Annotated in this window: 50 protein-coding genes, 1 pseudogene and 1 riboswitch (2 of these 52 cut by a window edge); of the genes and pseudogenes, 41 read left to right on the top strand and 10 right to left on the bottom strand. The window is 30.0% G+C overall.

What is annotated here, in order from left to right; genetic code table 11:
• Positions 1-180, bottom strand: the 5' portion of a protein-coding gene (locus V7Q02_RS00255) for a GNAT family N-acetyltransferase (RefSeq protein ID WP_333858946.1). Its footprint begins 390 nt before the window's first position; the window shows 180 of its 570 coding nt (coding positions 1-180); the start codon lies at positions 178-180; its stop codon lies beyond the left edge, outside the window.
• A 220-nt stretch (positions 181-400) separates the two neighbouring features.
• Here V7Q02_RS00255 and V7Q02_RS00260 point away from each other — a divergent pair, with 220 nt between their 5' ends.
• Genes V7Q02_RS00260 through V7Q02_RS00275 form a run of 4 tightly spaced genes read left to right on the top strand, consistent with a single transcriptional unit; the run spans position 401 to position 4,571 of the window.
• The gene (locus V7Q02_RS00260) at positions 401-1,330 is read left to right on the top strand and encodes an ABC transporter ATP-binding protein (RefSeq protein WP_333858947.1); all 930 of its coding nucleotides are present in this window, start codon (positions 401-403) and stop codon (positions 1,328-1,330) included.
• The gene (locus V7Q02_RS00265; protein WP_333858948.1) at positions 1,323-2,483 is read left to right on the top strand and encodes an ABC transporter permease subunit; all 1,161 of its coding nucleotides are present in this window, start codon (positions 1,323-1,325) and stop codon (positions 2,481-2,483) included. Before V7Q02_RS00260 ends, V7Q02_RS00265 begins: the two co-directional genes overlap by 8 nt.
• A 53-nt stretch (positions 2,484-2,536) precedes the next feature.
• Positions 2,537-3,226, top strand: coding sequence for a response regulator transcription factor (locus V7Q02_RS00270; RefSeq protein ID WP_333858949.1), 690 nt, complete (start codon positions 2,537-2,539; stop codon positions 3,224-3,226).
• Complete coding sequence (locus V7Q02_RS00275; protein WP_333858950.1) at positions 3,210-4,571, top strand: HAMP domain-containing sensor histidine kinase; 1,362 nt, start codon at positions 3,210-3,212, stop codon at positions 4,569-4,571. The genes V7Q02_RS00270 and V7Q02_RS00275 overlap by 17 nt, the downstream gene beginning before the upstream one ends.
• 202 nt (positions 4,572-4,773) lie before the next feature.
• Here the strand turns inward: V7Q02_RS00275 and V7Q02_RS00280 are convergent, their stop codons facing one another.
• The 6 genes from V7Q02_RS00280 to V7Q02_RS00305 all read right to left on the bottom strand — a co-directional run bounded on the left by V7Q02_RS00280 (position 4,774) and on the right by V7Q02_RS00305 (position 13,382).
• Complete coding sequence (locus V7Q02_RS00280) at positions 4,774-6,987, bottom strand: cellulose biosynthesis cyclic di-GMP-binding regulatory protein BcsB (RefSeq protein WP_333858951.1); 2,214 nt, start codon at positions 6,985-6,987, stop codon at positions 4,774-4,776.
• Positions 6,988-6,999: 12 nt separating this feature from the next.
• Positions 7,000-9,228, bottom strand: a complete 2,229-nt coding sequence (locus tag V7Q02_RS00285) for a glycosyltransferase family 2 protein (RefSeq protein ID WP_333858952.1) — start codon at positions 9,226-9,228, stop codon at positions 7,000-7,002.
• A 13-nt stretch (positions 9,229-9,241) separates the two neighbouring features.
• Complete coding sequence (locus tag V7Q02_RS00290; RefSeq protein WP_333858953.1) at positions 9,242-10,798, bottom strand: hypothetical protein; 1,557 nt, start codon at positions 10,796-10,798, stop codon at positions 9,242-9,244.
• A gap of 6 nt (positions 10,799-10,804) precedes the next feature.
• On the bottom strand, positions 10,805-11,881 hold the full coding sequence (locus V7Q02_RS00295; protein ID WP_333858954.1) for a glycosyltransferase family 2 protein: 1,077 nt from the start codon (positions 11,879-11,881) through the stop codon (positions 10,805-10,807).
• A 134-nt stretch (positions 11,882-12,015) separates the two neighbouring features.
• A riboswitch (cyclic di-GMP riboswitch) is annotated at positions 12,016-12,099 on the bottom strand.
• 130 nt (positions 12,100-12,229) lie between these two features.
• The gene (locus tag V7Q02_RS00300; protein ID WP_333858955.1) at positions 12,230-12,805 is read right to left on the bottom strand and encodes a VanZ family protein; all 576 of its coding nucleotides are present in this window, start codon (positions 12,803-12,805) and stop codon (positions 12,230-12,232) included.
• 199 nt (positions 12,806-13,004) lie between these two features.
• On the bottom strand, positions 13,005-13,382 hold the full coding sequence (locus tag V7Q02_RS00305) for a PH domain-containing protein (RefSeq protein ID WP_333858956.1): 378 nt from the start codon (positions 13,380-13,382) through the stop codon (positions 13,005-13,007).
• Positions 13,383-13,594: 212 nt separating this feature from the next.
• Between V7Q02_RS00305 and V7Q02_RS00310 the strand changes: the two genes are divergently transcribed.
• The 18 genes from V7Q02_RS00310 (at position 13,595) to V7Q02_RS00395 (ending at position 36,066) form a co-directional block, all read left to right on the top strand.
• Positions 13,595-13,801: a hypothetical protein gene (locus tag V7Q02_RS00310; RefSeq protein ID WP_333858957.1), complete on the top strand. Its 207-nt coding sequence runs from the start codon at positions 13,595-13,597 to the stop codon at positions 13,799-13,801.
• Between the two features lie 20 nt (positions 13,802-13,821).
• Complete coding sequence (locus V7Q02_RS00315; protein ID WP_333858958.1) at positions 13,822-14,082, top strand: spore coat protein; 261 nt, start codon at positions 13,822-13,824, stop codon at positions 14,080-14,082.
• 208 nt (positions 14,083-14,290) lie between these two features.
• Entirely contained in the window at positions 14,291-14,635 is a 345-nt protein-coding gene (locus V7Q02_RS00320) for a phenylpyruvate tautomerase MIF-related protein (protein WP_333858959.1), read from the top strand.
• A 38-nt stretch (positions 14,636-14,673) separates the two neighbouring features.
• A complete protein-coding gene (locus V7Q02_RS00325; RefSeq protein ID WP_333858960.1) occupies positions 14,674-15,666 on the top strand; it encodes a hypothetical protein in 993 nt (330 codons plus the stop codon).
• 35 nt (positions 15,667-15,701) lie between these two features.
• Positions 15,702-16,880 (top strand): hypothetical protein, encoded by a 1,179-nt coding sequence (locus V7Q02_RS00330; protein WP_333858961.1) that lies wholly within the window; start codon positions 15,702-15,704, stop codon positions 16,878-16,880.
• A gap of 8 nt (positions 16,881-16,888) precedes the next feature.
• On the top strand, positions 16,889-19,546 hold the full coding sequence (locus V7Q02_RS00335; RefSeq protein ID WP_333858962.1) for a GAP1-N2 domain-containing protein: 2,658 nt from the start codon (positions 16,889-16,891) through the stop codon (positions 19,544-19,546).
• Between the two features lie 42 nt (positions 19,547-19,588).
• Entirely contained in the window at positions 19,589-21,001 is a 1,413-nt protein-coding gene (locus V7Q02_RS00340) for a TRAFAC clade GTPase domain-containing protein (protein ID WP_333858963.1), read from the top strand.
• A gap of 13 nt (positions 21,002-21,014) precedes the next feature.
• The gene (locus V7Q02_RS00345; protein ID WP_333858964.1) at positions 21,015-22,763 is read left to right on the top strand and encodes a vWA domain-containing protein; all 1,749 of its coding nucleotides are present in this window, start codon (positions 21,015-21,017) and stop codon (positions 22,761-22,763) included.
• Between the two features lie 22 nt (positions 22,764-22,785).
• Positions 22,786-26,196 carry a tubulin-like doman-containing protein gene (locus tag V7Q02_RS00350; protein WP_333858965.1) on the top strand — a complete coding sequence of 1,137 codons (3,411 nt, stop codon included), beginning with the start codon at positions 22,786-22,788 and terminating at the stop codon, positions 26,194-26,196.
• Positions 26,197-26,247: 51 nt separating this feature from the next.
• Positions 26,248-28,584, top strand: a complete 2,337-nt coding sequence (locus V7Q02_RS00355) for a hypothetical protein (protein ID WP_333858966.1) — start codon at positions 26,248-26,250, stop codon at positions 28,582-28,584.
• Between the two features lie 24 nt (positions 28,585-28,608).
• Entirely contained in the window at positions 28,609-29,256 is a 648-nt protein-coding gene (locus tag V7Q02_RS00360; protein ID WP_333858967.1) for a hypothetical protein, read from the top strand.
• Positions 29,257-29,302: 46 nt separating this feature from the next.
• Complete coding sequence (locus tag V7Q02_RS00365) at positions 29,303-30,580, top strand: TRAFAC clade GTPase domain-containing protein (protein ID WP_333858968.1); 1,278 nt, start codon at positions 29,303-29,305, stop codon at positions 30,578-30,580.
• Between the two features lies 1 nt (position 30,581).
• Complete coding sequence (locus V7Q02_RS00370; protein WP_333858969.1) at positions 30,582-31,640, top strand: GAP1-N2 domain-containing protein; 1,059 nt, start codon at positions 30,582-30,584, stop codon at positions 31,638-31,640.
• 157 nt (positions 31,641-31,797) lie between these two features.
• Positions 31,798-32,478 (top strand): ABC transporter ATP-binding protein, encoded by a 681-nt coding sequence (locus V7Q02_RS00375; RefSeq protein WP_333858970.1) that lies wholly within the window; start codon positions 31,798-31,800, stop codon positions 32,476-32,478.
• Positions 32,468-33,787, top strand: coding sequence for an ABC transporter permease (locus tag V7Q02_RS00380; RefSeq protein WP_333858971.1), 1,320 nt, complete (start codon positions 32,468-32,470; stop codon positions 33,785-33,787). The genes V7Q02_RS00375 and V7Q02_RS00380 overlap by 11 nt, the downstream gene beginning before the upstream one ends.
• Positions 33,788-33,800: 13 nt before the next feature.
• Positions 33,801-35,123 (top strand): ABC transporter permease, encoded by a 1,323-nt coding sequence (locus tag V7Q02_RS00385; protein WP_333858972.1) that lies wholly within the window; start codon positions 33,801-33,803, stop codon positions 35,121-35,123.
• Between the two features lie 12 nt (positions 35,124-35,135).
• Positions 35,136-35,474: an arsenate reductase family protein gene (locus V7Q02_RS00390; RefSeq protein ID WP_333858973.1), complete on the top strand. Its 339-nt coding sequence runs from the start codon at positions 35,136-35,138 to the stop codon at positions 35,472-35,474.
• A gap of 85 nt (positions 35,475-35,559) precedes the next feature.
• Entirely contained in the window at positions 35,560-36,066 is a 507-nt protein-coding gene (locus V7Q02_RS00395; RefSeq protein WP_333858974.1) for an oxidoreductase, read from the top strand.
• Between the two features lie 268 nt (positions 36,067-36,334).
• On the opposite strand, the gene V7Q02_RS00400 is transcribed toward V7Q02_RS00395, so the two are convergent.
• Both V7Q02_RS00400 and V7Q02_RS15865 read right to left on the bottom strand, forming a co-directional pair.
• A complete protein-coding gene (locus V7Q02_RS00400) occupies positions 36,335-36,739 on the bottom strand; it encodes a type II toxin-antitoxin system HicB family antitoxin (protein ID WP_333858975.1) in 405 nt (134 codons plus the stop codon).
• 139 nt (positions 36,740-36,878) lie between these two features.
• Complete coding sequence (locus V7Q02_RS15865) at positions 36,879-36,983, bottom strand: type II toxin-antitoxin system HicA family toxin (protein WP_442882151.1); 105 nt, start codon at positions 36,981-36,983, stop codon at positions 36,879-36,881.
• Between the two features lie 388 nt (positions 36,984-37,371).
• Between V7Q02_RS15865 and cmr1 the strand changes: the two genes are divergently transcribed.
• The 15 genes and pseudogenes from cmr1 to V7Q02_RS00475 all read left to right on the top strand — a co-directional run bounded on the left by cmr1 (position 37,372) and on the right by V7Q02_RS00475 (position 52,392).
• The gene (gene cmr1 / locus V7Q02_RS00405) at positions 37,372-38,265 is read left to right on the top strand and encodes a type III-B CRISPR module RAMP protein Cmr1 (RefSeq protein WP_333858976.1); all 894 of its coding nucleotides are present in this window, start codon (positions 37,372-37,374) and stop codon (positions 38,263-38,265) included.
• Entirely contained in the window at positions 38,262-40,259 is a 1,998-nt protein-coding gene (cas10, locus tag V7Q02_RS00410) for a type III-B CRISPR-associated protein Cas10/Cmr2 (RefSeq protein WP_333858977.1), read from the top strand. Before cmr1 ends, cas10 begins: the two co-directional genes overlap by 4 nt.
• Positions 40,228-41,346 carry a type III-B CRISPR module-associated Cmr3 family protein gene (locus tag V7Q02_RS00415; RefSeq protein WP_333858978.1) on the top strand — a complete coding sequence of 373 codons (1,119 nt, stop codon included), beginning with the start codon at positions 40,228-40,230 and terminating at the stop codon, positions 41,344-41,346. Before cas10 ends, V7Q02_RS00415 begins: the two co-directional genes overlap by 32 nt.
• Before the next feature lie 13 nt (positions 41,347-41,359).
• The gene (locus V7Q02_RS00420) at positions 41,360-42,709 is read left to right on the top strand and encodes a DNA-binding protein (RefSeq protein WP_333858979.1); all 1,350 of its coding nucleotides are present in this window, start codon (positions 41,360-41,362) and stop codon (positions 42,707-42,709) included.
• A 5-nt stretch (positions 42,710-42,714) separates the two neighbouring features.
• Positions 42,715-43,599 carry a type III-B CRISPR module RAMP protein Cmr4 gene (gene cmr4 / locus V7Q02_RS00425; RefSeq protein ID WP_333858980.1) on the top strand — a complete coding sequence of 295 codons (885 nt, stop codon included), beginning with the start codon at positions 42,715-42,717 and terminating at the stop codon, positions 43,597-43,599.
• Positions 43,599-44,021, top strand: coding sequence for a type III-B CRISPR module-associated protein Cmr5 (cmr5, locus tag V7Q02_RS00430; RefSeq protein ID WP_333858981.1), 423 nt, complete (start codon positions 43,599-43,601; stop codon positions 44,019-44,021). The genes cmr4 and cmr5 overlap by 1 nt, the downstream gene beginning before the upstream one ends.
• Complete coding sequence (cmr6, locus tag V7Q02_RS00435; protein ID WP_333858982.1) at positions 44,008-45,009, top strand: type III-B CRISPR module RAMP protein Cmr6; 1,002 nt, start codon at positions 44,008-44,010, stop codon at positions 45,007-45,009. The genes cmr5 and cmr6 overlap by 14 nt, the downstream gene beginning before the upstream one ends.
• A 129-nt stretch (positions 45,010-45,138) precedes the next feature.
• Positions 45,139-45,610, top strand: a pseudogene (locus tag V7Q02_RS00440) (Uma2 family endonuclease).
• A 673-nt stretch (positions 45,611-46,283) separates the two neighbouring features.
• The gene (locus V7Q02_RS00445) at positions 46,284-46,829 is read left to right on the top strand and encodes a sigma-70 family RNA polymerase sigma factor (protein WP_333858983.1); all 546 of its coding nucleotides are present in this window, start codon (positions 46,284-46,286) and stop codon (positions 46,827-46,829) included.
• Positions 46,830-46,831: 2 nt separating this feature from the next.
• Complete coding sequence (locus V7Q02_RS00450) at positions 46,832-47,791, top strand: DUF4367 domain-containing protein (protein ID WP_333858984.1); 960 nt, start codon at positions 46,832-46,834, stop codon at positions 47,789-47,791.
• Between the two features lie 215 nt (positions 47,792-48,006).
• The gene (locus V7Q02_RS00455) at positions 48,007-48,468 is read left to right on the top strand and encodes a MarR family winged helix-turn-helix transcriptional regulator (RefSeq protein WP_333858985.1); all 462 of its coding nucleotides are present in this window, start codon (positions 48,007-48,009) and stop codon (positions 48,466-48,468) included.
• Positions 48,465-49,937: an MFS transporter gene (locus V7Q02_RS00460; RefSeq protein ID WP_333858986.1), complete on the top strand. Its 1,473-nt coding sequence runs from the start codon at positions 48,465-48,467 to the stop codon at positions 49,935-49,937. Before V7Q02_RS00455 ends, V7Q02_RS00460 begins: the two co-directional genes overlap by 4 nt.
• Positions 49,938-49,999: 62 nt before the next feature.
• Complete coding sequence (locus V7Q02_RS00465) at positions 50,000-50,695, top strand: RsiV family protein (RefSeq protein ID WP_333858987.1); 696 nt, start codon at positions 50,000-50,002, stop codon at positions 50,693-50,695.
• Between the two features lie 237 nt (positions 50,696-50,932).
• Positions 50,933-52,012: a radical SAM protein gene (locus V7Q02_RS00470; protein ID WP_333858988.1), complete on the top strand. Its 1,080-nt coding sequence runs from the start codon at positions 50,933-50,935 to the stop codon at positions 52,010-52,012.
• Positions 52,009-52,392 (top strand): hypothetical protein, encoded by a 384-nt coding sequence (locus V7Q02_RS00475; RefSeq protein WP_333858989.1) that lies wholly within the window; start codon positions 52,009-52,011, stop codon positions 52,390-52,392. Before V7Q02_RS00470 ends, V7Q02_RS00475 begins: the two co-directional genes overlap by 4 nt.
• 32 nt (positions 52,393-52,424) lie before the next feature.
• On the opposite strand, the gene V7Q02_RS00480 is transcribed toward V7Q02_RS00475, so the two are convergent.
• On the bottom strand, positions 52,425-53,048 hold the full coding sequence (locus tag V7Q02_RS00480; protein ID WP_333858990.1) for a helix-turn-helix domain-containing protein: 624 nt from the start codon (positions 53,046-53,048) through the stop codon (positions 52,425-52,427).
• A gap of 287 nt (positions 53,049-53,335) precedes the next feature.
• Between V7Q02_RS00480 and V7Q02_RS00485 the strand changes: the two genes are divergently transcribed.
• The 4 genes from V7Q02_RS00485 to V7Q02_RS00500 form a co-directional block, all read left to right on the top strand.
• Complete coding sequence (locus V7Q02_RS00485) at positions 53,336-54,010, top strand: ABC transporter ATP-binding protein (RefSeq protein WP_333859047.1); 675 nt, start codon at positions 53,336-53,338, stop codon at positions 54,008-54,010.
• Between the two features lie 21 nt (positions 54,011-54,031).
• The gene (locus V7Q02_RS00490) at positions 54,032-56,566 is read left to right on the top strand and encodes an ABC transporter permease (RefSeq protein WP_333858991.1); all 2,535 of its coding nucleotides are present in this window, start codon (positions 54,032-54,034) and stop codon (positions 56,564-56,566) included.
• Positions 56,567-56,778: 212 nt separating this feature from the next.
• On the top strand, positions 56,779-57,474 hold the full coding sequence (locus V7Q02_RS00495) for a response regulator transcription factor (protein ID WP_333858992.1): 696 nt from the start codon (positions 56,779-56,781) through the stop codon (positions 57,472-57,474).
• Positions 57,475-57,480: 6 nt separating this feature from the next.
• On the top strand, positions 57,481-57,671 hold the 5' portion of the coding sequence (locus V7Q02_RS00500; protein ID WP_333858993.1) for a sensor histidine kinase. 1,060 nt of this gene lie beyond the right edge of the window; the window shows 191 of its 1,251 coding nt (coding positions 1-191); its start codon is at positions 57,481-57,483; its stop codon lies off the right edge, out of view.

Genomic DNA, 57,671 nt, shown 5'->3' on the forward strand with positions numbered 1-57,671 from the left:
CAAGGCAACAATATAGGGATACATTTTTAAAGTATCACTAATTCTTTGTGAAAATTCTGCAATAGATGGTATGGTATATTCAAAAGTTATAGCGGTATTTTCAACATAGGGGGCATAGATCTTCAAAATTTCTTCTGCATCATCCTCTGTGGCCATTCTGATAGAGATATCTGTATTCATATTTTGAAGCCTTCTTTCATTTCTATTTCGTTATAAGCAAATGCTACTTGAGCCTAGGAATCACTTGATGAAGATCATACCATACATTGTTGTATCTTACCACTGGTTCAGTAAAATGAATGAAAGGGTTCAGTTTATTTTTTCTTTATTTTTTTTATATTTTTAATATATTTTTGTATTTTATAATGAATATAAAATAAATATTAAGAAGGTGATTGGAATGGATGATAAGGTTTTAGAAGTAATACATGTTTCTAAAAAACGAGGCCATAAAATAGTGTTGGATGATATCAATTTTTCCATAGATAAAGGTGAAATATGTGGCTTTGTAGGGAGAAATGGTGCAGGTAAAACCACATTGATTAAAATTATAACAAGTATGTTATATGCTGATAAAGGTAAGGTTATAATCTGTGGAAAAAATCTTAAAACTGAAAGAGAGGAAGCTTTGAGAAATGTGGGGGCATTAGTAGAAACACCAATAATGTATGAATATATGACAGGAAGACAAAATTTAAATCATATATCCAGTGTAATTAAGGATGTAACAGAAGGTGACAGGGAAAATGCTATAAAACTTTCAAATTTAGGAGTGAAAATTGATGAAAAGGTAAAAAAATATTCATTAGGTATGAAACAAAGACTAGGGATTGCAGAAGCGTTAATGGGAAATGTATCATTGTTGATACTGGATGAGCCTACAAATGGACTAGATCCTGTGGGGGTTTTTGAATTTAAAAGTGTTATAAATAATCTGGCTAGAAAAAAGGGAGTAAGTATTTTTATATCTTCTCACATCTTAAGTGAAATAGAAAATATATGTACAAAGATTGTATTTATAGATAAAGGAAAAATTATAAGTGTTCAAAAGATGGATAATAGTATGAAAGCTGCTAATGAAAAAAATATATTTATAAAAACGGATTCTCCTAAAGAATCTTCAAAAGTTATTCAAAGTATACCCTATGTAAAACTATTAAAAATAGAAAACAAGGGAATTTCAATTTTAATTAATAGTGATATAAATGACATTTTTGAGATACTTAAGAAATTACATGATGCTAAGATAAGCGTACAAGGTTTCTTTGAATTAAAGCAAAATTTAGAAGATAAATTTATAAAAATGATGGGAGAGGATAGGGATGAATAGATATATATGGCAAGAATTTAAAAGAGTTATAATAAAAAAGAAAATTATCCTTATCATTATGCTTATTATTACCATAGTTTTTGGATTGAAAAGCATTTTAAAAACAAAAAGTTTAGAAACACAGATTCAAAATTATAAAATTCTTCTCAATAATCAAAAAAATGGCAGGGATAAGGCTGATAGTGAATTGAGAAAGGCAGATTTTGCAAGAGATATATTGGAAACTGAAAAAGAAATAAAAGATAAAGAAGAACAGCTAAATCAGATAAATAGCTATGATAAATCAAAATTAGATGAACAAATTCAAAAATTAGAAAAGGAGAGGGATCCCAAAAATGAATACAGGTTACTCCAATTAAGATATGAAAGAAAATATGATATAGAAAAGAGTGAGTTAATGCCAAAGGGGATGTACGCAGCTTTAGAAACTCTGATAAATTTTATACCTATTTTTATACTTAGTACCATTATACTATTATCTGATATGGTGTCAGGAGAATATTCGCCAAATACAATTAAGGCTTTGATTATCAGACCTATTTCAAGAAAAAAAGTTATAGTATCTAAATTTATTGTTTCAATAATTTTAAGTACAACTGCTATAATCACAAGTGCTGTAATATTTATAGTGGAAGCTGGAGTTCATCTGGGTTTTACAGATTATAGGTTACCCTTTGATGTAGGTGCAAAGTATATTTTAGATAAATCACTGATTTTAAGTTCAATAACTTCACAAATGAAATATGTAGGGGGAAGCAGGAAAGTAATTCCACTTTGGAGTGCAGTTGTAGAAGTATTGTTCATTGTAATAGTTATTTTGGCAGCTATTGTATCAATAATACTTTTTATATCAACAATTTGCAGAAATTCACTTGTTTCATCTATTGCAAGTTTTATAATAATTGCAGGAACAACAGTGTGGTATATATTAGGCTTTATGGGGAGCTATCTTGTATCAGCCAAGTATGGAGTATTTATAAAATTTTTGCCTATACCATATATGATTAATAGTATAGGCACCTTAAGTGGAGATATTTCTGTACAACTTACCAGCAGTATAAATATTTATTTTGTTTTTACAGTGTGTCTGGCATGGATTTTCATTGCTCTGTTTTTAAGCACTTATATTTTTGGAAAGAGAGATTTTGATTAGTTATTCAGTTCTTTGCAGAAAAAAATGATATAATTTTAAATTAGGTGATGTTTATGGAAGAAAAAATATTGATAATAGATGATGACAAAGATATAAGAGAAATGCTTGCAAATTATTTTATAAAAGAAGGGTATGTTGTACAGTCTGCATGTAATGGAGAAGATGGATTGAAGATTGTAAAATCAAAGACAGTTTCTTTAGTACTTCTGGATATAATGATGCCCAAAATGGATGGCTATACAATGCTCCTTAAACTTAGGGAATTTTCCAGTATACCTGTTATATTGCTTACCGCAAAAGGACAACAAGTAGACAAGATAAAAGGATTCATAGATGGATGTGATGATTATATAGTAAAGCCTTTTGATTTTACTGAGCTTTCATTAAGGGTTATGGCTATACTTAAAAGAACAAATATTAGTAATACATCACAGAACCATGTACTGAAAATCAAAAACATTGAAATCAATACTTTAGAACATACAGTGAAAAAGGATAATGTGGAAATAATATTAACCCCTAAGGAATATGAAATTTTATATACCTTGGCCTATAATAGAGGCAGAGTGTATTCAACTGAAATGCTTTATGAAATGATCTGGAAAGATAATTTTATGCAAAATGACAATACTGTAACTATGCATATTAAAAATTTGAGGGAAAAGCTTGGGGATAGTGTTAAACAGGGTAAGTATATAAAAACTATCTGGGGAGTAGGGTATAAAATTGAAAAGAATATTTAAACTTAGGAGTGAATTGGTTTTTTCTGCTATCATTTCATTAATTATATCACTTATACTTGTGGTTTTTTTGAAGGAATTTGTTTTAGGATTTTTTTTAAATGATTCCAAAGATACTTCAAAATATGTACATGAAGATATGATTACTAAAGTTGAACAGGATTTAAAAAATATGGATATGAATAATTCTGGTAACATACAAAAGTATATGGATGAAAAATTCAGCATGTTATACTTTATTTTTATAGTACATAAAGATGGGAGAATAATAGCTTCAAATAACAAGGAAATAAAAAGTATAGATTCACATGAAATTGTAGATGGCAAAAAGACATTTGAATTTTTGAATACACATAGAGATAACCTGGTTAAAATAACCAGATGTGATTATTTAAAAGAAGGATGCTATCTATACTATATATACATTGGCTATGGAAAATTAGAAAAGGGAAATATAGTAGGTATAATGACAATCATAGTTTTTATAATTATTTTTTTCTTGTCTATATGGAGACGTATATCCTATGTATCTAAAATAAAATCAACAGTTAGAAATATTACAGAAGGCAATTTATCCTGCCCTGTTCCATTAAAGTACAAAAATGAACTGCGGGAACTTGCTGAGGACATAAATTACATGGCTTCAAAGATTGAAAAAGAAGAAAAAAATAGAAATGAATTTTTGACTAATATAGCTCATGATTTAAGAACACCATTAACTACTATTCTTGGATACATAAATATGATTAAAAATGACAAATACGAATCAAAAGATGAACTTAACAGTTATATAAACATAGTGGATAAAAGAGGGATATATTTGAAAAATATGCTTGAGGATTTTTTTGAATACTCAAAACTCTCTTCTAAGGATATTATCCTTGAAAAAAAGAAAATTGAAGTAAATGAATTGGCACGTCAGATATTTGAGGAAGAGGAGGAGGAATTTACTGAAAAAGGTTTGAAACTTTTGCTTGATTTATCCCGAGAACCTATTCATATTGAATCAGATCCTAATTTATTTCTAAGAGCGGTGAATAATCTCCTAGTTAATGCGCTGAAGTATTCTAAAGAAAATACAATTGTTCAGTTTGGTGTTGATAAAGAAACTTTTAACAATAGGTTTTATGCAGTGCTCTGGATATCAAATATACCCTATGATTCCATCTCCCATAATGATTTAGAAAATTTTTTTGACAGATTATATAAAAAAGATTTATCAAGGCAAGAGGAAGGCAGCGGGTTGGGATTATCGATTGTTAAGAATATAATAAAGCTTCAAGGAGGTTTTGTAAAGGTATATGGGGAAGGTGATAGCTTGGTATTCAAAATATATCATCCCTGTTAGAAAAGAGCAGGCCACAAGTGGAACAGTACTTATCCTCCACTTTGAAGAAGATAGGGGTGTTATCAATGTTAGACTTTGATGCTTTTACTTTTGGGAAGAGTTTCCACATTTTTTACAAAGTGCAAGTATTTTAATAAGAAAGAGAGCATGATGCTCTCAAATTCTATTCCACATATCTAAAAACCAGTTTGCTTTCTCTTTTTTAAGACTTTTTTGTATTTTCATTATCTGATTTTTTGTCTTTATTTTTTTGAACCTTAAAAGATTGAGATTTTTTTATTTTATTACCTGCATCTTGAAATTGATTAGTTTGCTTTTTTAATCTAATAATGGCAATTATAGATATTATTATTAAAATTAGGGCTATCAAAAGTATCCACCATGGAAGTCCTGATTTATTTTCAGTCATTTGTACAATAGAACTGAAAGTAACTGGTATTTTATCATTTGCTGGATCATTAACTTCTACATTATTAATTGAAAGTGTATTGTCAATAATAGAAATTTGTTCTGATATTTTTTGTAAAGTATCCATATTGCTTAAAACTGATTGAAGTGATTTTATATTGGAATTATTATCATAAGCTAGTACATATATTCTTTTATAAAAATTCCAAGGAGATCTAATTACTTGAATTATTGTTTTATTTTTTAAAATCTCTGGTACTATATTAAGATTCTCTTTGATTTTAAATTTATTGTTTCCTAATGGAATTATGGGAATTGAGTTTTTAATTTTGTCCGGAAGATTGATATTATTAAATGAACCTATAAAAATCATATCTGTATCTTTCTGTTCTTTTGTCATTGAAGTATTGTCATTTAATATATCAAAATCAAAGGTCTCTTTAAAATTTTGTCCTATACGGCTAGCAATAATTGCCGATACATTTAAATTGTCATTATCAGTATTTTTCGAAAATGATATTAAAATTTTAGGCTGCTTATCGGTATTATATAAATTGAAATATGGAAAGTTATCTAGTGATGGCTGAATACTTGATTTTCCAGGAATTAAACGTATTTCGGAATCAGAATTTATACATGTCCATGCACTGTCATAATAATCTTTTGAACAATCTATTTTCCCTATATAGTTATAGACTTCAATATCTACTTTTATTATTGATTTTTTTAAAGCACTATCTGGAATTTCAACTTTTAAATTGCCATCTTCTGAATTAGATTCTGACAGTTTGGAGCTATTTATAACTTTTCCGTCTATATATATAGTAATTAGAGAGTTATCTGAAAGTAGTATCTTTGAGTGTTTGAATTTTAAATTTATATAAGAACCTTTTGCGGCCTGTACACCATTAGGCTGAAAAAATGAAAAACTAGTTTTTTGATGGAATGCTCCAGCTAAATTTATGTCGGAATATCCCCAATCGGAAAATTTATATATGCCATCCTCGTTTTTGATAAATTTATTGTATTTAGTGGTTATATTGGAATCTACAGCCAGTGAGTTGCTTTTTACTTGATTTAAAAGTGCATTATTAGAAATAAAATCGGTAGCTTTACCAATTCCAGCTGAGTTTTCACCACTTATTACAGTATTGAAATAGGGAGTTTCTTTAGTTATATCTGAAATTGATAAAAATCCTTGATTTGGGGTTAATTGAGTTTTTGGTAAAATTAAACTTTTATTTTCTTTTAATTCTTTTGTTGGTGCAATGAATATAGAATTTACAGCAAATTTTTGATTTAGGTCACCTTCTGTAACATTGTAATTTATAAGAGTTCTATCTGGATATGAACCACCAATAGAAGAACTTAATTTTAAAAGATTTGAGACTAAATTATTATTCTGAGATTTAGGTAGTACAAAATTAGCTATCAAAGATTGTTTATCACTAAAATCCTCAAAATATGCAGAATAAAATTCTGAAAGTGATGGTGAATATACACTTTTATCTGAAATATATAATTTCGAATCATTATATAGAGTAACCCAGTTGCCTAGATTATCAATATCAGCACAGTCACCTATTATAGAGCGGTGATTGCTTTCAATTTTAATGGTATTTAGTTCCCCTAATTTTAATGTATTAAGGGGGATATTTATTTTCCAAAAACCATAGTATGTTTTTTGTATATTATTTATCAATTCTGTGGTAATAGGGATATCATTAACACTTAAAGACATATTTGAAAGTTCATTTATTAATGTGTTAGAAATAGCATAATGTATAATTACATAGCAGTCATCGTTTAATACAGCGTATTTAGGAATTTTAAAGAAAAATGATGATGAATTTTTAGGCATGGTAAAGTTTTGATTTTTATCAAAAAGTTGTAGACCATAGCAGTGCATGGGAGCATTGTCCTCTGCCGCAGCTAATACGTTTCCATTTAAAAGTATAAAAGAAATTAACAAACTTACTGCAATTATAAAAAGGGATTTTTTAAACACTTTTGTCCTCCTTTAAGTATTTTTATTTAAAATTGTGTTGTTTCGTTTTGATGTCAATCCATGGTGAGTTTTTTCCCAATAAAAAGGGTTTTTAATAAGCTGAAATAATGCCTTATATGCAGCAACACTCATTAATATCCAATAAATAGGGGTTAGAAGTGCATATTTAATTAATCCGTAAGAAAATGGCTGTTCTTTTTTAAGTGCACAATCCCTTATTACCCAATACATACCAATTGCATTGGTATATATAAAAATAAAGTTTCCAAAAAAAAGTTGAATTGCTGCTATATGATAAAATATTCCAGGAAATAAAGAATTTATCCATAAAGCCTTAGTAGCATACCACCATATAAGCATTAACCAAAAAAATGGATTAATAATAGGTAAGAGGGGTGTACCCAACACCATAGCTTGATAGCCTATAAAACCTTCAAACCCCAGTGATTTATAAAGTTGTATGGGGTGTCTCATATGTACAAGCCATGTCTGCATATATCCTTTTATCCATCTAGATCTTTGTCTAATCCAGTTTTTTAAATGTGAATTTGCTTCTTCCCAGGTACGAGAATCTACCACTCCAGTTTTATATCCTTTTTTAAAAAGTCTTACACCTAAATCTGCATCTTCTGTAACATTAAAGGGATCCCAGGCACCAACTTCTCTTAAAAAATCTATCTTAAAATGGTTAGATGTTCCACCAAGTGGTATAGGTGTTTTTAATTGCATAATACCAACTAAAAGAAGTTCAAACCACATACTATATTCCTGGGTAAACCATTTTGTTAGTATATTCTGATTACTATTAAAATAATTAAGTTTAGCTTGTATACATACGAATTCATCAGGTAACTTTTTATAGCAAAGATAAACTTTTTTTAATTGATCCGGTTCCGGTCTATCCTCGGCATCATATATAACAACATATTCTCCTTTTGCTCTAATTAATCCATAATTACATGCTTTTGGTTTCGTTTTAGGAGTGGAGTTTGGGACTACAATAGCTCTATAATTATTTGGTAAATTCATATCTTTTATAACATCAATAGTTTCAATATCATCTTCTTCAAGAAGTATACAAACATCTAATTTATACTGAGGATAATCAATATTCTGTATATTTTTTATTAAATCCTTGATAACTTCTGATTCCTTATAAACTGGAACGAGTATAGTGTATATGGGGAGTTCTTTTTCATCAATTTTATCTAATTCTTCCTGTGTGAATATCAATTGGGCATTTTTATTGGCACCTTTTATGATGATTAGGAGCTTTAATGCTGCCATAATCGCGTAAATAGCTTGAAAAAAAAGATTTAGTAAAAAAAATGTGCATTTATAATTCAAAACTATCATAAAAATAAGTACTGATATAATAAATATTACAACTACTCTCTGGTTGTTAGAAAAAGTTACTATGGCGGAATTTTCCGGTTGCTCGTCATACAACTCAAACACACTTTTTTCTGTTTGAGTATAGCTATAAGCTTCATCCCAAAAGTTATCTATTTCAATCATTGTAGCTAAAACTTGCTCTACAGGTTTATCTAAATATAATTGAATTTTTTTAATATCATCATCAGAAAGTATTTCACTTACTGCAAGTAGATACGAATTTTCTCTATCATTTATAATTATGGCATTATATTTAAGAGCTATTTCATAAGGTATTTTTTTTAAATTTTTAAAATTAATGTTTCTTCCTACTCTTCCTACGTTGTTTTGAGTAGCTAAGTCCCTGTATAAATCTTCTGGTGTTATGTATTTCAAAAATAAAAGTACATCACCCAATTTACCTCCACTTTTTTTTTGAAGTTCTAGTGCTTCATCAAGTTGTTCTTTTGTTATCTTGCCCTTTTCCATAAGTAATTCACCTATAGGTATTTTGGGTCTATTATCTATGGCTAAAAAATCATCCAATTGTTTTTGGGTAATGTATTTTAGGTATACAAGAATGTCACCTATACGTCCACCATTATCATTTTGATAATTCATAGCATTAATTAATTGTTTTTGATTGATTAATTTTGATTGAATTAACCTCTCTCCGAGTCTTGAAAATTTACTTGTATTTATAAAATATTCTAGATCTTTTGATGTTATAAAATTATTTTCAATTAATATATTACCAATAAGTCCACCATGTTCTTTCTGGTATTCAACAGCAAATTTTAGTTGTTCTTCAGTTATATATCCTCTGTTCAAAAGCTTAGTACCAATTTTTCCCGTACTCTCTGACATTTTATATCACCTTCTAATCAATAACTTGGAATATTTTATATCCTTCAAATTCTTTTTTTAAAGTACACCAATCAGTTCCCTGCCTATATAGGGAAGGATATTTTTTATTAAATGAATCCAATACTCCAATACCATTATCAGGATCGGGTACTATTATATATTTAATTCCATATTTGGCCGGGTAATTTAAATATTTATTAAAATTCAAATTACTACTGACAACAATATTATCGATATTTTTAATATTGAGAATAATTGCAGAAGTTAAAAATGAATCCATCATTACTTTATCATCTGGAAGTTCTTCATTTATATATTCAGATATCTGCGTACATTGTTCACTAACTACAACATAATGTTCCTCTATAGCAATAACCGGACTGGAAAGAGCTATTACAGTTGATATAGATGAAATAATTAAAAATACACATAATATGTTAAAAAACAATGGCTGTAATGTTTTTTTAAATTCTGATAATTCATATGGAATCCATGCAATACATATTGGCAAAGAGTAAGAAAAAAATCTAAGCCATCCATAAGAACTTCCTTTTATAAGCATTAGAAAATGAAAAATTATCATAGATATTATAAGTACAAATAAAATAAAAAAATCATTTTTTACTAATCTTTTAGTTGTTAACCTGGTTATGATAATTGCAAAGAATGGAGGTAAAAATGGCAGGGCTCTTTTAAGGATATACAATATAATTTCTAAATAAGAACCAGCAGGTTTAGTAAATTGGCTTTGAGTTGCATTAGAATAAACAGAATTTAAAAAATAAAAGGGGTTTCCGGTAATTGTCCAATTCAAGAATATCCATATCAATATTGTATAAAGTATAGGTGCGTATAAAACAATGGTTGTCCCTTCTGCATAATAATATTTTTCCCTTTTTAAATTATGTGGGATAAACTTTTTTTCTTTTTCATTAAAAAATATATTTATCAAAACCCCAATACCAACTGCTGCTGAAAATGGTATTGCTTCATATCTGCATAAAAAAGCTACTGCTAGAGCAAATGAAATTTTTACAATATACTCTGGTTTTCCCTTTTTCATCCACAAAGTCATATTGGTTACTATATAAATAATGGCTAGGAAAAAGGGTTCCTCGCTCATTCCATTCATTCCATAAAAAAATATGAATGGATTTGTAATATATAAAAGAATTATACATATTGAATATTTTCTCTGTATGTTGAATTTTGTAAAAGTTTTAAGTAATAGCACGGCACTAAAGCCAGCTGAAATTGAAGTTATTATTACAGCTGAAATACCTGATGAAACAATTGGTCTCCAGATTTTAGATAACGCCACAAATGGCAATTGAAGTATACTTGGCAGTGGATTCCATACAAAACCAATAGATGCAAGCCTGATAGGTTTTACATAAAGAACATAAAAAGCATTAGCAGTTCTGCTAAAAGCATCATTTAGTAATATACCTTTAAAATAACTAAAATAAATACCGGCAATAAATTCAGTTATAAATACAACTAAAAATAGTAGTAATGAAGATTTTGTTTGTAGTTTTAAAAATATACTTTTATTATAACTTTTTGCCATAGTTATTTAAAAGCTCCTTAAATTATTTCTCCATGTCCATAATCTATTTAAATTATAATTCCATAATACTGCACCTAAAATACCTCCTAAATTTGAAATGTTGTAATTGATTTTCAGTTTATAGTGTAAGGAATATAATATAACTATATTTATAATTATTCCACATGATGATATAGTAAAAAATTTTAAAATTTCTAAAATGATTTTTTCGGTTTTTTTGTCTTTCCATGTAATATTTCTATTTAAAATAAAGTTTCCAAACATAGCAATTAGTGCTGAAAGCGTTCCTGAAATACTTATATTAACTCCATAAAATATAAAAATATTATAAAATATCATATTTATAAGTACACCTAGAGAACCTATCATTGCAAATATAAATATTCTTCTATCATCTACACTATACAATACTAATCTAAATATATGTTTTAAATAGTTTATCTGTTCAATAAAGGACATTTTTGAATTTCCATAACTTCTTTTTTCAAATTTATAGGGTATTTCTTTTATTTTATTATATTTTGCCCTTACTAAAATTTCTATAAGTATTTTCCATCCTATAGGATTTAAAATAACATCATCCAATATATTTTTTTTGAATGCAAAAAATCCACTGGTGGGATCACTTATATTTTTTAATTTACTTAAAAATATTTTTCCAATAATGGATGCTGTATTTGAAATTATTTTTCTGGAAATAGTTAAACCATTTTTGTCTTCATCAGTTAAATGTCTACTTGGAATTACTATGTCCCAACCTTCTTCTACATACTTTATCATTTCTGGAAGTAATTCAGGAGGATGTTGTAAATCTCCATCCATGACAACAATTATGTCTCCCTTACTCATATTTATTCCACAAACTACAGCGGTTGACAAACTTCTTTTTCCTATTCTATGAGAATATCTTATATTTTTATGTGTAGAGTTTAAACTTTTTAAGTATTCCGGTGTATTATCTAAACTATCATCTATAAATATAATTTCGTAGTTATAAATGTTATTAAGGGCATTCTTTATTCTATCTGTTATTTTTATAACATTTATTTTCTCATTAAATGTAGGTATTATTATACTTACCATATGATCCCCCTAAAAATTATATTCCTTTATTTAATTTTATATGTTTGTACAATTATTTTTAATCTTATATTTATAGTTTATTAAAGTTATAAAATAAAAAAACAATAAAATTTATTAGTCTTAAAAACTAGTAAACTTTATTGGTGGGTTGCACTATTAGCTCCAAATTCCCAAAGTGCCCAAGTAAAAAGGAATGTTTCATTGCTCCCAACTGTAGTGGTATGTAATTGTTTAAATATTGATATATACTTAAATATTATCATGGCGTAAAAATTTTGTCAATATGTAATTTTTTGAATAAAATTACGAAATTAAAAAAGTATATTGTAGCTTCTATGTTGAACTAGGTTAAAATAATAGGGGATTATAAAGCAAAAATACTCCTGCAAATGAAAGAATGAGATAAAAGTCAGCTTCGTAGTAAGCTAGAAAAGATAGCCTTTTATCTGAACTATAAAATTCTTTCTTATGACTATCCTTAAATAACTTTTTAAATAAAGAATAAATTATCCATCCTAAAAATGATCCAATTGTATTCATCATTAAATCATCTATATCAGTAGAACGCATATTCAAAAGTTGGCTTAATTCAATTATCAATGAAAAAAGTAATGCTGTACCTATTACTTTTCTAGGTGATTTGAATTGTCTCCAGATAAATGGTAGTAAAAAACCAAGAGGCATGAACATTATGATATTTGCCAAATGAGTTGCAATACCTCCAGAAATAGAACTAAATGGCAGCAAATTAAGTTTAGTTAATATATAAATGGTTTCATGTAATTTGGTATAATGTGTAAATTCATAATTAGTTCCAATACCAGTACAAATAAATACAAGGATTATATATATGTAAAAAATATAGACCCATACAAAATGGCTTAAACCATACCTGTGGCCATTTTTATGTTCTTTTTTAATCATAATTATTTGAAATATAACACAAAAGAATATAACACATAGGTACTCATAACTTTATAGCTATAGTAAACATAATAATTTCATCTCCAATTAGTATGATTTTTAGTCTTACAGTATATATAACGATTTTAAAATATAAATTACTTCATAGTATGTGAAACAAGGGTATTTTACCATTTTAAATAAATACCCTTCTTAAAGTCTATTTCAATACATACTGGGCTAGTACACTTTGAAGCTCATATATATTTAGACTTTTATTGAATTGTTTTTCTATAGGTAGCTGGGTTCCTGAGATCCAAATTTTTAGTTCTGCATCTAAATCAAAATTTCCCGATGTTTCTATGCTGAAGTGAGTAATGTTTTTATATGGAATTGAATGGTATTCTGTTTTCTTACCAGTAACTCCTTGTTTATCCACTAATATAAGTCTTTTATCTGTAAAGATAAACATATCACGAATTAATTTATATGCTTTTTCAACATTTTCTGAAGAGGTCAATATATTATCAAAATCTTTTTGTACCTGATTTATATTTACTTCAGAGGCATTTCCCATTATACCGTCAAATAATCCCATTTAATTTTCCTCCAATTAATTATAATATTATGATTAAACTTAATTATATAGGATAAAAGGTTAATGGTCAAAATATACCTTTTTTAAACTTTAAAAAGTGAAAATAAATATTGTCTAAAGATATGTTTTTTAATAAATATGGCTTCTTTATATATAATTTTAATTTATAAGGGAACAATATATTTGTAAAAAAGTTTAAGGAGGGAATTTTTATGACAGCTGGCGAAAAACAATTGGATTCCGGTAATTTAAAAGTATTAAAGGATCAAATTGGATATGAAGCACTGATGAATAGGAAATTTAATGATTATTCGGGAAAGTGCGGCGATATTCAAATAAAGAACTTGTGCAATGAAGCTGCCCAGGTTCACAGACAAAATTTTGTTTCTTTAAAAACATACTTGGATTCACATCAATAAAAGAGAGGAGAATTAGAATTATGGATGAAAAGGAGCTTATGCAAGACCTTTTGACAAGTGAAAAACAGGTCATTTCAGCCTATAGTACAGGAATAACGGAAACTTCCTGTGTCAATTTAAGAAATACCCTGGTAAACAATTTTAAGAATGCCCAGGATGTTCAATATAAAATTTTTGACACTATGAGACAAAAAGGATGGTATCCTACAAAGGATGCTCAGACATCAGAAGTACAACAATTAAAGGATCAGTCCAATCAAATCATGAGTTCATTAAAATAAGGAATATAAGGAGTATGTATTTTTTAGATACATACTCCTTATATTTTTTAGTATAGGTGAGTTTAAGAATTATTTCACAAACATAATAAATATTGTAGAAACCGCTCCAAAAATTTTGGATTTATCGTATAATGTTAATAAGATGACAGCATATTATGATAAAAAATGTCTTCAATTATATAATACATAGAGGAAGGGAAGGGTGTTTATGCCTTATATAGGTTCAAGAGTTACAATGGAACTTTCAAAAGAGAAAAAGGAAGAACTGAAGAAAAAAATGGGAGAAATTATTGCTAAAATTCCAGGAAAATCTGAAGAGTGGCTTATGATAAGTTTTGATGATAATAAAACTATTTATTTCAGAGGAAAAGAAATGGATAAGGCAGCTTTTGTGCAGGTTAAGATATTTGGAACTACTGAAAGAGAATATAAAAGCAAAGTTACCCAATTGATATGTGATCTTTATGAAAAAGAGCTCCATATACCTGGAGACAGCATATATATAACTTTTAGTGAAGTGAAGGATTGGGGCTTTAACGGTAAAATGTTCTAAATGATTTAGGTATGGTAATAGTTTAAGGAGGATTATTTATGGAAGATAAAAAACAAGATGAGCTTGAAGAGTTAAGTAATGAAGTGGACATAATACTCTCATACAAAGATGTCATATCCAAAGAGGAAATAAATAATTTTGTAAATAAATTCTCCTTATTATCTGAATATGATATAAGAGAAAAGATAAGTGAGTTAACGGGGAATAATATATATATACAGGAATTTAATAATAAAGTTATAAAAGAAGAAAGTGAAAATATAGAAAAAATAAAGGACGTGGAAAAAGAGAATACAGAGTCAGTATATACTATCTCTGAAGAGCTTTCAGAGGAAAAAATGTGCAAGGATAAACCCTTGAATAACCAGGAGAAAGTATTTGACATAAATAATATTCCAGAAGTTTCCTTTATAAGAGCTGAAGTGAAGTATGGCCAGCTTTCCCTAGAGTGGGGATGGCCCCGAGGCATAGAAAAAGTAATGCTGTGCTATAGAATGGATAAGTTTCCCTTAAACTCAAGAGATTCCTCCTGTTGTCGTATTTTGATGGAGAGAAAAGGCAGTTCCACTATAGGAGATTATACCATGGAAAAGGTGCTGGAGAGAAATTACTATTTTTCTATTTATACCTTAGTAGAACAAGGGGAAAAAGTTATATTTTCTCAAGGACAAAGAAGACTTGTGGTAAATAAAATACCAGAGGAAATATTCTACGAAATAAAAATAAAAAGAAATATTTTAGGAAAATTAAAAACTGCAGAATTAGTTTTATCCACAGATAAAAAAGAAATAAATATTCCACCTCTTGTGCTGGTGGGAAGAGTGGGAAATATGCCTCTTCAAAAATCCCAGGGAGAAAGTCTTGTTACCACGGATTATGAAACTCTTACCAAGGATGAAAACTTGTTTTTTTCTATACCTGCTGGTAGTATAGGGAGAAATATGTATGTGAAATTGTTTTTTATGGAGGATGAAAATAGCAAAAGGTATAGAATAATATCTCCTGCAAAGGATAAACTGTATTTTAAATAATTTTAGATATGGCTGCATACCAAGGAGGATTTAGCATGAAGTTTAATTTAAAAAAGAAATATTATTATATATGTCCCTATTGTTTTTCAAAGCATAATTTAAGTGATGTGAATTTTATGTGCAAAAATGATCCCGATATATGTAAAAATGCAAGAGAAGGTATCCTGTTAAAACCGGATATGGGAGAAAGTAAAAATGAAATAGTAGATTCTATGATCTGCAATGAATGTGGGGAGAGAACTCATGTGAAAATATGTCCAACCTGTAAGGAAGAATTGCCCTTTGCTATAGGACAATATGATGATTTGGTGTTTGCTGTAATTGGGGCAAAAGAGGCAGGAAAAAGTCATTATATAGCAGTTTTAATAAATAAAATAATGAATGAAATAGGGTCTGCCTTTAATTGCAGTCTCTCTGCGGTAAATGATGCCACCATAAACAGATACAGAAATGATTTTTATAATCCCGTTTTTAAAAGAAATGAGCTTATAAGGGTAACTCGTTCAGCTAAAACAGATTCTTCTGTAAAACAGCCTCTCATATACAATCTTACATTTAAGGAACAGGGAATTATAGGGAAATTTTTTAAAAGCAGAAGAATAAGTAATGTAGTTACCATTGCTTTTTTTGATACTGCAGGTGAGGATTTGGATTCTGAAGATACCATGAAAACTGAAAATAGGTATATATATAATTCCTCTGGTATAATATTTCTTCTTGATCCGCTGCAATTAGAAAATGTAAGGGAAAGACTGCCGGAGGGAACAGCCCTTCCAGAGGAAAATACAAAAATAGAAGATTTGCTCTCAAGAACTGCAAATTTAATCAGAAAGGCAAATGGCATAAAAGTGAATAAGCTTATAGACATACCCGTGGCTGTGGCTTTTTCAAAAATGGATGCAGTGGAATCTTTAATAGACCCTTCAAGCAGTATAAATTATCCAAGTAAACACATAAGCAAGGCCTGTTTTGACTTATCAGATTTTGAAGATATGAATGGAACTATGGAATCCTTGGTGAGAAGTTGGGGAGGGGAAAACTTTGCAGAGCAGTTAAGTTTGAATTTTAAAGAATATGGATATTTTGGGTTAACTGCCCTTGGGTGTGACTCCAGGGATGGAAAAATAACAAAATTAAGACCTCACAGGGTAGAAGATCCATTTTTGTGGCTTTTGTATAAATATAAACTGATAAGGGGAGAAAAGAGGAAGTGATATGAGTTATGGCAATTAAACAACTTTTTTATACTTCATGCAAAAGAGGGCTGTCTTCTGGTATGGGCTTTCAAACATACTCTATGTCAGAGGGTATTACAGAGGAAGAGAGAAAAGAAATTGAAAGCTATTGTGTATATGTACCTCCAGACAACCTACCTACACTGCCTTCTCAGGATGAAATAGATAAATTGTTTCCACTGTCTTTTTCCTATTTCAGACTGAAAAATAATAAATACTGTATATGCAGCAGCAAATATATAGGCAAGGATTATTCGGGAAGATACGGAAATTATTTTTGTCATGTACTCATATCCGAAAAACCCTGGGATTTTTACCCTATAGAACTTTATGGTTCTCCTGTTTTTAGAACACATCTTACAAAGGAAGAACAAAATAGAGAAAAAACCCGCTATCTTCCAGAACTTGAAGAAATATCAGTAGGCAATATAGTTAATTTTGATACCATAAGTGAATTTCTTAAAAAGGAAATAGTAGATAAAAAAAGGAAATTTTTTATACAGCTTATGGAATCCCTTCTAGATTATAGTGAAAGTAAAAAAACAATAATATGTTGTGACCAAAAAGGTAATATGCCCTTTTGGATTGGAGCGGTTTTAATGTGTATACCTCAAAAATTGGCCAGCCAGTTCAGCTTTACCACTTATTCTTACAATCCCCAGGACTTAAACTATATAATTTGTGGTGTAGACAAAAATGGAAGTAAATTTAATTTTAAAGAAGGACAAAAATCCTATAGATACTCTATCCATGATTTCTCAGAAGAGATTAAAGAGGTCAGTGGCAGTAGCAGTAGTTTTATAAAATTGGCTGAAGTAGGGTATACGGTGTCTAAGGAAATATTCATGCCCTTTATAGATTTTATAAGTGAGTTTGAATATAATTTTTTGGACAAGAATATAGATAATTCTGTAAGTTTGTACAATATGGTAAAAAAAGGGGTACAGAGATCAAGTATTGAAAATATTAAAAAGGCATTGAGTTTTGCAATTGGATATAAATCTAAAAAAGCTTACGATGAAATCTTTAAATTGCTTGATCCAAACCTGGATAAGATAAGCACCCAGGTGGACTTAGAACTTTTGGAGATAATAACAAAATTTCTATTCAAAGCTGGGCAGGAAGTAGGCAATAGGAAGTATATAACAAAAACTTATGAATTCTTTTTTAATTCTGTTCATTATCTTCTGGTAGATGTTGAAGAGATTCCCCAGCAGGATATAATAGATTTATATGATAGAATAAGAACAGTTTATAATGTAGAACAGTTTACGAGAGCTTCACTTAATATAGATAGAATAAAAGATATTGAAATCTATGTCCGGGGAGGAAAGGTGAGACATGCAAAGTTCTATTTCAATACTCTGGTAAGGGATATAATTGTGTTTAATGATAAAGCTGATGGCAAAAACAGAAAAGTTCTATTTGGCATGGAAGGGGAAAACAAGAATACAACTATTTTATTTAACAAGTGTCTTGAAATTTTAATAAAGTCCCCAGAAGATATTTTAGATATACTAAATTCCTTTAAAAGAGATTATGAATACTTTGCAAGGATAATTTTAAAAACCTATTATATAGGCAGTTATTCTAAAAGGCTTCAGGAAATTGGAGAGACTTTGGCAAATTTTATTATAGAAGAAGGGGATAAAGACAGCAGGTGGAAGAGCCAAATATATAATGAAATAAATAAATTAAAGGGCTCGGAAAGCTTTTTGTTTTCCATATATGTTTTTGAACTAAAAGAAAAAGTTGGTGAAGAAAATTTCTTTATAGATTACTGTGAGGAGGTATTTTATTTTTTCCAAGATTACAGGAAGAAAAAATTTTCAAAATGTCTTCAATTATATCTAAGCAGTAAGGATATTTCCCAGGAAGAATATAAGGAGATCATAGATTATATAGAGAAAAATTCTTTAATAAGCCTTATACATAAAAATGTACTTGAAAAACTTTTTACAAGTTTTGAAGAAAAAATTGGTATAGAACAGGGGGAGGAAGAATTTTATATTATAGAAAAGGCTGTATACATAAAAAAACAGTTTAAAATAAAGACTCCTCTTCACATATCAGAATTGCTGTATATAGGAAATAAAATTCAAAATTCCAAAGAGCAAAATAAAACTGCATTACTTAAAGAAATTAAAGTAGATTTTTCTCGCATGGATGAATGTGCCTATGAAAAATATTTAAGGTGGCTTCTATCTGGTATATGTGTATTCCTTAAAAATCCAGAAGAACATTTTAAAGTTAAAAAAATATTATTCTGTGAGGTGCATGCCAGTATTTTTTACAATGTATATATAGATACCCTGGAAGATATCATGTTTACCAAAAGGTATAAAGATGTGCTAAAGATTTATGGTATAGAAGGGTATAACCTGTTTTTAGATTTTATAATATGTACATTTAAAAATTTGGAGGATATGGAGGAAAACATAGCAGGGGTTTTAGATGATAGAATTATAAATATTCTTTCGAAAATTTCTGAAAGAAAATTAAAAGAGTATGATAGTTGCTTTAAAGAAAAGGTAAAAAAACTTGTACAGGTTGAACAAATTATCACAAAATGGCAGTATATTATAATCAAAGTACAGGAAAAGAATAAAAACAAAAGCCGGTTTAATTTTTTTAAAAGACAATAGGAATAATATTAATTAACTGCCAGGAGGTGATTTTTAAGAGATATGCTTGATTTTATTTCATTGGTATTTTTAGGTACAGCAGGTATAATTGCAGGGATGGTTTGTGGATTTTTTAAATGTGCCTTAAGCTATTTTAAAGCTTTTGAATATAGTTTTAGTAGAAAGTATTCCCTTAATACCAAGGCAAAATTCGGGGAACCTGCACAAGAAAAATATTTTTTCAGGAAACAATATGAGGATTTGTCAAATACTTATGAAAGTGCAAAATCTATTAACAGCGGTAATATTTTAATGTTAAAAAACAGACTTAATACAAAATCCTATTTTACCTATTACAAGTTAAAAACTTGTGAAAAAGTAATATATGTATTAGGTAATTTAATAAATGCAATCTGTGTTTCAATACATTTTTTAATAATAACGATTATAAGCAGTCCTATTTATGTGTTCTATTTTATAGTGTTTTGTGGTGAAAAGTTCAAATTTAAAAGAGGAAAAATAAGAGGGATATGTCCAAGTTGTCTTTCTCAATTTAATATACCCCACTATATATGTCCAAACTGTGGAAGAATTCATAAAATGCTCATTCCAGGGCCCTATGGTATAATAAAGAGAAGGTGTAAATGTAAAGAAGTAATTCCCTGTACCAATTTTGGGGGAAGGTATAAATTGAAGGCCCTTTGCCCTGTATGCGGAGAAGATATTGAAAGCAGAGAGTCTTCTCCACTGTGTATACCTGTGGTAGGGGCTGAATCTTCCGGGAAAACTTCCTTTGTATATTCTGCCATAAATACCTTAATGGATCATATTTCAAAGGAAAAAAATTGGAGCATATCATTTCTAAATGAAAGCTTTAAGTATACCCTCTTGAAAGATTTAGAATCTTTTAAGAGAGGTATTCCACCTAAAAAAACCTATAGCAATCAACTGAAGGTATATAATATTTTTATAAATTCACCTAAATTTTCAAGTGAAAAACTTCTATACCTTTATGATATTGGAGGGGAATATTTTAATTCAAAAGCCAATATAAGGACACAAAAACATTATAGGTATACTGAAGGGATGATTTTTGTCATAGATCCTCTTGGTATGGTGGGTACACAAAAATATATTTTGGGGAATGTATTTTTAAAGGACAGCATAAAGCATATAAATGTACATGATATTATAGATCGTTTTATACTGGCATTTAGGGAAATTAATGAAATTGAACCTAAAAAACTCATACCCATACCTTGTGCCATTATAATAAATAAAATGGATTTGTTTGGGTATAATGGACCTATAGAAGATTTCTTGCGGGAGATGGGGGAGGATGCCATAATAAAGAAGTTTGAATATAACTTTAAAAGGTATAAATTCTTTTCCAGCAGTCTGCTTCAATATGAAAAAACTGCAGCAGCAGGGGTTGTAAAGTGGATTTTAAGTGAGATAAATAGTGAGCTTAAATAAGGAGTGTATTATTGTGAATAACAAGACTAAATGGATTTTAGTTGTAATTTTAATATACGTACTTCAGATGGCTTGTATTCCTTTTTCAGGTGTTCTGGCAGCACAATGGGGAACAGGTATGGATGTTATCTTTGTACTGGATTCCAGTGGTTCCATGGCAGAAAGTGACCCTGAAAAAATAAGGGAAGAAGCTATAAAGATGTTTCTTGATATGGGTCAGATTGAAGGCAACAAGGCAGGGCTTGTTGCTTATTCGGATAGCATAGTAAGAGAACATAATTTAGACAGTATAAATTCAACGGAAGATAGAGATAGAATAAAGAGCATGGCCTCTGATATTTCTCTGGGGCAAAAAACAGATACGGGGTTGGGACTTTTAGAAGGGGTAAAATTAATGGAAAGTGGACATGAAGCTGGAAACAATCCTGTTATAATTTTATTATCAGATGGAAAAAATGATCCCCAAAGGAGTCAGGAACAGTCTTTAGGTGATTTGAAAAATGCCCTTGGAATCTGTAAAAGTAAAGGTTATCCTGTATATACCATAGGACTTAATTATAATGGAACTGTAGATAAAACACAGCTTGGTGACATATCAAGTTCCACTGGAGGTAAAAATTACATAACAAATACTGCTGCGGATCTTCCTGCAATTCTTAGGGATATATATGCAGATAATTCAAAGCTGAAGGTTCAAGAGGGAGGTACTATTAAAGCTAATGGAGATTTTCAGGAATTTAAGGTGAATATACCAAACTCAAATGTGCTTGAGGCAAATATTTCAATGCTTTCAAGTGCTCCTGTGGAAGTAAAACTTTTAGATCCTTCAGGAAGTGAGGTTTCCATACCTTCTAAAAATGCCCTTTTTACTTCATCTTCAAAATATTCAATGCTTAAGATTCTAAATCCTGTAAAGGGTCAGTGGACAGTTAAGGTTAAAGGAGTAAGTGGAAGTGACATAAAAGTAAGTTATATATTTAACTATGATATTCAACTAAAGGCAACTTTTACTCCCAAAAATCCAACTAAGGGAGACAAAGTGAAAGTTGAAGCTTATTTTACCAGTAACGGGGATAGGGTTAAGGATAATGAACTCTATAAAAATGTAAATGCAAAACTTATTGTTGAAAATTTAAAGGATAACTCCACCAAGGAAATACCCCTCACTCAAGAAGAAAATTTATTTAAAGGTGAGTACTCTTATCTGGAAGAGGGAAAATACAAGCTTAAAGTAAAAGTAGATGGAGATAGTTTTTATAGAGAAAGCAATACATTGGTTATAGGAGAAAATACTGAAGATAAGGCAGCGGCATCTGAGAACGGGTCAAAATCCTTTATTAAAAATCCCATAACTTTAACTGTAATTGGAATTATACTGGCTGTTATTTGTGCCTATATAATTATTATGGCGGTAAGAAAGAAACGTATCAGTGGATTTGGTCGTATAGAATTAAATATAAAAGATGAAAATACAGGGGAAGCTTTATCTCCCCAGTTTAGAAATTTAGATAGCTACAGAGGAAGCTTTACTTTGTTTGATGTACTTGGACTTAAAGAGGAATATTCAGAAACTGAATCCATAAAATTTGTATTTAGAAATGATGACAGCCTGGAGGTGATTAATAAATCACAGTGCAGCCTTCAAAGGTCTGGAAAAGTACTTGAAAACAGCCAAAAGGTAACACTTTATAATGGAAATAAAATAAAAGTGTTTTTAAATAAGGTTCCAAAGAGCATATTGGTGGAATTTCACGCAAAATAGGTATAGGAAAGGAAGATAGATTATGAACAGCAGAATTAGAGAACACCTTCAAGACCTTGAAGTAAGCAGGGGCGGAGGGATTATAAGTGATAAAATAAGAATAGAGACCATACCAAACCCTATGCTTATAATAGGACTTGGTGGAACAGGCATAGATGCAATGCTCAGATTGAAATACCAAATCAACAAGAGATTTATTCTGGAGGAGGATACCCTTTCAAACACAAGAAAGGATAAACCTAAAAAAGTAGAATTTTTAGGTTTTGAAACCAATCAGGGAGAAAAGAATAAAAGATACCCTGGAAATGGAGGGGTGGGTCTTGACCCTCAAAGTGAACTGGTCATGTTGTCAAATGCAGAAATAAGGTCTATTTTAAAAGATCGTAAAATATTGGATGACTGTATAAAGGAGTGGTTGTCACCGGAGTTGTCCTCTGAAAGTGGTACGGATGGTGCCGGAGGAGTAAGACAGATAGGAAGACTTTTGTTGTTTACAAAAATCAACGAAATTGTGGACTGTATTGAAAAGAAGATAAGATTGCTGCAGGAAGATAAGGAAGAAACTCTTCATGTATTTATACTTTCTGGCCTTTCCGGGGGAACAGGAAGCGGTACTTTTATAGATATAGCCTATATAGTAAGGGGAATAATGAACAATATATATGGCTCAAAGGGTGATGACAAGGTTAATATAATGGGGTATTTATTTACACCGGATGTAAATCTGTCAAGATCTGCGGATAATCAGTCAGCACAATCTTACATAATAAAAAATGGCTTTGCGGCACTTAAAGAACTAGATTATCTTATGGGTATGGGGGATAGACATGAGAGATTTACACAAAAATATAGAAACAGACTTACAGTGGATTCACCAATGCCCCCTTTTAATCTGTGTCATCTGATTTCTGCTACCAATATAGATGGAAGACCTATGAGTAATGGCTATGACTACTGTATGAATGTAACAGCAGAAAATATTGTAAACTTTATGTCCAGTGAAGTAAGGGAATCTGGCGGTGTGTTTGCCATACAGGATTATATAAGCAATTTAAAACAAAATACAGACAATATGGCAAAACCCTATATGGCAAACTACAAATATGTAATTATAGGAGCAGCTTCTGCAGTACTCCCTCTGGAGGAGATAACCACCTATATTGCCTATAAGCTTTTTGAAAAGATGCAGTATATGTTTAATAATGTTCCAGAGGAAAATGAAGTGGATAAGTTTATAAGAAGGCTTAAACTGGATGAGGACGCAGTGACGGAAAGATTCGAGGAACAGCTTCAAAACAGAAAGCCTATAACAGGATATAAGGATAGGGAAAAATATAACTACAGCAATGTAATAAAAAAACAGTCAGTTAATATTGACGAGGAAATGAAAGAATATTTAAGAGACTGTATAAATGAATACAATAAGGTGAAAACTCAATATCCAGGTCATATTGAAAAAGAAGCAAGACAATTGGTGGATGGAATTTTTAAAGATCCAAAGAGAGGACCTTTTTATGCTTCCAGAATATTATTTTCCAAGAGCTTTTGTGTTATAAAGACACTGGAAGTTCAAATCACATCGCTGAAGGAAAGACTATCTAATATATCAAGAGAGATAAAGCTTAAAAAAGAACTTTCAGAAGATAGGTTTCTGCAAGCTAAAAAGGCAATTTTATTCACCAAAGAGGGAAGAAAAAATGACTTTATAGAAGCAAAAAGCGAGGAATATATATTAAAGGCAGAAGAAGAAAAAGTTATAAGAATGATAGAGTTCTATGAAAAAGTAATTGAAAATTTAAGTCAGTTAAACCACAAGATATACAAAGTGTATACGGATATATTAAATGAATTAAATAAAATATTCAAAGAAGATGGAGATATATTGGCAAAAGGGGAAGAAATAGAAGGAGCCCTTGGAAGAACTTATTCCTGGACGGTGGTTAAGGTTCCGGATCTGACAGACTATATAGACAGGGTTGTAAATAAAGAAACTGCAGATGAACTTGTCAGAAGATTTTCCTACAAACTTTTGGAAGAGTCCCAAAAATGGCTGGATGAAGTTCACATAGATGTGGTGGGATCAATTTCAAATTTTGTCTCTGAAGAATATGGAGAAGTGATAACCCAGTCTATGGAAGAGTTTTTATCTCTTCAATATGGGGAGGATAAATCCATTATAAGCATAATAAAGGATAACATAGCACCAAAACTTGATAAGGATGCAGTTCCCATTTTCCACATAAGCAACATGGAAGCTGTAAATTTTCCTACATGGAGTATGGTTTCAGTACCTACAAATGCCAAAAAGATCCTGGAAGGAATCAAAGAATACAAGAGAAATTCCCACAAAGGTGACTCTATTAACATTAAAGAAAGTACTGTAACCAACAGGATATTCTGGTTGAACACCAAAAATGGAGTACCCCTTTATTCCTATGCTCCTATAAAGCACTATGAACAAATATATGAAAAAACCTTGTTTGAAAGGGATGGAATAGGAAGACATCTGTATCAAAGTGAAAGCAGGAACTGGATATACCTTCCATCACCTATTCCTGAGGAGTCTTGGGGTACAACTTATGTAAATGAAAGGGTAAAGGACTATAACGAAGAGGTACGGGAACTCTTTAAAAGGGGATTGGAACTTGGATGTGTAATAGATAGTGGAAAGGGAAGCAATGAAAGATACAAATGTATTATTACAGAGAATTCTAATATAGATGAGTTTATGAAAGGGTATAGTATTTACCAGGAAGCGGATACGCCAAATGTAGGAGAAATAAAAAGGGCTATAGCAGATATTGAAAAACTTTTGAAAGAGGGAATTACTCCAGTTGAAAATCATGATATGCAAAAGTATTATATATTTGAAAGTAGTGATGAAGAAAAAGCACAGAGTAATCTTATAAGAACCCCAGAACTTACAAGACTTCTATTACAGGAAGTAGAAAAATATGAAGCAATTATGGATAAAAAAGAAGAGCTTGAAGGTATTATAGAAGGTTTAAGTAAAGTGCAGAAAGATAGGGACAATTTTTTAAGGGCACTTTACACAGATACCATAGTAAAAAAAGGAGTATTTTATATTTACAATGGAGGAGAAGACAGCAAAGTAAGCATAGAACCCTTTATAAATACTTTAAAAGAGAAAGAATATCAGCATGAGGCCTTATTTAAAAAGTATGCTTCACTAGATGAAAGGGATAAGGTAATTATAGATGTAACCTCTGATAGAAGGCTGGAGAATCTTTCTATGGAGGAAGGTACAAAAACCCTTATTTTAAATATAGATGCTCTCCTTGAAAATTTTAAAGATTGTATAGAGGAACTTGATATAAGAAGGTACCAATTGGTAAATGGAGATGAACTTTTTACCTTCTACAATGAGATGCTTCCAAGACTGAAGGAAGTAAGAAAACAGCTTGAACAATAATTTTGAGGGTAAGGTAAGTCCTTGCCTTCTATTTCCCCGGGAGGAATTTTTATGGAACATATATTGGAAAATTTCAAGGAGGAATATGATTCAATAATTCAAAAAAGAGTTTATGGCAACAAGGGCAGCAGAAGTGCAAATAACCCCATAATTTTTGTGCTTTTAGGAAAAGAAGCAAAAGAAGCATATGAACATATAAAAAACAGTACAACAAAGAAGTGGGATAATGGAGAAGGTATACTCTTTATAAATATTACAGAAGACAGTATAGAGGATAGAGACAATTCTTTTAATTTTCAGTTTCAATTTGAGTTTAAAGATAAAAAGTGCTTAAGAAAAAATATAAAGGAAAAATTCTGTAGTGACAAGAAAAGTTTAGAGAGTCTAAATAAAAAGATAACTCTTGCAAGAGACAAAATATTATCTAGTGGAAGTTTGTTTAATTCTTTTGAAAATATAAGTATTTCTGTAATTACTGCTTCTTGTGATCCTTTTAATGTGATCCTTCCTGAAATAACCCTTCTTATAAGAAAAAAAATGTTGGAGGTATTTAAGACAGGTACTTTGGATCTTTATGTCCTTATAAAAGAAAAGAATATGGAAGATGAGTTCTTCTCAAAAGCAGTTTCAGTAAGTTTTTTCAGGGAAATAGAATATATGCAGAGGGAAGATTTTACTTTTAATGAAAAGATAGATATGTATGGAGAGGGTAGGGATCTTTTTGTAAATTTTAATGGGGCGGTATTTTATATGACCTATGTGTTGGAGGAAAAAAATGAAAAGGGCATAATACCTGAAGATTCCATGAAAAACAATTATGAAATAATATCCTGCTTGAGTTTTATAAAAAATAGAAATTCAGCTTTAGAAAGTTATACCCACTCTGAAAATCAACGCTATGATAATACGAGATTCAAGGCAAATATATTAAGAGAGGGTTCTTTAAACAGATATATTACTGCGGGACTTTCTAAAATTGAAAGACCGGGAGGTGTTATCTGTATAACGGTACTTAAGTCTTTACAGGAGAGAGTTGTGGAGAAATTAAAGGAGTTATCCATAAAGAAAGTGGATTTTATAACTGAAATATTAAAAATAGATGAGGTAGGGTTAAACTCAAAAGTTTGCCGTATTTTACCTGAAAACATATCTATTAGGGATATGGAAGGTATTATGATATCACCTGTTTTAAAGGTAGAGGGATTAACTTTTAAGCAAATTGAATATAAGTTATACGGGGATAGATGTAAAAATTTTTTTCGGGAAAACTTTATAGTACCTTCTAAAAATGCTTTGAAAGCTTTAAATATTGAAGAACAGGTTAAGTCTTTGGTAAGGGAACACATAATAGATAACACCAAGCTTGGAATATACTGTGCTTTTAATTGGACAGGACAAGAAAGCGGGTTGTTAAAACATATAAGAGATAGGATAAATTCCATAGGTATAATGATAAATAATGTAGAAAATGAATTGGATAGTTTCTATGAATCAAGGTTTGTAGAAGGCTTCAGCCTTAAAAATATTTTTGTAAGAGGCAAAAGTATAAAAGAAGCCAAAATAAAAATATTTGAACATATATATGAAAGTAAGCTTGAGATTTTAAGGCTTCATATTTCAAAGAGTATAATAAAACAATATGAAAATGTTTTATTAAAAATCCATGGTGATATTTTACAACAGGTAGAAGACCTTGATTATATAGGAGAAACCGTTGAAGGCTATGAACACAGCATAATAAAAAGTGAACATGACTATGCCCTGCAAAATATAAAAGTTTATTATAAAAATGTGGTAAATAATATTTTAGATAATCTTGAAAAAAATTATGGTGAAGGTTTTTATCTGGAAGATAAATATATGGGAAATATTTCAGTGTTATTAAGGGAAGGAAAGGAAAAGGTACTTGAAAAAATTATACTTTTTTGCAGAAAGCACATTTTAACACAACCTGAATTTAACCTGTCTTTTGAAGAGGAGTTTAATGAAAGAGCAAATGTAAATGTCTCTGACTATAATTCAAAGGTACTGTCCAGAGAGGAACTTTACCGCAGACTTTACAATATACTTGAGGATAATTCTGCACTTAAAAGCCATATTATGAATTATGATGTAAAAGGGTACCAGGAAAAATATTTTTTTGGAGATTACAGCAGTGATTTTATAAAGTATGCTTTTGATTTTGACAGAAAGACAAGAAATTATAAAATAGGATATATAAACGAAATAAAAAGCAGTGGTATTGAAAAGTTGAATTTAATGGGAGGTTTTGGTGCAAAGGATATTATATATATAATATCTTCTGTGGAATTTTATAATTACTGTATAGAAAATGGATATATGCTTCATGGTATAGATGCAGAGTTATTGCCTCCTATCAGTTTTTGAAACGCCTAAAGGAAGGTGAGGGTTATGAGGATAGTTGAACTTTTAGATGATGAGGATGAAATATACAATATACAATGGGAACTGGACAAGGATAAATTTACTATAAGATGGAGCTGGCCTGAAAATATTGACTTAGTTTATATAGTAAAAACAAAGGTTCAGGGTAACTTATCCTTGCAGGATATAAGTGAAAACAATGCCAAACTGTATACCAGAGAAGAATACAGGGAATTTAACGGATATTTTCAATCTGTACAGGGAATAAGCCAATATACATATTATATATTTCCTGCAGTGGAAAAAGAAAATGAAATTTTGCTTTTAAGTCAGCAAAACGAAAAAAATAAAGTATTTATAAATACGGGAAAACCTGAAATATACTATGAAATAAAACAGTTAAAGCCATTTAGAAATTTTTTTTCAAAGGAAAAAGTTCTAAGAATTATTATAGATTCAGAGGTGGATTTAAATAAAGATGTGTTGTGCTATGTAAAAAAAGCCAATTCCTATCCTCTTAACAGGGAAGATGGCATAGCTTTTGATTTTATTGATAATATTTCTGCAGGAAAGAATGTGATGCCGGAGATAAGAGTGAGAAAGAATGAATATGTAAAAGTTTTTATAAAGGATATAAATAAATATGGCAGTGCTTATACTTTAAAAGAAAGGTAAAGATGCTTTGAGTTTAGTTATCTTTCTTAGGAAAGGAGTAGAATCTATGGGCTTTCTAAGTTTTTTTTCTGAAAACAGAAAAAAACAAAATAAGGAGTATATAAAGGCAACCTATGAAAAGGGGCCTTTTATAATAAAATGTCCCTTTTGTTTTAAAAAATTCAAAAATGATCAAGTGGTTTTCAGGGCTGCCCATTTTGAAAAAGGGGATCCTGAATATGAAAAGAAGATAGATGAGGTACTTAATGAATACAATAAAAACATAGGGAAAGGCCTGCTTGGAGAGATAAATCCTGTGGTAAGGGCTGAGGGCCTTCCAGAGAGCAGTAAAAAGAGAGTAGATAAAGTGCTTATAGAAATTAAGGATAAGTACGATATAACTACTAATGAAAGGCTGTGTCCTTATTGTCATAATGAACTTCCCTTAACTTCAGGGAGAGGGCCTTCTAAAATTATTTCTGTGGTAGGGGCTTCCCAGGCAGGCAAATCTGTTTATATGACAACTCTTTTATATGTTCTTGAAAGGTATACCTGTGAAAGAATAGATGCCTCCATGATTGCAGGAAGTTCCACATATAATGATGAAATAAGGGAAAACCAGGAAAGAATTTTTGAAAGAAATGTAATGCCAGACCCTACCCCAAAACAGCATATGGAACCACTTATAGAAAACTTGAAATTTAAAGATGATAGGATACCACCTATTACCCTTATTTTTTATGATGTACCTGGAGAGGGTATGACAGATAAGGTTTATATAGAAAAGCACGGAGAACATATAAAAAATTCCGATGGCATAATATTTCTTGTAGATCCTCTGCAGATGAAGGCTTTAAGAAAGAAGATAAGCATTTTAAACAGAGAGTTTAAAGGAGATTTTACGGAAAAATATCAGGAATCAAAGGATATAGTTGTATATTTATTTGAAAATTTTATATCTAAACAGTCAAGGGAGAGAACCTCTATACCTACGGCGGTAGTGATAACTAAAAGTGATATGCTGAGGAATTTGAATGATGAAGAATACATAAGTAAAAACAGCAATATATTTAAAAATTACAACCACAGAAAGTTTTTCAATTTAAATGAATTTGAAAATATTGATGGGGAAGTGAGAAAATTTTTAGCCAGAGTAGAAGGGGCTTTCAAGGGAGCCATGGATACCTACTTTAAGACTACAGGATATTTTGCGGTATCGTCTCTTGGCTGCAATCCTCACAATCTTAAAATAGACACCAGTACAAGTATAAATCCTTTGAGAGTGGACGAACCTTTTTTGTGGCTTCTTTACTGCATGAATTATTTAGATGGGGGAAGGGAATAAAATGATTGCTCAACACTATTATACAAGAGATAGAAAAGGAGTTTTCAGTAAAACTCCAGGCTATGACACTGTAGCTAAAAGTTCTGAACTTGAAAATGAATTTATAATAAACACCCTTCAGGAGTTATGTTTTTATGAAGTTCCCTCCCCCCTTGTGGGAGAAGAGGATATATTTAAATATCCTGCGGCACTATTTTATGCAAATGTGGAAAATAAAATGATAATTGGACAATCTGTCTTTGGAGGAAAAGATTATACAGGGCAGAGAAATCGCTATTTTACTCACAATTATATAATTCCAGAAAAAGAAAGAGAAATTTATATAGAAAATCCCGAAAAAATAATATATGCTTCAGGATTTAAAAGAGATTATGATATAGAAAAAGGAAGTATGCTGCAGCAAATAAGGGAAATTCCATTAGATAACCGAGATAATTGTTTTAACTCCATAGAGAATATGTTTTCTGCAACTGGTATAAATACAGAAATATTTACAAGTTTAATTAAAGCCTGTTTCAAGTCAGTTAAATACTGCAGAAAAATATATATTGTACTTAATGTGGATTACAGCCATATAAATACTGTTTCAAGGGGAATACTTAAATATCTATATAGAGTACTTCCCTTTGAAGTTAGGAGAAACTTAGGTTTTATAACCTATATGAAAGAACCTAAGCTAAAGGATTCAATAAATATTATATTTTTAGCCCGGGGGAGTATAAAGAGACTTTCTACAGAAATAAAGGCAGGTTATGTATTTGATCTTTCAAAGAAAGATTTTTATTTGGATGATATTGGAGAGGAAAAACATGAATTTATAGAGTTTGTTATGGATAACATTGAAAATACAGAGAATTTAAAAAAATTTTTCTCCAGAGCAGATAGTACTCTTTTAGGGGGTAGATTAAATATATGTGAGTATGATGAATTTTTTAAAGAACCCCCTCAGAAAAAAAAGGAAGCACCTTGTGAAAATACTATAATACCTGTAGAAAATAAAAATAATAACTTCTTTCTTAAGGGTATTTTAAAAAAAATTTTAGATTTCTTTAAAAATTAAGAACTGTATCCCCCACATTGAAAAAATTGGGGGATTTGGCTGATTACATCCTGAAGAAAAAGTTATATTGACAAAAGATATATCTCTAGTGTATTATAACTATAGTACACTAGAGATATATCCAAATAGTATTATCTTGAAAATGGAGGAAGATTATATGATAGAAATAAAAAATGTGTCAAAAATTTATAACATGGGTAAAGAAAAGGTAATTGCACTGGACAATATAAGTTTAACTATTAAAGAAGGGGAATTTACAGCTATAGTAGGACCTTCGGGTTCAGGCAAATCTACTTTGATGCATCTTGTAGGAGGGCTTGATACACCTACATCGGGAAGTATATTTGTAGATGGAAAAGATATAAGCAAGTTTAAAGATAAAGATATGTCAAGGTACAGAAATAAATCTGTAGGCTTTGTATTTCAATCTTTTAATCTTGAAAATACACAAACTGCCCTTGAAAATGTGATGATGCCCTTAATATTTTCTGGTATTGATAAAAGAAGGAGGAAAGTAAAGGCAGAAAGAGCCCTTGAAATGGTGGGACTTAGAGACAAAATAAAAAATAAGCCCACAGAACTTTCGGGAGGACAGCGTCAGAGGGTGAGTATAGCAAGAGCTCTTGTAAATGAACCTAGAATAATTTTTGCAGATGAACCAACGGGAAATTTGGATTCAAAAAATGGACAACTTATAATGAATCTTTTAAGTGATTTGAATAAAAGAGGGTATACAGTTATTATGGTAACTCATAATATGGAAGAGGCAAAAAGGGCAAAGAGAATTATAAGTATAAAAGATGGCAAAGTACAGGAGGTAGAACAGGATGAAATTTAAAGACATATTAAAAATGGCTTTAAATGGCCTTGGAAGCCGAAAAGGAAGAACCTTCCTAACTTCTCTGGCAGTTGCTATTGGAACTATGCTCATAGTAACTCTTGTGAGTATTGGAACATCAGGTGAGAAGTTAATTTTAAAAGAGGTGGATGTTTCACAATTAAAGCAAATTCAGGTAATGAACTTTAAATATTATGATATGTATGAAACAGATTCTGGTGATATTGATATAAATGATATGTTTAAAAAAATTGATGGAGATGCTATTGAAAAGTTTAAAGCTATAAAGAATGTAGAAAATGTACAGGCATTTGTAAATACATCTGCAGAAAGTGTAAAGATAGAAAATAAAGAGAATAATCAGGGAACTAGAATAAGGGCACTTTACAATAATGATAATTATTTTACAGATGAAAAAATTGCATCTGTGAGAGATAAAAATAAGGATAGCAGTTTAAAACCTATAATTGCAGGGAGAAATTTAATGAAATCAGATAAGGAAGCAGTACTTGTAAGCAAAAAATATTTAGATTCCATGGGCATAAAAAATTACAATGAAGTTCTGGGGAAGGATGCACTTATTACACAGTCTAGAACCAATAATCCCAATGTTATTCTACCTCCCTTTCAAATTAAAGGAAAAATAGTGGGGATAATAGGAGATAAGTTCCATGAGGATGGAATAATAATATCCTCACTGGACATTGCTTCAGAAATCAGCAGTTATACTTCTCTTCAAAAGGACTATATAGATAATTTGGGCTATGACAGTGTAATTGTATATACCAGGGATTCAAAAAATGTTCCTGACATAGCAAATTCAATAAAAAAAATAGGGTATTTATATGCCAGTTACCAGGATATGATAGAAAAAATACAGAGTACCTTTAAGGTAATAAAGGTGATACTTGCCCTCCTTGGATTAATAGTGTTGTTTGTGGCCAGTGTAGGTATTGTAAATACCATGACTATGGTTATATATGAGAGAACCAGATTCATAGGCATAATGAAGGCATTAGGCGCAGATAGAAATAATATCCACAATATATTTATTACCCAGTCAGGAATAATAGGATTTATAGGAGGCATAATGGGAATTGTATTTAGTAGTATAAATTTAATTATAATGCAGTTTGCCTTGAACATGTACATGAAAAGCAGGGATATAACACAATCTGTCAATTTGAATATGCCTCTTTGGCTTCCACTGGCTACTTTGGCTTTTTCCATTGCCATTTCCATAATATCAGGGATTTATCCGTCAAGAAAAGCTTCAAAGATGAATCCTGTAGATGCTTTAAATTCATAAGGGGGAGATTTACATGAAATTTTCAGATTGTTTAAAAATGGCATTTTTAGATCTTGGTAGAAGAAAAATTCGTACTGTACTTACATCCATTGGCATAGCCATAGGGGCAATGCTGGTGGTATTAATGGCAGGTTTTGGACAAGGAATTCAAAAAATAGCTATGGATCAGATAAAACAGATGGATACCATGAGAATAATTCAAGTAAAACCTGAACAAAACAGTAGTAAAAATTCACAACAAAATAAAAGCGAATTTAAAAAGATAGACAATACTGTGCTTGATGAGTTTAAGAGTATGAAGAATGTAGAGCAAGTCAGTGCATCTATTGACACCCAGATACAGAAGGTTTTTATAAATGGAAAAGAGATTTCTGAGGTGAACATTAAAGGAAGCAATCTGGAATTTCCCATATTTTTAAATTCACAGCAAAATGAGATAAAATCAGATAAAAAGAAGAGTAAAAAATATGGATATAAACCCATCATTGCAGGGGAGATTATAAAACAGGGAAATGAAGATTCCGTACTCTTGGGTCAAGGCCTTGCAGATAAAGCTGGTATAAAGGATTATAAAAGTATTGTTGGAAAGAATGTAGAAATGAGAGTTTATTTGCCTTCTATTCCAGGACTTCCTGAAAAAGAGCCCCTTGTAATAAATGCAAAAGTTTCAGGGGTGGTAAATAAAAATTATGACAATGGAAAAAATGTAATAACAGCTTCCAGTAAAACAGCAGCAAAAATTCAGCAATATTACACAGAAGAAGAAAATTATCTGGAGGAAAAAGGATATAATAATGTAAGTGTGGAAGTAAATACCGCAGAGAATGTGGAAAGTATAGATAGCAGTATTAAGAAAATGGGATATGTTACAAATTCACAAGTTGAAAGCAGTAAAACACTAAAAACTATGATGACCATAATAAAGGCACTCTTAACTGCAGCAGGTGTAATAGTACTTCTTGTAGCATCCATAGGAGTAATAAATACTATGACCATGGCGGTATATGAAAAGACCAAATCTATAGGCATAATGAAGGCACAGGGTGCATCAAGAAAGAATATAAGCAGAATGTTTCAAATTCAAGCTGGAAGTTTGGGGTTTATAGGAGGACTTTTTGGAGGTATAGCAGCTCTTGTATTAGGTTTTGTTATAAACAGAATTGTGGTAATGTATAACATAGGAGGTATACAGTCTGGTATGAAAATAATAGATGTTAATATTTCAGTTCTGATATTTACCCTGTTATTTACTATACTGGTATCTGTAGCGGCAGGTATGGTTCCAGCTAGAAGAGCTTCCAAATTGAATCCAGTGGATTCACTGAGAAATGAATAATAGGAGGAAGTTATGAACATTCAAATATTTGGTACTAGAAAATGCTTTGATACCAAGAAAGCAGAAAGGTATTTTAAAGAGAGAAAAATAAAGTATCAATTTATAGATTTAAACCAAAAAGGACTCAGCAAGAGGGAACTTGAAAGTGTTAAAGCTTCTGTGGGTTTAAATAACTTAATCAATATTAAGGCCAAAGAGTATAATGCATTAAATATGGACAAGATAAGAAGCAGCAGTGTAAAAGAAGAAATACTTTTAGATAACCCTAAATTGTATAAGACCCCTATAGTTCGAAATGGTAAACAAGCCACTGTGGGATATGAACCTAAAGTATGGAAAAACTGGGAGTAATTGATATTAACCACGCAGGTCAGTGATGATATAATTTCATTATTGGCTGGCGTGGTCAATTTAATTGATTTTAAAGGAGGATAATATGATGAATTTTAGAAATCTATTTAAACCCATTACCATAAATGGACTTTTTTTAAAAAATCGTCTTGTAATGTCTGCACTGCACCACGGGTATACTCCTAACGGATTTGCCACTCCAAGATTTAATAAATATTATTGGAGACGGGCAGAGGGGGGTGCAGGGCTGATTATAGTAGGGGGATGTGTTATTGATAATTATCGGGGATATGCTGATATTATGAGCCTTGAAAGTGATGATTATATTTTGGGCTATAGAGAGTTTACAAAGGGCATACATAAACGTGGTGCTAAAGTAGCGGTGCAGCTTATGCATACTGGAAGATACAGTAGAACCAAATATATTACCGGAGATAAGGATTATCGTCATGCATACATTCTTGTATTTGAACATATTGAAACATTTTATAACACCACAAGGATTCATAGTCATTGTAATTATATGTCACCAAATAAATTTGAAAAAGCATACGAAAAATGCACAAGTATTAGTATGTCTACAACAAGTTAAAATATGGAAATATATTAGGGTTTTCTCGTTCTAATTTATACTTTTTCTTGACATAGTATCCACTGGGAAACTAGTGCTTATTTTCGTGCTATGAAATTTTAACAAACTGATTAAATAATTTGTTTATAGATATAATATTATAGACAAGTTATTTTTTATACAAGTTCGCAGGGAACAATTGCCATCTCCTGGAAGAGAAGAATAGCCGGACAAACTCCGACTGCTTCTGGATAGTAAAAGTTAATAACATAAAAGTAAACTCTTAAATTCAAGCATTAATATTAAGTTTTTCTTTAATTGCAGTTTGTATGACTTGAGAGAAGTTAATGTTATTCTTTTCAGCTAAAGATTTTAACCATTGTGGCATAGTCACAGTTGTTTTAACAGAAGTATTTTGTATGGCATCGCGATATAGCGGCATATAAACATCAACCAATAAAAGTATCTCATTCTTATCAAGTTTGATTTTATTGATTGGTGAAGGAGAAGGAATTTCTATATCATCTTCCTCCATACCGAATAAGTGCAAAGCTAAAACTTCTTTAGCATCTTTAACGGCTTCATCTATAGTACTTGCATTAGATACGCAACCTGGCAAATCCGGAAATGTAATACCTATGTTATCTTTGTATTGAGTTATTATAGATGGATAAATATAAATATCTTTCTTCATGATAACCTCCTATGGAAATTTTATATATTAAACTTTCAAGGGAAAAGGGAGGAATTAAGAAAATTTAATCCCTGTTTGTTTTTGAATACTCTTTATATTTTTAATTCCTAAATCTTTAACTGGATGCCTTACTGTTAGTTTATGACCGGTCTGTATATTGATGATGGTCACCTACAATTCTTTTTAAATACCATCCATGCGATTCAAGTATTTTTAGTACTTCCCTTGATGAGTAAAACTTCATTTATTTCCCCCCTGCAATTACAGTATAACACGTCTTATTAGACGTATCGAGGAAAAATATAAATAAGTGAAAAAATTGAATTTAGAATAGGGAGATTTTCTACTTTTTTAAAATTCAATATTTTAGGGCGTAAGATCTATATAATTTACAATAACATATAGCTAATCTTGAAAGAACTCTTAAATAGATAGTAAGGTCATTAAGAAAAATTTTTGTAATCATCTGTTAGTGTAAATTATATAGCATAACGTGTCATATTATTTAAATATATTGATAATTTTAAGAGGAATTTCAATATATTTGTAGAACTGTATATTAATATAGAAGATAAAAATGTATTTACAGAATAAGAGGTGGTCTTATGTATCTCGGTAGTAGGAAGTATTTTTTGAAAAGTATTACTGATCTTTGTTCAAGTGGAAGTAATAGAAAAAATATAGAGTTTAGACTTACAGAAGTTAAAGCGTCTATGAGATTTTGGTGGAGAGCACTTAATTATTATGATGCTGCTCATGACTTGTGGACAGATGAAAGAAAGATTTTTGGAGATGGAGATAGTATTAAATCACCAATTGAATTTCGATTGTTAAATAAAGATAAAGAATCAAACGAATGCCATGGTGAGCATATTGTTGGATGGGATTATAGAAAAAATATAAGTAGACCAATTAAATGTATTTTGTCAGGTAAAGAGATAGATTTTCAAATGTCACTTTATAAACGCAGAATTTCAAAAGAAAATTTTACTGACAAAAGTATATCCTTCTATGATAGTCTTTTAAAGCTTTCCTTTATATTGGGAGGAATTGGAAAGAGAAGCAGGAGAGGCTGTGGAGTTTTTTATATAAAAAATAAACATGTAGTTGATAATAATTTTACTCCTGCGACTATATATAATTATGTAATAAAACTTATTGGAAATTTAAAAGTCAGCAATTATTATAATTTTACTGATAAATCATTGCTTATTTCAAGAAAAAAATTTAATACTAATTTAGAATATCCTTATGTAGAAGAGATAATTATATCAAGTAGAGTTACATCAGAAAACGATTTTTATGTAAATAAAATAAAAAAGGCTATAGATGAATGTAAAAAAAATAATATTACTTATAAGGCATCAGATGGAAGATTTGCATGTCCTGTTTATGTGACATGTTATGGCAGTAATAAAGATAGAATTATTCCCATAATTGTAAAGCTACATAATACTTCAAGAAAATCAGGTAAAAATTATGATGATATTGAGTATTACAATAAGTTTAAGGAGATGATACTTTGAAAAATAGGATGATTTTATTTTCTATTGGTTCAGTACAAGATTTTATAATTGATTCTAGAAAAGTAGAAGACCTATATAACAGCAGTTCAATATTGTCGGATTTGATTAAAAAAGGAATATCAATTTTAATAAACCACAATAATGGCAAACTTGTTTTACCCTGTTTGAATGTAGAAAGAGATAATATACCAAATTATTTTATTATCGAATATAAAAGTGATGAATCTATGGGACAAAATATAGAAAAACAATTAAGGGATTACTATTATGACAATTTTGCTGAAATAATAAGCAACATAACAATTACTGATGATTTAAAAGAACAAGGGAAAAAACAATTAAAAGAACAAGGGAAAAAACAATTAAGAGATGCCTTGGATATATATTGGGTAGACTATGAATTACAGAATGGAGAAGGTATCCATAATAATTATAAAGAAATTTATAAAAAGTTGTATAGGTATTTTGATGGAGTAAAAAACTATAAACCAATAAAAGTCAGTTTTGAAGAGGGCAAAAAATGTACTATATGTGGGAAAAGAAATGCTATATTTATAGGGAAAAATTTATCTAAGGGTTCTCAATACATATATAACTATAATTATCTTAAGGAAAATAGTTTGTTTTTACTTTTGGGAAAATTAGAGAATAATATTTCTATAAATAAAATTAAAAATATAATAAAGGACAGAAAAGAAAATTATTTGTGTATAGATAATAAAATTGATGAAAATAAAGAGATGCTTTGCAGTGTTTGCTATTTTAAAAGGCTGTATAATAAAGAAATGAAAATACCTTCTACTGCTGAGATCTCAGTTTCAAGCTGGTTAAGAAAAGTTAAAGATGACGAGGACTATACGTATTATGAAAATACTTTTAAAGAATTTTATAAAATTACTAAAGATGATAAAAACTTAAATACTACAGATAAAGCTTCTTTTAGGTATACTGAATTATGGGATAGTATAAACACTGATGATGAAAAATCAAGTAAATTACTTAAAAAACTTAAGGACGCTTTTGAAAAATTACAAAATAAAAATATAACTAAATATTTTTGTATCTATAGAATGGACATAGATAATTTAGGAAAATGGATGAGTGGAGAATATAAAGAAGATGATGCTGTTAGGCTATATGAATATCAAAAAGAATTATCATGTAATATAAATAACTTTTTTATGAAGATACGCAGTAAGATAGATCAAGAAAATTTAAATGATATTTTATTGGTTTATGCTGGTGGTGATGACATGCTTGTATTACTTCCAGTGGATGAAATATATGAATTTATAAAAATAATAAGAGATGAGTTCTTAGATAATGTGGCTATAGTCAAAAGCAAATACGAGAATATAACTTATTCAGAGGGAATTTTTATAACCCATTATAAAACGCCATTAGGTGAAGTAATCAGAGCTTCAAAGGAAGAAATTGAAAAATTAAAGAACAGATTTAAAGAAAAGAAAAACTTTTATGATGTTCCTAAAAATGGAACTGTAGTTTCAATAATGAATGAAGGTTATGAGTTGAGAAGTGTGTATTATAAGAAGAATATTAAATATTGTCTTGAAGATGATGATTCTAACTATTTTATATTTAAATACTTAATAAATAAATTTTGCGGGGAATTTACTTTTTTTCATAATGAACTAGAAATGGAATTCATGGATTTTGAAAAAAATTTGGACGATAGTATCATATGTGATTTTATTGCTGAAATGCTTGAAGTGGAGCAAAAAAGATGGATTAAAAGAAGTATTATTAAGAAAAAGATAAACAAAAAAATAGATAAAAACCAAGATGAAAAGATTAAGGCTTTTATAGATGAATTAAATTGTAATTTGATTAGCTTCCTTAAAGCAAATTGTAAAGGTAAGTATACTATAGATTTAGAAAACTATTTTAATATATTTCATATAATTAGAAAGCTAAAATTAATTATAAATGGTGGTGTAAATATTGAAAATATTACAGATAAAGCCGAAAGATAACTTGTTTTTAGGTGGAGGCAAAAACTTTAATAAAGGTGAAAGTACATGGTTATCTACAAGATTTGTGCCATATCCATCTGTATTTTATGGAGCTATCTGTTCATTAATGCTTTCGTTAAATGATAAAAGAAGAAAAGATTATATAACTAATTATAAACAAGATAATGCATTTAATAATACGTCTGATCCAAGAAAATATTTAACTGTTGGAAATGTATATTTATACAATGATAAAGATAAACACTATTACATTCCTGCTCCATTAGATGTATTTTACAAAAATAATAATGTAGATAGAAATTATATAAGTAAGATTATAAAAGTAGATGACAGTATAAAAACCTCTTCTAAGATGAACTATTTGTTTAGTTCACCCAAAAATAGCACGAGGTGTGATGGAATGTTTATAAGCTTAAATACATTTTATTCATCCTATTATTATGGAGAAAATGACATAGATATTTTAAACTTAAATGATATTACAACTAATGCATATAAAGTTGGAATTGAAAAAAATGAAAATTACACAGCAAAGGAGGGACATTTATATAGGATAGATTTAACTGAATTTAAGGATGATGATAACAATTCTTGGAGTTATGTTGTTGAGTATGAATTAAATACGCAAAAAAGTCAAACTTGGTGGGAAGATGGAAAGGATCATTTAAATAAGGGATATTTAAAGCTAGGAGGGGAATCAAAGGTTTGTAAATATATTTCTGGGGATATTTGCAATTATTCAATTCCACAAGATGATTTTGATTATGAATATGTAAAATTAATTTTAATGAGTCCTTTGGTAATAAAGGATGAGAATGCAAAATTAAAGGATATTGATATTATTGCTGTATCAACTGGGAAATACTATAGCATTGGGGGCTTTGATTTACAGCTAAATATACCAAAGCCTATGTTTAATGCTTTCCCAGAAGGATCAGTATTTGTATTGGACATAAGAAAACTTGAAGATAGAACAATTAGAAAAATTTGGGAATACGTAACAAAAGAAGAAATCTTTAGGAGTCAGGGCAGTGGTTTTGGTAAGTTTAGAATTGTACCTTTAAAAGATGAATTGATATTAAGCTGAGGGGGAAGAGGATATGGAAAAGTTTAAAAAATATGATGCAATTGTTATATGCTCAACATTAAATCAGATGGTAAATTACATACCTATAATGCTGCATGAAATTGATACTAAAAATATTTATAACATAAGAAGAAATACTCCAACAAATAAAATAATAAAACATAAGTTTGATTATGGCAAATGGGATGAAAATTTTAAAGAAGTTTTAGGTTCTGAATTTGATTGTGAGATACAAAATATAAATTTCAATGAAAAGGAAATAAGTAACCATACTAATATAACTAATCATATAAAAAAACATATAGGAGAAAAAATAGAAGGGAAAAAAGTTTTATGGAATATTACTGGAGGTCAAAGACATTTTGTTATGGCTATAACTGAATATGTTCTTAAATATAAAGAACGAAAAGATGATACTATAATGTATTATGATGGTGACAGAGAAAAGATATACTATTATAGTCAGAATGAAAATAATATAAAACCTTTTAATCTACTAGAGGAAAATTTAAATTATGAAATTACAATACCTAAAGCACTAAGACTTATGGGATTTAAAGTAAAGAATAGAGAGGATTTAAGGGAGCCTTCAGATTACTATAAAGAAATAAATGGAGAGAAAACTGAAGAACATAAATGGTATACAGATTTCCACAAATTTTATTCTGAAAATGAAGAATTGAGAAAGCTTTTAGTTAACTCTAATAGGTTTAAGAATGATAAAGAAGAAAGTACTGATAAAAATTCTAAAAAGGAGAATAAAATTACTAAATCTGTACTCAACAAAATTTTAGAAGAGATTAAAGCTTCTGGGCTAAAGGAAGATATAAAAAATATGTTTAAGGAAAATGCTTTAAAAACGTTAGAAGCCAGTCTTGGTGATCATTGTAAAGGAAAAGTTTTTGGATATATGCTTGAAAAAATGACATTGTATAATCTTATGGATATTATTGAAAGCGATGGTTATAAAGATATAATTTCTGACATTGATGCAGATATATCAGTTGACTCTGCTATTAAACCTAAAAATAAAAGTTTGGATCAATTTGATGTAATGATGGCAACGAAGACGGGAAAGATTATAATGCTTGAGTGTAAATCTGGAGGAATGAGTGGCGATAATGCTAAAAGTAATAATTATTCTACTTATGCAATAGCAGGAGTTTATGGAACCCCCATATTAGTTGTACCAGTGATTGATGGAGATAGTAAAAGTGAAAAAATTCATTATCAAAATAATAAGAATGTATATAAATATGTTGGAGCAGCAATAGACTCAGCAGAAAGGGCATCAATTGATTATAAATGTATCAATGAATTAAGTGAAATACTAGAAAATTATAGAGATATAGAAAAGGAGTAGATTAAATGTTTGTAAAAGCAAATGCAATGATTATTAGAGCAATTACACCTGTTCACGCGGGGAAGGGACGAGCATTGGGTCTTATAGATATGCCAATACAGAAAGAAAAACATACGGGAATTCCTAAAATTGAAGGAGCTTCTTTAAAAGGAAGCCTTAGAGAATTATGTCGCATTCAAGGTAATGAAGAACTGGATGTAAATGTAATATTTGGACCGGAAAATGGGAATGAAAGTGCAGGTTTAGTGGGTTTTACAGATGCTAAATTATTATTTTATCCTATTATATCAATAAATACACTATTTTCTTATGTAACGTGTCCGTACCTGATAAACAGGTTTTTGGAAGATATTGAATTATGCAATGTGGAGATTGATAAACAAAAAAATATCGGTACTGTTCCAAAAATATCTGAAGGAAAATGTATTTTACTAAATAGAAATAGTGAAGATGGCGAATCTATAATATTAGCTGAATATGAATTTGGAATTGATAAAAATGATAATTATAGTGTAATCAGAGACTTAATTACTAATCATAGGATAAGTTTAAAAAGTGAAATGGACGTAGTGGCAATATCAGATACAGATTTTATTGAAATGATAAATTTAACTAGAGATATTATAACAAGAAATAAGATAGCTTATGAAACTGGTACTGTTGCTGATAGTGGCCCATTTACAGAAGAATATTTGCCAGCTGAAAGTATTCTATATTTTTTAACTTTAAAGAATGGAATTAAAGAGGATAAAGATAATAAGGATATGTATGAAAATTATTTAAATTCATTTCCATCTATTGTCCAAGTAGGGGGTAATGCTACTATAGGCAAAGGCATAGTTGAAATAAACAAATTTGAAAAAGGTAAAAAGGATGGTGGTAATAGTTAATGGAAGGAGTAAAAAATATTAATAGGGAAAAGGCAATTTTTGCTTTTAAAAGTATTAATCAGGAAGATATATTAAAATGTGAAAATTTCAAAAGTGATTTAAGACAATTACCAATGTATATTTACACAAATGGACTTATAGCAACTTTATTATTTATACTTAAAAAAAGTAAAAATGGTAAAGAGCAAAATAGCTATGGAAAAATACAAGGCATTATTGAAGATTATATAAAAAATAGTAATATAAATAGCTTGGATTTTCATGAGAAAGATTTAAATAAATTTGTAGATTCTTTATTTAGCAGAGATTCAAAACAATATAGGAGGATTACATTAGATATTATTTCATTATTAGATTGGTTAATTAAATTTGCAGACGGTATGATTGAAGATAAGAAGGGTGAGACAAATGAAGCAGTATAGTAATTCTAAAAGTAAAGCAGATAAAAAACCTAATTATTCTGAAGAGTCTATATTTTGTGATATTTTAAATTCTAATAATAAAAATATAAGAAATAATAATATTAATGATATTAATTTAAATTATCTTATGAATAAATTCTTATGTTATGATCGACAAGAAAATCAAGAAAAAAGCAAATTTTTACGCTGTGATAATGGAGTTAAAGTAGTTGGCAAATCCAATAGCTCAAATAATAATAAAACTGGTAAAGAAATTATAGACAAATATCTTGAAGCTATAAAGAACTATTGTAAGTCCTATAAATTGGATTTAATAATGGATGAGTCTACTAAAGATGTGTTTGAATTTACAGCACATAAACTTATAATTGGTTTCGGAAACCCCAGTGTTTTAGAGAAATCTATAACTATTCATCATATATATGGCATACCTTATATACCTGGTCAAGCAATTAAAGGATGTATGAGAAACTATTTTTTAAATCAATATTATAATATGGAAAAAGGAAAATTTAAAGATGAATCTTATAGAATTTTATATAAATTAATATTTGGAGAAGATATTGAAAATGATGATAATTGTAAGGGCGGAGTAATATTTTTTGATGTTTTCCCTGAATTAGAGGAAAATTTCAAGTTAGAACAAGATGTAATAACACCACACTATAATAACTATTATACTAAAAACAATAAAATCAAAAATTTACCTACTGATGACGGCAAAGTAATTCCAAATATTTATCATATTTTGGACAATCAAAAATTTAAATTCTGTTTAGCTCTGGATAAAAAGAGATGTGTTGATTACTTAAATAGTTCTGGCAAAGAATTTGAAGGCTATTATGATAAATTTAAAGGAAAGGTGATAGAATTATTCAAAAATACTCTTATAGAACATGGATTAGGAGCCAAGACGTCAGTTGGATATGGAAGATTTGATTATGAGAATAGAGAGGTTCCACAAGAAATGTTTGAAAAACAAATATAATCGAGATAAAGGGTAGTCAGTGAGATATTATTCTTAATAGGGAAGGGATACTAGTGCTAATGCCCCATATAGGCTAACTCTGCCTGAATCTAAGAATTATTTTGATTATAAAAAATAAAGGCGGATTTTATGCCACTATCACAAGGCAATAAAAAATATACCTATGCTGATTACTTAACTTGGCCAGAAAATGAAAGATGGGAAATCATTAATGGAGTACCTTGTATGCAAGTTGCTCCTACATGGCAGTATCAAGCTTTATCAAGGGAATTATTAACTCAATTTAACAATTATCTTAAAAATAAATCTTGTGAAGTATTTGCTTCACCATTTGATTTGAGATTACCTGAAGCAAATGAAACAGATGAAGAAACAACTTTTGTGATTCAAGCTGATTTGGTTGTGATCTGTGATAAAGCTGGATTAAAAGGAACAGGTTATTATGGTACTCCTTCTCTCATAATTGAAATTTCATCCCCATCCACCATGAGAAATGATAAGATATGGAAGATCAGAGTCTTACACTGAATCAGATAAAATAAAAATTTCTATATTTCCTGATCTTACAATTCACTTAGCTTCTGTTTTTGATTCAATATAATAAAGTTAAAACTCAACTACCACCTGCTTTCAGGGGTGATAGTTGAGATAACAGAGTTTTACTATTTTCTTTCTGTTATCTTTAAGTTGTGTTAAATATAATTTATTCTTCTCTTTAATGTTGGCTATAATTCTCATACTTAGCTATAAAAACAAATATTGCTTAGCTAGCCATCTGAAATTTTTCCAACCTCTGTAGATTTAGAAAGTGTCATAAAGCCATATAGTACAAGCACTTAAGGCACTTCTTTATGTCATTGAAAAGCAGAGAACCAAAATTTTTAATTTTGTGTGAATCGCTTTCACAGAGTGCGATGGAGGGGTGTTAGCAATGAAAGAAAAAAACGATTCTTGATGTTTTTTGGAGTTGGATTAATTCTATAAAAAGCATATGTCTTCCAAAATCAAGATTTGGAAAGGGCGTAGATTATGACTTGAATAATCTTCAGTCATCTTCATATAAAAAATAAATAGTACACTACGGTCATTTTCATAAATGACCGTTTATTTTTATTCATAATACATCTGAGAGTTTATAGTTTACAAAGTTTATACAATATAAGTTATTTTAGAATTTTTTAAATATGTGTAATGAAATTAGGGTTTATACGTATTAACATATGATGAATTACTTAGCTGGGTAAAAGATCGAAGAAAGGGGGATTTTAAAATATATGGAGCAAATTAAATTAATTAATGCTTTAGATGAAAAAAAATCTAGAAATACAGATTTTACTTATATTTTTGAAACCTACTATAAGAGAATTTACAACTATATATATTACCGGATTAATTGTAATGAAGAAGCAGAAGACTTGACAAGTGAAATATTTGAAAAAGCAATGATTAAAATCAACACGTATAGTGAAGATAAATCTCCTTTTGAAGTATGGCTTTTCGCTATAGCAAGAAACGTAATAAATGATTATTTTAGAAGATTAAAAAAGCATAAAGCGTTTTCTATGGATAAATTGAAAAGGATAATATCCACGGAAAAGAATCCGGAAGACGTATTTGTAAAATCAGAGACTAATGATGAACTTTTAAAAGCACTAAATATTTTAAATACAAAAGAAAGAAATATTGTAGCATTTAAATTTGGAGCAAGTTTAAAAAATAAAGAAATTGCAGAAATTATTGGTATTACAGAAAGCAATGTGGGGGTAATACTCTATAGGACAATGAAAAAGTTAAAAAAAGAATTGGAGAGAGAGGTATAGATATGAACAAAAAAAATATTGAGAATAAATTTTCTGTGAATATGGATGCTTATCTTAATGGAATACAAAATGTTGATGAATCAAACAATGAAGAATTCAATGAACTTTTAGAAATGGGCAAAACTTTAGCAAATAAAGATTTCAGTGAAAATAGTAATAAAGAAGTTGTTTTTAATAGAACGTTAAAAACTATAAATGAATATAAGGAAGGTAATGTTATGAAAAAATCAAATAGAATAAAAAAGACAGTTGTTGTAGCAGCGGTATTTTTAGTAGTGGGTGGTGTGTTTACCAATACTTCTTTAGCTAAAGGTTTAGCAGAAAAAGTAATAAATAAAATATCTTTGGGACATATAACAGTGGAGCAATCAGAAAGTCCTTCAGAGATGGTGGTTCCAACCAATTTGGAAGGCAAAGTCTTTGATAAAAATAAAAATCCTTTAACAGTGATTACAAAGGATACTGGAAAAATATATACAAAATTAGGTGAACAGATTGTCGATATTAAAGATGGAAAGATAGTAACAGCAACTGAGGCAAAAGCTGAAGACGAAAAAATTGAGAAAAATATGCTAGTAATTAAAGATTCCAGCAGCTTAAATAAATATACTTGTTTTGATGTTAAGATGCCTTCATATTTACCAAAAGGTTATAAATTTGATAGAGCAGAATTTTATAAAGGTAAAGATGGAAGCGTAAGTAAAAAATATATTGATTTATATTTTACTAATGCAAAAGCAGAAAAATATATTTATATGCAGCAAAGGTTTGCTGACGAAGAAACTAAATATGAAACTGGAACAGATGGAAAAATTGAGAAGGTGAAAGTTAATGGTAAAGATGCAGTAGTATCTGATAACAGAAGCATGGATTGGGAAAATAATGGGGTACTTTATAATTTATCAGGCAGAGGAGCATTTGGGAAAGATGAATTGATAAAAATTGCAGAGTCTATTAAATAAACAAAATTCTTGACATCAAATGAAGTTATGGCTTACATTCATTGGATAAACAAATTTTATAAGAATAAGCATAATGCTGCGAAAAAGTGAATGTTTTCACTGAAGTAGAGCAGTGTTATGCTTTTTGTTATTTCCTCTTGGGTCTTTTGCCTCATTAATAGTTGACTACTCAACTATATTGTGTTATTTTATCTAATGAAAGGGGTAAAATAGCATTGGATGATAGAGCACAAACTTTAATTAAGTTAACTAACAATATATATAGATGTACCCAGGTTTATATTGATAAAAAACTAAAAAAATACAATCTCACCACAGGTACATATCCTTATCTACTGGTATTGAGTAAAAAAGAAGGTATAAGTCAAAGTGATATAAGCAGAGAACTTAATGTAGACAAATCCATGTCTGCAAGAACTATTAAAAGACTGATATCCTTGGGATATATAAGAAAAGAGGAAAATAAGGAAGATATAAGGGCCTATAGGCTTTATATAACGGATAAGGCAAGAGGGGTAATTCCTGAAATACTGGAAACTATTCATAATTGGATTGATATTTTAATAGAGGGCAATGATAAAAACAAAATTAAAATATCTATGGAATTTTTAGAACAGATTTTAGAAAATGGTAAAAAATACAGGCGTGAAAACTGTGAAAGGATGAAGAAGAATTGAACAACACTAAAAATGAAACCTATAAAAAGAGATGGATAATTTTATTTACTGTTATTTCAGCCACTTTTATGGCCACATTAGATGGAAGTATTGTGAATGTGGCCCTTCCTAATATGTCAGACAAACTAGGTGTCAGCATGGCAGGTATTGAGTGGGTTGTCACCAGTTTTTTTATAACTATTGCAGCTACCATTTTAATATTTGGAAGACTTGGCGATATAAAAGGCAAAATGAAGGTATTTAAGTTTGGAGTAGTGGTTTTTACATTAGGTTCTTTTTTATGTGGGCTTACACATTCACTGCCTTTACTTGTAGCTGCTAGGGTTGTACAGGCAGTAGGAGCTGCTGCTACCATGGCTACCAATCAGGGAATTATAACTCATGTTTTTCCAAGCCATGAGAGAGGAAGAGCCCTTGGAATGGTGGGAACCTTTGTTGCACTTGGTTCTATGGCAGGTCCGCCTATTGGGGGGTTAATTGTCTCTGCTGTAAGTTGGGAATATATATTTTTAATTAATGTACCTATAGGAATAATTGTATTTACTATGGCAATGAAGGTATTACCTAAATCTCATAGCGTGGCGGAAGAAAAAATTGATGGAAAAGGATCTGTTTTATTTACTGTATTTATAGTACTTTTATTTGGAGCACTGCTTCAAGGGCAGAGCATGGGATATAACAATCCCCCTATGATGGGTGCTTTTATTATTTCATTTATATCTTTTGTCATATTTATTATTGTGGAAAACAAAATACAAGTTCCACTGCTGGAGCTTGGAATCTTTAAGAACAGTTTGTTTTCTATAAGTATAATATGTGCTTTTATTTCTTTTACTGCAATTGGTGCTTCAAATATAATACTGCCCTTTTATTTTCAGGACGTATTAAAACTTTCACCGGCTGCAACAGGATTATTTATGATGGTGTCTCCTGTAGTGTTATCCATAGTGGCTCCCATCAGTGGATACATGTCAGATAAGGTTGGCTCAGAGATACTTACCTTAATTGGGCTTTCTTTTACAAGTGTGGGTTTGTTTTTAATATCCAGTTTAAATGAAAAGTCTTCCTTGATTATCTTGGTAGTGTACATAGTGGTTATGACTTTGGGAAATGGTATGTTTCAATCTCCAAATAATTCACTGGTTATGTCAACTGTACCCAAAAACAAACTTGGTATAGCAGGAAGTGTAAATGCACTTATAAGAAATCTGGGAATTGTACTTGGCACATCTGCTGCTACTTTGCTTTTGTACAATAGAATGAGTTACAAGATTGGATACAGGGTAGTGGACTATGTTAAGGGAAGAGATGATGTATTTATCTATGGAATGAGGTGGGTATATATATCTGCTGGAATTATGTGTGTTATAGGAGTTATAATCACAGCTTTGAGATTCTATAACAATAAAGGAGATAAGATGAAACCTAAAATAAAAAAATCAAAAACACTAGAAGATAATGCAATTTGACATATTACTTGGAGGGAAAGAATATAATAAGGGTGAAAGTCTGTATATGAAAGGAATTTAGAATGATTTACTTTAGGTATCCCAGTAAATACAAGTATCCCTTTGAGGCAAAAAGGTCTTATTACCGCAATGATACCAATAAAAAAGGCTCTGAAAAGGTTGTAAAACTTCAGGAGCAAAATCTTCACCCTGATAATTTTAGTATGAAATATCCCTTTATAGATCCTTTAAATTGTAAAGGAAGCGGCGTGGACAAAGTTAATAATGAAATTATAAATCAGGTAAGCGAACTTTTTAAAAGTCAAGTCCTTCAAATTGGAGTTGTAGATTTTAACGAAGTTATGGGAAATTATGAAGTAATGTTAAATAAGAATGGTATTTTAAGTATATTATTTAGTATGTATACTTATGTAAATAGGGCTGCTCATGGTTTTACTCTCTATTCTTCCATGACTGCCAATGTAGCAACTGGACAAATTTATAGCTTCAGCGATCTTTTCAACAGCAAAGTGTACTATAAAGGCTTCCTGGATCCCATAGCAAAGCAGTATATAAAAGAAAATAATATCACTTTAATTAATGAATACAATGGCATTACTGAAAATCAGCAGTTTTATTTGACTCCTGACAGTCTGGTGCTTTACTATCAAATTTATGAATATACACCTTATTATTATGGACTGTTTAAAATAGAAATTCCATATGACAAAATAACAAATATATTAAGTCCTGTTGGTCCTATCAATAAATTAATATAGAAATGATAATATTTTCAATAAAAGGGGTATTCTTATTTTAGATACCTCTTCTTGCTATATGTAAATATTTCCTATATCTATTCAGGAAAAAATATATATTAATATATTGATAGTATCTAAAAAAGATACTATAATATTTATATACATTTAAAATTATAGTTTAGGGACAAGCTCCCTTTAAGTGGTAATTATTTGATGAGAGTAAACTTTCAGTGTTTTAAAGGAGTAAAAAGCTTAATGATATTAAAAAAAATTGATAAAAATTACAACTTTATTTCCATATTTAATACACAGAGTGGATTTTATATGAGAACAGGAATATTGGATGACAGTGGAAAGGACACTGGGGTAGAAGTATTTCAATCTTCTTTTCCAGAACTTATAGATATAGGAATTATGGGACATTGTGTTCATGGAAAGTCTGGATTGTGTTTAAAGGCAGGGGTTCAATGTTATCAAAATGGCATGAATATACAGCAGGAGAATATGAGTCTTGAAAATTATATTAAAATAATAGATGAAATAAAAGGAAAAACTTTTCAGGTAGCCCTTGGAGGAAGAGGTGATCCAAACAAACATGAAAATTTTTATGAAATACTTGAGTATACAAGAATAAATAATATTGTTCCCAATTACACCACTTCAGGATTTTTGTTAAAGGACGAAGAGGTGCAGCTTACAAAAAAATATTGTGGGGCAGTGGCGGTTTCATGGTATTTTCACCAGTATACTAAAAAAGCTGTAGATATGTTTGTAAAATCTGGTATGAAGGTGAACATTCATTATGTATTGAACAGTACAAGTGTTGAAGAAGCATCTTATATGCTCTATAAAGATAAATTTCCAAGGGGGATAAATGCAGTTATATTTTTGCTGCACAAACCTGTAGGGCTTGGAAAAGAGGATAGGGTATTGAAATATGAAGATAAAACTGTACAAGATTTTTTTAAAAATATAATGTGGAAAAAATACCCTTTTAAAATAGGTTTTGATAGCTGCAGTGTACCTGCATTGATAAATTTTAATAGTAATTTTGACATACACAGTATTGATACCTGTGAAGCAGCCAGATGGTCTATGTATATTACTCCAGATATGAAAGCTCTTCCCTGTAGTTTTGATCAGGAATTAAAGTGGTGTGTAGAATTAAAAGATAAAAATATAGGTTATGCCTGGAACAGTAATGTATTTGAAAATTTCAGAAATAAATTCAAAAAATCCTGTCCGAATTGCAGGGAAAAGGTTAATTGCATGGGAGGGTGTCCTCTGTGCAGAAGTATTATATTGTGCAATAGAGAGGAAATGTATAAATTATGAAAATAAGAATGGATTTTGTTACTAATAGTTCTTCTTCAAGTTTTATATTGGGTGTAAAAGATAAGCTTACAAAAGAAAAAGTTTTAAATATGATGAAGGTACCGGGGGATTCACCTTTAAGAGAGTTGGCTGAGGAGTTTGCAGGAATTATTTATTCAAACTCATCAAAATTTAAATTAGATGAAATATTAGAGGATTATGGTTGTGAGGATATTTCAGAGTTACCAGATATGTATAAGAAAATAATTGGTAATGATGAATTTGTGTTTTATGAAGGTACTGTGTCAGATGAAATAAATAGTGTTTATAGTATTTTATGTAATATGGATTTTCATTATGAAGATGAAAATTTCATATTTTATAAGGAGGCTGGATATTAGAGAAGGTACGAATAGTCAATTTGGGGTATTGTCTATTCGTGTATATAAAATTTAACATGAACTGCCTTGCCAATAACCTTAAAAGAATCTTCTTCTAATTCTTCTTTAGATAAAGCTACAGGGTTATATTTGTGATTTTCCGGTAATATTATTAAGCTATCTCCGCATTTTAACACTCTCCTCAGTATAATACCCATGTTTTTAACCTGTATAAGCATTAATTTATTATCTTCTATATAATCCTGTTTGTGAATGCATACCAAATCATTTTTAAATATACGGGCATTTGACATGCTGTCATCTTTAACCTTGAAGAAGAAATAATCTTTAGAGAGTTCTTCTGGTTTGTCAAAATATTCATATCCGCTAATATTTTCAGCAATAAATAATGATGGATTATTTTTATTGGTTTGAAATATAGGAATCCTTGAGAGATAACTGGATTCCATTTTTTTTATATTTGTTACACCAATTAGGTAGTCTATTGAAACTTTGAAATAATCCGATAAAAGTTTTAGTGTTTCAATATTAGGCTGTAGTCTTCCAAGTTCATACTTTGATATATTTGCCTTGGTAAGATTTAAAATTGAAGCAATTGCCTCCTGGGTTAAATTGTTCTCTTCTCTGAGTTCTCTAAGTCTCATTGCAAAATTCATAATTGTACCAACTCCCAAGTATATTTTATAATAAATACAATAAAAACCATATTTTATTTCTAAAAAAGATATAATATTATAAAAGTTTCTAAAAAAGCTACTAGCGTTGCTCGAATTTTGTCTGAAATATCTCACCTGAAACTTTCAAATATGTTTTAGTGAATCTTACAAAAATGTAAGGTTCATATTTAGGTTGTAAGGTTTCTGTCATTGCTATAGTACTCATGAAAAAATACAATAAAGATAAAAAGGGCTATGCAATAAATTATAGAAAAAGGAGAAAGGCTATGAGCAACATATTGAAAGTTGAAAATTTAACAAAAATCTATGGCCAAGGGGAAAATAGGGTAGAAGCATTAAAAAATATATCTTTTACTGTAAATAGGGGTGAATTTATAGCTATAATGGGAGCTTCAGGCTCAGGAAAAAGTACCCTTCTCCACACCATAGGGGGACTTGACAGACCTACATCTGGAAAGGTGTACATTGATGGTGAAGATATATATAAACTAAATGAATCCAAGCTTGCCATATTTAGAAGAAGAAATATTGGTTTTGTATTTCAATTCTTTAACCTTATACCGGTTTTGGATGTAGAGGAGAATATATCCCTTCCTGCACTTTTAGATAAAGAGAAAGTGGATAAGAATTATTTAAATGAAGTAATAGCTATGCTTGGATTGAAAGACAGGATTAAACATCTTCCATCCCAGCTTTCAGGAGGACAGCAGCAGAGGGTTTCCATTGGCAGAGCTCTTATAAATAAGCCTGCCTTGATTCTGGCAGATGAACCTACTGGAAATTTAGATAGTAAAAATGGCAGAGAAGTTATAGAACTTTTAAAATTGTCTTCTAAAAAGTATAACCAAACTTTGGTTGTTATAACCCATGATATAAATGTGGCTGAACAGGCAGAAAGAATAATTAATATAAGTGACGGAGAAATAAAATGGAATGATTAAATGATGGGAGGTGATGGATAAATGAAAAATTATAAGGAAATAACAGATAAATATTTAAAACACAATAAAAAAAGAACGGCACTTACTATTTTGGGAATAATACTTTCTGTGGCTTTAATAACTTCAGTGGGACTTTTTATAAAGAGTCTGCAAAATTCATTTGTTGAAAGCACCATAAAGTCAGAAGGCGGCTTTCATGTGAAAATTTCAAATGTAAATAATGAAGATTATATTAAGCTGAAAAACAATGTTAAGATTGATACCATAGGCATTCAGGAGAATTGGCTGCAGTGCCGTTTAAAAGAAGGCAAAGAAATAGAAATTGATAGAGTGGATAAAAATGCTCTAAAGCTTTTACCAGATTATTATAAACCTATTAAAGGAAAGTTTCCAGAAAAAGAAGGAGAAATAGCACTGGAAAGCTGGGTATTTAAATATATTGACAATTCCCCCGATATAGGTGATAGTATAAATTTAAAAACAGCTACAGGAGAAATAAAAAGTTTTAAGATTACAGGAATTATTCCCAATCAAGTTCAAAGCCAATACAAAGGTATTGCTCTTGGAATGACCTATTTAAATAAATTTAATGTGGAGAAGTCAACCTTATATTTAACCATACACAAAAGTGCGGGAATAAGTAACACTGCAGAGGAATTAAGTAATAGATTTAAAGAAAATTGTGTGAAAAATAGTCATCTGTTGAACTATTTGGGTCAAGGCAGTGATGATTTGAATAAAAGCCTTTATTCCATAGCTGCAATAGTAATAATTATTATTGTAATTGCCACCATAGCAGTTATATATAATTCATTTCAGATAGGTGTAATGGAGAGAATGAAACAATTTGGACTTTTAAGAGCTGTAGGGGCTACACCTTCTCAGATAAGAAAGATAGTGCTGAGGGAAGCTTCCATAATAAGTGCAGTAGGTATTCCCCTTGGAATTGTGGCAGGAATATTTGCAATGTTTGTGGTAAGCAAAATATTTAGCATAATGTCAGGTTCTCTGTTTGGGGAGTTGAAAATAATAATTCCATATTATGTACTTGTTATAAGTGTTTTTGTGGGACTGGCAGCTGTATATATTTCTGCTTTTATCCCTGCAAGGGCTGCTGGAAAAGTTTCACCTTTGACTGCCATAAGCAGCAGGGCATATATATCAAAGGAAAAAATAAGGAGAAACAGAGGGAAAATAGTTAAAAGGTTTTTAAATATAGAAAGTGTTATGGCCTTTAAAAATATAAAGAGAAATAGAAAAAAGTTTATAGTTACTGTTTTTTCCATGATGATAAGTATAGCCCTTTTTATATTCTTTTCCTCCTTTGTAAGTATGATGGGAAAGTTTACAGATCCTCCATCGGAGAGTGATAAAATGCATTTTGAAGCTATTGGTATAATAGATAAAGCAGGGGATAGCTCTCTTAAAACTGATTTTATAGATAAAATAAGAAAAAATAATCTGGTGAGTAAGGTATATATATCCTATGGAACCTATAAATCAGATATCTTTATTTCTGATAGTGAAAAAAACAGCTATATAGCTAAAAATGCACCAGAAATGTACAATAAGGTAGATTTTAAAAATGAAACTTTAAATTCCATGAATGCAGTTATAGACATATATGACCAGGATAAACTAGCAAGTATTAAAAATTATATAAAAGAGGGCAAGACAGATACTGACTATATGAATCAGGAGAATGGTGTTATCATAGTAAAAAATAATATAATAGCTGTAAATAAAAAATATTATAATGGGGCAATTACTAATTTGAAAGCAGGAGACAGCTTTTATATGAATAGAAATATGCTCTATAAAGGTATGATAGGTGAAGACTATACGGAAGAAAATAGTAATCCTGCTTCAACAAATTATAATATGGTTAAAGTTAAAGTGGCAGCTGTAGTGGAAAGTGCCCCTTATTATTTTTATAATGGGGATAATAGGTCTCTATATGTGATAATGACAAAGGATGTAATAAAAAATATAACTGGCAGAGATAATTTTTCTTTTAAAACAGCGGACATAATATTGAAAAATGAGAAGGAGGAAGATAAATTTAATGAATTTCTGCAGCCTTTATGTGATAGTAATGGGGTAAAATTAGTTGATATAGTTAAAATGAATCAGTCAAGGAGAGCAGAATCACTGCAGCTTTTAATTCTTATATACGGGTTTATAGCTGTAATATCTTTTATTGGGGCGGTTAATATAATAAATACCATAACTACAAATTTAGTTTTGAGAAGAAAAGAAATTGCCTCTTTAAATGCAATTGGCATGACCTATAAGAATATAAGATCTATGATTTTGACAGAAGGAGTTTTATATGGATTGTATGGTGCTTTTTACGGGGGAGTAGTGGGAAGCCTATTGTCCTATGGATTATCTTATTTTATGAAAGAAATTATGAATTTTAAATGGAGCATTCCCTGGAATATGATATTTATAAGTGGGGCAGCTGCAGTATTTATAGGACTTATATCTGTGATTAAACCTCTGTCAAGAATTAAAAAAGAAAATGTAATAGATGTCATAAGGGAAGAAAATTAGTTATAATATATATGTGGATTAATTGTGGAGAAGATATTATATGATTTCTGATTTTTTACTTGTTGCGGCAATTATCTGTGCTGCCATAGCTATTAAGGTGATAAAAGATAAAAAGTCCAATAAGTAATACCCAAGGTAAAAGTGTGTTGGTACTTTCAAAGAGTTTGCCAACACATTTTTTAAGATATAGTTTTTAACGGAGGTGGCTGACTTTGAGTAAAATATTACTTTTAGAAGATGATGAAGCATTGGCTCTTGGCATTGAGTTTACCCTTTTAGATGAGGGCTATGAGGTTGTGAAGTGCCTAAATGTGAAGGAAGCAGTAGAAACCTTCAATAGTGCAGCTTTTGATATTTTAATACTTGATGTAATGCTTCCAGATGGAAATGGCTATGATGTATGTAAATATGTAAGAGAAGAGAGCCAGGTTCCGGTTATATTTTTAACTGCCTGTGATGAAGAGGTAAATGTAGTTCTGGGTCTTGACATGGGAGCGGACGATTACATAACAAAGCCTTTTAGAGTAAAGGAATTTGTATCCAGAGTTAAAGCTATTTTAAGAAGAACAGAAAACAATAATTGTAAGCCTAAAATATTGAAATGCAGTGATATAGTTTTAAATACAGAAACACTTGAAGTCAGTAAAAGAGGAGCTGATTTGGCACTTTCCATGCAGGAATACAAACTTCTTTTACTATTTATGAATAATGCCAAAAGAGTTATGAGCAGAGAAGAGATATTGGATAATTTAACTGATGGAAGTGGAGAGTATTTTGATCCAAATACCCTTTCTGTATACATAAAGAGGATAAGAGAAAAGATAGAAGAGGATTCTTCAAATCCCAGATACATAAAAACTAAAAGAGGCTTTGGATACCAGTGGGATATAAAAGTTGAGAGGGAGTAAAATGATATGATTTTATACTATGAAAATCCAGAAATTAAGAGGAGCTCATGTATTATATTGATTCTGGCAGTGATATTTATAGCAGTGAACTCTTTTGTTTTATATAAAGGTTATGAAAGGGTTAAAAAAGATTATATAAATAACAATGCAGCTTTAGTAGGAAAAATAGTGAAAATTCACCCCCAGCTTGAAAATGA

It is taken from the genome of Clostridium sp., assembly GCF_036781005.1.
Lineage (GTDB): Bacteria > Bacillota > Clostridia > Clostridiales > Clostridiaceae > Clostridium_B.

Bases quoted from the DNA above. Each gene is read 5' to 3' on its own strand.
- V7Q02_RS00310 (WP_333858957.1), top strand. From the start codon at position 13,595: ATGACAGCTGGCGAAAAACAATTGGATTCCGGTAATTTAAAAGTATTA.
- V7Q02_RS00365 (WP_333858968.1), top strand. From the start codon at position 29,303: ATGGGCTTTCTAAGTTTTTTTTCTGAAAACAGAAAAAAACAAAATAAG.
- V7Q02_RS00475 (WP_333858989.1), top strand. From the start codon at position 52,009: ATGAAAATAAGAATGGATTTTGTTACTAATAGTTCTTCTTCAAGTTTT.
- V7Q02_RS00330 (WP_333858961.1), top strand. From the start codon at position 15,702: ATGAAGTTTAATTTAAAAAAGAAATATTATTATATATGTCCCTATTGT.
- V7Q02_RS00370 (WP_333858969.1), top strand. From the start codon at position 30,582: ATGATTGCTCAACACTATTATACAAGAGATAGAAAAGGAGTTTTCAGT.
- V7Q02_RS00285 (WP_333858952.1), bottom strand. From the start codon at position 9,228: ATGTCAGAGAGTACGGGAAAAATTGGTACTAAGCTTTTGAACAGAGGA.
- V7Q02_RS00395 (WP_333858974.1), top strand. From the start codon at position 35,560: ATGATGAATTTTAGAAATCTATTTAAACCCATTACCATAAATGGACTT.
- cmr4 (WP_333858980.1), top strand. From the start codon at position 42,715: ATGTTTGTAAAAGCAAATGCAATGATTATTAGAGCAATTACACCTGTT.
- V7Q02_RS00445 (WP_333858983.1), top strand. From the start codon at position 46,284: ATGGAGCAAATTAAATTAATTAATGCTTTAGATGAAAAAAAATCTAGA.
- V7Q02_RS00340 (WP_333858963.1), top strand. From the start codon at position 19,589: ATGCTTGATTTTATTTCATTGGTATTTTTAGGTACAGCAGGTATAATT.
- V7Q02_RS00400 (WP_333858975.1), bottom strand. From the start codon at position 36,739: ATGAAGAAAGATATTTATATTTATCCATCTATAATAACTCAATACAAA.
- V7Q02_RS00420 (WP_333858979.1), top strand. From the start codon at position 41,360: ATGGAAAAGTTTAAAAAATATGATGCAATTGTTATATGCTCAACATTA.
- V7Q02_RS00485 (WP_333859047.1), top strand. From the start codon at position 53,336: ATGAGCAACATATTGAAAGTTGAAAATTTAACAAAAATCTATGGCCAA.
- V7Q02_RS00260 (WP_333858947.1), top strand. From the start codon at position 401: ATGGATGATAAGGTTTTAGAAGTAATACATGTTTCTAAAAAACGAGGC.
- V7Q02_RS00350 (WP_333858965.1), top strand. From the start codon at position 22,786: ATGAACAGCAGAATTAGAGAACACCTTCAAGACCTTGAAGTAAGCAGG.
- V7Q02_RS00265 (WP_333858948.1), top strand. From the start codon at position 1,323: ATGAATAGATATATATGGCAAGAATTTAAAAGAGTTATAATAAAAAAG.
- V7Q02_RS00390 (WP_333858973.1), top strand. From the start codon at position 35,136: ATGAACATTCAAATATTTGGTACTAGAAAATGCTTTGATACCAAGAAA.
- V7Q02_RS00270 (WP_333858949.1), top strand. From the start codon at position 2,537: ATGGAAGAAAAAATATTGATAATAGATGATGACAAAGATATAAGAGAA.
- V7Q02_RS00380 (WP_333858971.1), top strand. From the start codon at position 32,468: ATGAAATTTAAAGACATATTAAAAATGGCTTTAAATGGCCTTGGAAGC.
- V7Q02_RS15865 (WP_442882151.1), bottom strand. From the start codon at position 36,983: ATGAAGTTTTACTCATCAAGGGAAGTACTAAAAATACTTGAATCGCAT.
- V7Q02_RS00300 (WP_333858955.1), bottom strand. From the start codon at position 12,805: ATGATTAAAAAAGAACATAAAAATGGCCACAGGTATGGTTTAAGCCAT.
- V7Q02_RS00470 (WP_333858988.1), top strand. From the start codon at position 50,933: ATGATATTAAAAAAAATTGATAAAAATTACAACTTTATTTCCATATTT.
- V7Q02_RS00335 (WP_333858962.1), top strand. From the start codon at position 16,889: ATGGCAATTAAACAACTTTTTTATACTTCATGCAAAAGAGGGCTGTCT.
- V7Q02_RS00360 (WP_333858967.1), top strand. From the start codon at position 28,609: ATGAGGATAGTTGAACTTTTAGATGATGAGGATGAAATATACAATATA.
- V7Q02_RS00385 (WP_333858972.1), top strand. From the start codon at position 33,801: ATGAAATTTTCAGATTGTTTAAAAATGGCATTTTTAGATCTTGGTAGA.
- cmr6 (WP_333858982.1), top strand. From the start codon at position 44,008: ATGAAGCAGTATAGTAATTCTAAAAGTAAAGCAGATAAAAAACCTAAT.
- V7Q02_RS00490 (WP_333858991.1), top strand. From the start codon at position 54,032: ATGAAAAATTATAAGGAAATAACAGATAAATATTTAAAACACAATAAA.
- V7Q02_RS00305 (WP_333858956.1), bottom strand. From the start codon at position 13,382: ATGGGATTATTTGACGGTATAATGGGAAATGCCTCTGAAGTAAATATA.
- V7Q02_RS00480 (WP_333858990.1), bottom strand. From the start codon at position 53,048: ATGAATTTTGCAATGAGACTTAGAGAACTCAGAGAAGAGAACAATTTA.
- V7Q02_RS00325 (WP_333858960.1), top strand. From the start codon at position 14,674: ATGGAAGATAAAAAACAAGATGAGCTTGAAGAGTTAAGTAATGAAGTG.
- V7Q02_RS00375 (WP_333858970.1), top strand. From the start codon at position 31,798: ATGATAGAAATAAAAAATGTGTCAAAAATTTATAACATGGGTAAAGAA.
- V7Q02_RS00355 (WP_333858966.1), top strand. From the start codon at position 26,248: ATGGAACATATATTGGAAAATTTCAAGGAGGAATATGATTCAATAATT.
- V7Q02_RS00295 (WP_333858954.1), bottom strand. From the start codon at position 11,881: ATGGTAAGTATAATAATACCTACATTTAATGAGAAAATAAATGTTATA.
- cmr5 (WP_333858981.1), top strand. From the start codon at position 43,599: ATGGAAGGAGTAAAAAATATTAATAGGGAAAAGGCAATTTTTGCTTTT.
- V7Q02_RS00315 (WP_333858958.1), top strand. From the start codon at position 13,822: ATGGATGAAAAGGAGCTTATGCAAGACCTTTTGACAAGTGAAAAACAG.
- V7Q02_RS00290 (WP_333858953.1), bottom strand. From the start codon at position 10,798: ATGGCAAAAAGTTATAATAAAAGTATATTTTTAAAACTACAAACAAAA.
- V7Q02_RS00465 (WP_333858987.1), top strand. From the start codon at position 50,000: ATGATTTACTTTAGGTATCCCAGTAAATACAAGTATCCCTTTGAGGCA.
- V7Q02_RS00450 (WP_333858984.1), top strand. From the start codon at position 46,832: ATGAACAAAAAAAATATTGAGAATAAATTTTCTGTGAATATGGATGCT.
- V7Q02_RS00320 (WP_333858959.1), top strand. From the start codon at position 14,291: ATGCCTTATATAGGTTCAAGAGTTACAATGGAACTTTCAAAAGAGAAA.